Source organism: Candidatus Thermodiscus eudorianus, assembly GCA_015521085.1.
Taxonomy (GTDB): Archaea; Thermoproteota; Thermoprotei_A; order Sulfolobales; family Acidilobaceae; genus Thermodiscus; species Thermodiscus eudorianus.
Window position 1 is genome coordinate 1 of sequence record WAOW01000008.1, and the last position, 55,339, is coordinate 55,339.

At 56.7% G+C, this 55,339-nt stretch carries 69 protein-coding genes, 6 tRNA genes and 1 CRISPR repeat array (1 of these 76 cut by a window edge); of the genes, 40 read left to right on the forward strand and 35 right to left on the reverse strand.

Features of this window, described 5'->3' with window-relative positions; all coding sequences use genetic code 11:
* Window positions 1-6 precede the first annotated feature (6 nt).
* Window positions 7-1,625: a CRISPR direct-repeat array (repeat unit 24 nt; unit sequence GTTCAAAATAAGCAAGACTAAGAG).
* Window positions 1,626-1,911: 286 nt separating this feature from the next.
* Window positions 1,912-2,826, forward strand: coding sequence for a CRISPR system precrRNA processing endoribonuclease RAMP protein Cas6 (gene cas6 / locus F7C38_07000; GenBank protein ID MCE4601291.1), 915 nt, complete (start codon window positions 1,912-1,914; stop codon window positions 2,824-2,826).
* 101 nt (window positions 2,827-2,927) lie between these two features.
* Complete coding sequence (locus tag F7C38_07005; protein ID MCE4601292.1) at window positions 2,928-3,692, forward strand: hypothetical protein; 765 nt, start codon at window positions 2,928-2,930, stop codon at window positions 3,690-3,692.
* A 17-nt stretch (window positions 3,693-3,709) separates the two neighbouring features.
* Here F7C38_07005 and F7C38_07010 read toward each other — a convergent pair.
* The 8 genes from F7C38_07010 to F7C38_07045 form a co-directional block, all read right to left on the reverse strand.
* A tRNA-Asn gene (locus F7C38_07010) sits at window positions 3,710-3,786 on the reverse strand.
* A 30-nt stretch (window positions 3,787-3,816) separates the two neighbouring features.
* Window positions 3,817-4,200, reverse strand: coding sequence for a hypothetical protein (locus tag F7C38_07015; GenBank protein MCE4601293.1), 384 nt, complete (start codon window positions 4,198-4,200; stop codon window positions 3,817-3,819).
* Between the two features lie 143 nt (window positions 4,201-4,343).
* Window positions 4,344-4,420: transfer RNA gene (locus F7C38_07020), tRNA-Trp, on the reverse strand.
* 190 nt (window positions 4,421-4,610) lie between these two features.
* Window positions 4,611-5,627: an ATP-binding cassette domain-containing protein gene (locus F7C38_07025; protein MCE4601294.1), complete on the reverse strand. Its 1,017-nt coding sequence runs from the start codon at window positions 5,625-5,627 to the stop codon at window positions 4,611-4,613.
* Complete coding sequence (locus F7C38_07030) at window positions 5,624-6,580, reverse strand: ABC transporter ATP-binding protein (protein MCE4601295.1); 957 nt, start codon at window positions 6,578-6,580, stop codon at window positions 5,624-5,626. Before F7C38_07030 ends, F7C38_07025 begins: the two co-directional genes overlap by 4 nt.
* 5 nt (window positions 6,581-6,585) lie before the next feature.
* Window positions 6,586-7,464, reverse strand: a complete 879-nt coding sequence (locus F7C38_07035) for an ABC transporter permease (GenBank protein MCE4601296.1) — start codon at window positions 7,462-7,464, stop codon at window positions 6,586-6,588.
* A 12-nt stretch (window positions 7,465-7,476) separates the two neighbouring features.
* Window positions 7,477-8,490 carry an ABC transporter permease gene (locus tag F7C38_07040; GenBank protein MCE4601297.1) on the reverse strand — a complete coding sequence of 338 codons (1,014 nt, stop codon included), beginning with the start codon at window positions 8,488-8,490 and terminating at the stop codon, window positions 7,477-7,479.
* Window positions 8,491-8,605: 115 nt separating this feature from the next.
* Window positions 8,606-10,174, reverse strand: coding sequence for an ABC transporter substrate-binding protein (locus tag F7C38_07045; GenBank protein ID MCE4601298.1), 1,569 nt, complete (start codon window positions 10,172-10,174; stop codon window positions 8,606-8,608).
* A 111-nt stretch (window positions 10,175-10,285) separates the two neighbouring features.
* On the opposite strand from F7C38_07045, the gene F7C38_07050 reads away from it, so the two are divergent.
* Complete coding sequence (locus F7C38_07050; GenBank protein ID MCE4601299.1) at window positions 10,286-10,774, forward strand: CoA pyrophosphatase; 489 nt, start codon at window positions 10,286-10,288, stop codon at window positions 10,772-10,774.
* Here the strand turns inward: F7C38_07050 and F7C38_07055 are convergent.
* On the reverse strand, window positions 10,741-11,163 hold the full coding sequence (locus F7C38_07055) for an HAD family hydrolase (protein ID MCE4601300.1): 423 nt from the start codon (window positions 11,161-11,163) through the stop codon (window positions 10,741-10,743). The two genes, F7C38_07050 and F7C38_07055, sit on opposite strands and share 34 nt — an antisense overlap.
* An 85-nt stretch (window positions 11,164-11,248) precedes the next feature.
* Here F7C38_07055 and F7C38_07060 point away from each other — a divergent pair, with 85 nt between their 5' ends.
* Window positions 11,249-12,265 carry a TIGR00269 family protein gene (locus F7C38_07060; GenBank protein MCE4601301.1) on the forward strand — a complete coding sequence of 339 codons (1,017 nt, stop codon included), beginning with the start codon at window positions 11,249-11,251 and terminating at the stop codon, window positions 12,263-12,265.
* Between the two features lie 14 nt (window positions 12,266-12,279).
* The gene (locus F7C38_07065; protein MCE4601302.1) at window positions 12,280-12,522 is read left to right on the forward strand and encodes a 50S ribosomal protein L13e; all 243 of its coding nucleotides are present in this window, start codon (window positions 12,280-12,282) and stop codon (window positions 12,520-12,522) included.
* Here F7C38_07065 and F7C38_07070 read toward each other — a convergent pair.
* Both F7C38_07070 and F7C38_07075 read right to left on the reverse strand, forming a co-directional pair.
* Window positions 12,519-12,902: a cupin domain-containing protein gene (locus F7C38_07070; GenBank protein ID MCE4601303.1), complete on the reverse strand. Its 384-nt coding sequence runs from the start codon at window positions 12,900-12,902 to the stop codon at window positions 12,519-12,521. The two genes, F7C38_07065 and F7C38_07070, sit on opposite strands and share 4 nt — an antisense overlap.
* A gap of 62 nt (window positions 12,903-12,964) precedes the next feature.
* Entirely contained in the window at window positions 12,965-14,131 is a 1,167-nt protein-coding gene (locus tag F7C38_07075; protein ID MCE4601304.1) for a hypothetical protein, read from the reverse strand.
* Between the two features lie 45 nt (window positions 14,132-14,176).
* Here F7C38_07075 and F7C38_07080 point away from each other — a divergent pair.
* Window positions 14,177-14,441 (forward strand) — tRNA-Asp (locus F7C38_07080).
* Between the two features lie 12 nt (window positions 14,442-14,453).
* Here the strand turns inward: F7C38_07080 and F7C38_07085 are convergent.
* The 3 genes from F7C38_07085 to F7C38_07095 all read right to left on the reverse strand — a co-directional run bounded on the left by F7C38_07085 (window position 14,454) and on the right by F7C38_07095 (window position 17,306).
* Window positions 14,454-15,599, reverse strand: coding sequence for an MFS transporter (locus F7C38_07085; protein MCE4601305.1), 1,146 nt, complete (start codon window positions 15,597-15,599; stop codon window positions 14,454-14,456).
* Window positions 15,599-16,969 (reverse strand): aspartate aminotransferase family protein, encoded by a 1,371-nt coding sequence (locus F7C38_07090; protein ID MCE4601306.1) that lies wholly within the window; start codon window positions 16,967-16,969, stop codon window positions 15,599-15,601. The genes F7C38_07085 and F7C38_07090 overlap by 1 nt, the downstream gene beginning before the upstream one ends.
* Before the next feature lie 76 nt (window positions 16,970-17,045).
* Window positions 17,046-17,306, reverse strand: a complete 261-nt coding sequence (locus tag F7C38_07095; GenBank protein MCE4601307.1) for a hypothetical protein — start codon at window positions 17,304-17,306, stop codon at window positions 17,046-17,048.
* A 79-nt stretch (window positions 17,307-17,385) separates the two neighbouring features.
* Here F7C38_07095 and F7C38_07100 point away from each other — a divergent pair, with 79 nt between their 5' ends.
* The 3 genes from F7C38_07100 (at window position 17,386) to F7C38_07110 (ending at window position 19,810) form a co-directional block, all read left to right on the forward strand.
* Window positions 17,386-18,051, forward strand: a complete 666-nt coding sequence (locus F7C38_07100) for a polymer-forming cytoskeletal protein (protein MCE4601308.1) — start codon at window positions 17,386-17,388, stop codon at window positions 18,049-18,051.
* A gap of 53 nt (window positions 18,052-18,104) precedes the next feature.
* Complete coding sequence (locus F7C38_07105; protein MCE4601309.1) at window positions 18,105-19,217, forward strand: hypothetical protein; 1,113 nt, start codon at window positions 18,105-18,107, stop codon at window positions 19,215-19,217.
* 86 nt (window positions 19,218-19,303) lie between these two features.
* A complete protein-coding gene (locus tag F7C38_07110; GenBank protein ID MCE4601310.1) occupies window positions 19,304-19,810 on the forward strand; it encodes a dual specificity protein phosphatase family protein in 507 nt (168 codons plus the stop codon).
* Here F7C38_07110 and upp read toward each other — a convergent pair.
* Window positions 19,797-20,438, reverse strand: coding sequence for a uracil phosphoribosyltransferase (upp, locus tag F7C38_07115; protein ID MCE4601311.1), 642 nt, complete (start codon window positions 20,436-20,438; stop codon window positions 19,797-19,799). The genes F7C38_07110 and upp overlap by 14 nt on opposite strands.
* A gap of 81 nt (window positions 20,439-20,519) precedes the next feature.
* Between upp and F7C38_07120 the strand changes: the two genes are divergently transcribed.
* The 24 genes from F7C38_07120 to F7C38_07235 all read left to right on the forward strand — a co-directional run bounded on the left by F7C38_07120 (window position 20,520) and on the right by F7C38_07235 (window position 35,325).
* On the forward strand, window positions 20,520-21,821 hold the full coding sequence (locus tag F7C38_07120) for a tRNA pseudouridine(54/55) synthase Pus10 (GenBank protein ID MCE4601312.1): 1,302 nt from the start codon (window positions 20,520-20,522) through the stop codon (window positions 21,819-21,821).
* A 55-nt stretch (window positions 21,822-21,876) separates the two neighbouring features.
* Window positions 21,877-22,176, forward strand: coding sequence for a 50S ribosomal protein L21e (locus F7C38_07125; protein MCE4601313.1), 300 nt, complete (start codon window positions 21,877-21,879; stop codon window positions 22,174-22,176).
* Between the two features lie 35 nt (window positions 22,177-22,211).
* The gene (locus F7C38_07130; protein MCE4601314.1) at window positions 22,212-22,571 is read left to right on the forward strand and encodes an RNA polymerase Rpb4 family protein; all 360 of its coding nucleotides are present in this window, start codon (window positions 22,212-22,214) and stop codon (window positions 22,569-22,571) included.
* A gap of 64 nt (window positions 22,572-22,635) precedes the next feature.
* A complete protein-coding gene (locus tag F7C38_07135) occupies window positions 22,636-23,526 on the forward strand; it encodes a DUF655 domain-containing protein (protein MCE4601315.1) in 891 nt (296 codons plus the stop codon).
* Entirely contained in the window at window positions 23,523-24,353 is an 831-nt protein-coding gene (locus F7C38_07140; GenBank protein MCE4601316.1) for an rRNA adenine N(6)-methyltransferase family protein, read from the forward strand. Before F7C38_07135 ends, F7C38_07140 begins: the two co-directional genes overlap by 4 nt.
* Window positions 24,311-24,961, forward strand: a complete 651-nt coding sequence (locus F7C38_07145) for a class I SAM-dependent methyltransferase (GenBank protein MCE4601317.1) — start codon at window positions 24,311-24,313, stop codon at window positions 24,959-24,961. Before F7C38_07140 ends, F7C38_07145 begins: the two co-directional genes overlap by 43 nt.
* Complete coding sequence (locus tag F7C38_07150) at window positions 24,927-25,643, forward strand: rRNA methyltransferase (protein ID MCE4601318.1); 717 nt, start codon at window positions 24,927-24,929, stop codon at window positions 25,641-25,643. Before F7C38_07145 ends, F7C38_07150 begins: the two co-directional genes overlap by 35 nt.
* A complete protein-coding gene (locus F7C38_07155) occupies window positions 25,621-26,670 on the forward strand; it encodes a THUMP domain-containing protein (protein MCE4601319.1) in 1,050 nt (349 codons plus the stop codon). The genes F7C38_07150 and F7C38_07155 overlap by 23 nt, the downstream gene beginning before the upstream one ends.
* Window positions 26,671-26,734: 64 nt before the next feature.
* Window positions 26,735-27,256 carry a 50S ribosomal protein L16 gene (locus F7C38_07160; protein ID MCE4601320.1) on the forward strand — a complete coding sequence of 174 codons (522 nt, stop codon included), beginning with the start codon at window positions 26,735-26,737 and terminating at the stop codon, window positions 27,254-27,256.
* Window positions 27,257-27,262: 6 nt separating this feature from the next.
* Complete coding sequence (gene dph2 / locus F7C38_07165) at window positions 27,263-28,309, forward strand: diphthamide biosynthesis enzyme Dph2 (GenBank protein MCE4601321.1); 1,047 nt, start codon at window positions 27,263-27,265, stop codon at window positions 28,307-28,309.
* Between the two features lie 7 nt (window positions 28,310-28,316).
* Window positions 28,317-28,946 (forward strand): METTL5 family protein, encoded by a 630-nt coding sequence (locus tag F7C38_07170; GenBank protein MCE4601322.1) that lies wholly within the window; start codon window positions 28,317-28,319, stop codon window positions 28,944-28,946.
* On the forward strand, window positions 28,921-29,565 hold the full coding sequence (locus tag F7C38_07175) for an exosome complex RNA-binding protein Csl4 (protein ID MCE4601323.1): 645 nt from the start codon (window positions 28,921-28,923) through the stop codon (window positions 29,563-29,565). Before F7C38_07170 ends, F7C38_07175 begins: the two co-directional genes overlap by 26 nt.
* Before the next feature lie 9 nt (window positions 29,566-29,574).
* Window positions 29,575-30,204 carry a DUF2067 domain-containing protein gene (locus F7C38_07180; protein MCE4601324.1) on the forward strand — a complete coding sequence of 210 codons (630 nt, stop codon included), beginning with the start codon at window positions 29,575-29,577 and terminating at the stop codon, window positions 30,202-30,204.
* Window positions 30,197-30,511 (forward strand): hypothetical protein, encoded by a 315-nt coding sequence (locus tag F7C38_07185; protein ID MCE4601325.1) that lies wholly within the window; start codon window positions 30,197-30,199, stop codon window positions 30,509-30,511. The genes F7C38_07180 and F7C38_07185 overlap by 8 nt, the downstream gene beginning before the upstream one ends.
* Window positions 30,501-30,806, forward strand: a complete 306-nt coding sequence (locus F7C38_07190) for a hypothetical protein (protein MCE4601326.1) — start codon at window positions 30,501-30,503, stop codon at window positions 30,804-30,806. Before F7C38_07185 ends, F7C38_07190 begins: the two co-directional genes overlap by 11 nt.
* Window positions 30,807-30,844: 38 nt before the next feature.
* Complete coding sequence (locus F7C38_07195; GenBank protein ID MCE4601327.1) at window positions 30,845-31,228, forward strand: transcription factor S; 384 nt, start codon at window positions 30,845-30,847, stop codon at window positions 31,226-31,228.
* Window positions 31,210-31,413 (forward strand): hypothetical protein, encoded by a 204-nt coding sequence (locus F7C38_07200; GenBank protein MCE4601328.1) that lies wholly within the window; start codon window positions 31,210-31,212, stop codon window positions 31,411-31,413. Before F7C38_07195 ends, F7C38_07200 begins: the two co-directional genes overlap by 19 nt.
* Window positions 31,414-31,466: 53 nt before the next feature.
* Window positions 31,467-32,210, forward strand: a complete 744-nt coding sequence (locus F7C38_07205) for a DNA polymerase sliding clamp (GenBank protein ID MCE4601329.1) — start codon at window positions 31,467-31,469, stop codon at window positions 32,208-32,210.
* Complete coding sequence (locus F7C38_07210; protein ID MCE4601330.1) at window positions 32,191-33,276, forward strand: hypothetical protein; 1,086 nt, start codon at window positions 32,191-32,193, stop codon at window positions 33,274-33,276. Before F7C38_07205 ends, F7C38_07210 begins: the two co-directional genes overlap by 20 nt.
* Window positions 33,242-33,700 carry a hypothetical protein gene (locus F7C38_07215; protein ID MCE4601331.1) on the forward strand — a complete coding sequence of 153 codons (459 nt, stop codon included), beginning with the start codon at window positions 33,242-33,244 and terminating at the stop codon, window positions 33,698-33,700. Before F7C38_07210 ends, F7C38_07215 begins: the two co-directional genes overlap by 35 nt.
* A 34-nt stretch (window positions 33,701-33,734) precedes the next feature.
* Window positions 33,735-34,022, forward strand: a complete 288-nt coding sequence (locus tag F7C38_07220; GenBank protein MCE4601332.1) for a 50S ribosomal protein L44e — start codon at window positions 33,735-33,737, stop codon at window positions 34,020-34,022.
* 5 nt (window positions 34,023-34,027) lie between these two features.
* Complete coding sequence (locus F7C38_07225) at window positions 34,028-34,255, forward strand: 30S ribosomal protein S27e (GenBank protein MCE4601333.1); 228 nt, start codon at window positions 34,028-34,030, stop codon at window positions 34,253-34,255.
* A 55-nt stretch (window positions 34,256-34,310) separates the two neighbouring features.
* On the forward strand, window positions 34,311-35,123 hold the full coding sequence (locus F7C38_07230) for a translation initiation factor IF-2 subunit alpha (GenBank protein MCE4601334.1): 813 nt from the start codon (window positions 34,311-34,313) through the stop codon (window positions 35,121-35,123).
* 25 nt (window positions 35,124-35,148) lie between these two features.
* On the forward strand, window positions 35,149-35,325 hold the full coding sequence (locus F7C38_07235) for an RNA-protein complex protein Nop10 (protein ID MCE4601335.1): 177 nt from the start codon (window positions 35,149-35,151) through the stop codon (window positions 35,323-35,325).
* 17 nt (window positions 35,326-35,342) lie between these two features.
* Here the strand turns inward: F7C38_07235 and F7C38_07240 are convergent, their stop codons facing one another.
* Genes F7C38_07240 through F7C38_07250 form a run of 3 tightly spaced genes read right to left on the reverse strand, consistent with a single transcriptional unit; the run spans window position 35,343 to window position 37,074 of the window.
* Window positions 35,343-36,002 (reverse strand): CDP-2,3-bis-(O-geranylgeranyl)-sn-glycerol synthase, encoded by a 660-nt coding sequence (locus F7C38_07240; protein ID MCE4601336.1) that lies wholly within the window; start codon window positions 36,000-36,002, stop codon window positions 35,343-35,345.
* Window positions 35,993-36,538, reverse strand: coding sequence for an ATP-binding protein (locus tag F7C38_07245; GenBank protein MCE4601337.1), 546 nt, complete (start codon window positions 36,536-36,538; stop codon window positions 35,993-35,995). Before F7C38_07245 ends, F7C38_07240 begins: the two co-directional genes overlap by 10 nt.
* A 20-nt stretch (window positions 36,539-36,558) precedes the next feature.
* Window positions 36,559-37,074 carry a hypothetical protein gene (locus F7C38_07250; protein MCE4601338.1) on the reverse strand — a complete coding sequence of 172 codons (516 nt, stop codon included), beginning with the start codon at window positions 37,072-37,074 and terminating at the stop codon, window positions 36,559-36,561.
* A gap of 97 nt (window positions 37,075-37,171) precedes the next feature.
* Between F7C38_07250 and F7C38_07255 the strand changes: the two genes are divergently transcribed.
* Window positions 37,172-39,046 carry a hypothetical protein gene (locus F7C38_07255; protein MCE4601339.1) on the forward strand — a complete coding sequence of 625 codons (1,875 nt, stop codon included), beginning with the start codon at window positions 37,172-37,174 and terminating at the stop codon, window positions 39,044-39,046.
* A gap of 5 nt (window positions 39,047-39,051) precedes the next feature.
* On the opposite strand, the gene F7C38_07260 is transcribed toward F7C38_07255, so the two are convergent.
* From F7C38_07260 to F7C38_07270, 3 genes are read right to left on the reverse strand one after another with little or no spacing between them, the layout of a single operon-like run.
* Window positions 39,052-39,678 (reverse strand): uracil-DNA glycosylase, encoded by a 627-nt coding sequence (locus tag F7C38_07260; GenBank protein ID MCE4601340.1) that lies wholly within the window; start codon window positions 39,676-39,678, stop codon window positions 39,052-39,054.
* A complete protein-coding gene (locus tag F7C38_07265; protein ID MCE4601341.1) occupies window positions 39,650-40,759 on the reverse strand; it encodes a glycosyltransferase family 2 protein in 1,110 nt (369 codons plus the stop codon). Before F7C38_07265 ends, F7C38_07260 begins: the two co-directional genes overlap by 29 nt.
* 20 nt (window positions 40,760-40,779) lie before the next feature.
* On the reverse strand, window positions 40,780-40,986 hold the full coding sequence (locus F7C38_07270) for a DUF5622 domain-containing protein (protein MCE4601342.1): 207 nt from the start codon (window positions 40,984-40,986) through the stop codon (window positions 40,780-40,782).
* Between the two features lie 124 nt (window positions 40,987-41,110).
* Between F7C38_07270 and F7C38_07275 the strand changes: the two genes are divergently transcribed.
* Window positions 41,111-41,188, forward strand: a tRNA-Glu gene (locus F7C38_07275).
* A 185-nt stretch (window positions 41,189-41,373) separates the two neighbouring features.
* Here F7C38_07275 and F7C38_07280 read toward each other — a convergent pair.
* A complete protein-coding gene (locus tag F7C38_07280) occupies window positions 41,374-41,526 on the reverse strand; it encodes a 50S ribosomal protein L40e (GenBank protein ID MCE4601343.1) in 153 nt (50 codons plus the stop codon).
* 118 nt (window positions 41,527-41,644) lie between these two features.
* On the opposite strand from F7C38_07280, the gene F7C38_07285 reads away from it, so the two are divergent.
* On the forward strand, window positions 41,645-42,238 hold the full coding sequence (locus F7C38_07285) for a hypothetical protein (protein ID MCE4601344.1): 594 nt from the start codon (window positions 41,645-41,647) through the stop codon (window positions 42,236-42,238).
* Here F7C38_07285 and fen read toward each other — a convergent pair.
* From fen to F7C38_07320, 7 genes are all read right to left on the reverse strand, one after another.
* On the reverse strand, window positions 42,235-43,284 hold the full coding sequence (gene fen / locus F7C38_07290; GenBank protein ID MCE4601345.1) for a flap endonuclease-1: 1,050 nt from the start codon (window positions 43,282-43,284) through the stop codon (window positions 42,235-42,237). The two genes, F7C38_07285 and fen, sit on opposite strands and share 4 nt — an antisense overlap.
* Before the next feature lie 7 nt (window positions 43,285-43,291).
* A complete protein-coding gene (locus F7C38_07295) occupies window positions 43,292-43,531 on the reverse strand; it encodes a hypothetical protein (GenBank protein MCE4601346.1) in 240 nt (79 codons plus the stop codon).
* Between the two features lie 56 nt (window positions 43,532-43,587).
* Window positions 43,588-45,798 carry a CDC48 family AAA ATPase gene (locus tag F7C38_07300; GenBank protein ID MCE4601347.1) on the reverse strand — a complete coding sequence of 737 codons (2,211 nt, stop codon included), beginning with the start codon at window positions 45,796-45,798 and terminating at the stop codon, window positions 43,588-43,590.
* Window positions 45,799-45,907: 109 nt separating this feature from the next.
* Entirely contained in the window at window positions 45,908-46,180 is a 273-nt protein-coding gene (locus F7C38_07305; GenBank protein ID MCE4601348.1) for an elongation factor 1-beta, read from the reverse strand.
* 13 nt (window positions 46,181-46,193) lie between these two features.
* Window positions 46,194-46,403, reverse strand: a complete 210-nt coding sequence (locus tag F7C38_07310) for a zinc finger domain-containing protein (GenBank protein MCE4601349.1) — start codon at window positions 46,401-46,403, stop codon at window positions 46,194-46,196.
* Window positions 46,404-46,445: 42 nt separating this feature from the next.
* Window positions 46,446-47,603, reverse strand: coding sequence for a DUF1464 family protein (locus F7C38_07315; protein MCE4601350.1), 1,158 nt, complete (start codon window positions 47,601-47,603; stop codon window positions 46,446-46,448).
* Window positions 47,596-48,558 (reverse strand): GHMP kinase, encoded by a 963-nt coding sequence (locus F7C38_07320; protein ID MCE4601351.1) that lies wholly within the window; start codon window positions 48,556-48,558, stop codon window positions 47,596-47,598. The genes F7C38_07315 and F7C38_07320 overlap by 8 nt, the downstream gene beginning before the upstream one ends.
* A gap of 94 nt (window positions 48,559-48,652) precedes the next feature.
* Between F7C38_07320 and F7C38_07325 the strand changes: the two genes are divergently transcribed.
* Window positions 48,653-49,288: a haloacid dehalogenase gene (locus F7C38_07325; protein ID MCE4601352.1), complete on the forward strand. Its 636-nt coding sequence runs from the start codon at window positions 48,653-48,655 to the stop codon at window positions 49,286-49,288.
* A 64-nt stretch (window positions 49,289-49,352) separates the two neighbouring features.
* A complete protein-coding gene (locus tag F7C38_07330) occupies window positions 49,353-49,916 on the forward strand; it encodes a hypothetical protein (protein MCE4601353.1) in 564 nt (187 codons plus the stop codon).
* Between the two features lie 87 nt (window positions 49,917-50,003).
* Here F7C38_07330 and F7C38_07335 read toward each other — a convergent pair.
* From F7C38_07335 to F7C38_07360, 6 genes are all read right to left on the reverse strand, one after another.
* Window positions 50,004-50,129, reverse strand: a tRNA-Tyr gene (locus F7C38_07335).
* Window positions 50,130-50,177: 48 nt separating this feature from the next.
* Window positions 50,178-50,282, reverse strand: a tRNA-Cys gene (locus tag F7C38_07340).
* 77 nt (window positions 50,283-50,359) lie between these two features.
* Window positions 50,360-51,277, reverse strand: a complete 918-nt coding sequence (locus F7C38_07345) for a polyprenyl synthetase family protein (GenBank protein MCE4601354.1) — start codon at window positions 51,275-51,277, stop codon at window positions 50,360-50,362.
* 108 nt (window positions 51,278-51,385) lie between these two features.
* Window positions 51,386-51,802 carry a DUF61 family protein gene (locus F7C38_07350; GenBank protein ID MCE4601355.1) on the reverse strand — a complete coding sequence of 139 codons (417 nt, stop codon included), beginning with the start codon at window positions 51,800-51,802 and terminating at the stop codon, window positions 51,386-51,388.
* 5 nt (window positions 51,803-51,807) lie between these two features.
* Window positions 51,808-52,512, reverse strand: coding sequence for a fibrillarin-like rRNA/tRNA 2'-O-methyltransferase (locus tag F7C38_07355; protein MCE4601356.1), 705 nt, complete (start codon window positions 52,510-52,512; stop codon window positions 51,808-51,810).
* 2 nt (window positions 52,513-52,514) lie between these two features.
* A complete protein-coding gene (locus F7C38_07360; protein ID MCE4601357.1) occupies window positions 52,515-53,810 on the reverse strand; it encodes a C/D box methylation guide ribonucleoprotein complex aNOP56 subunit in 1,296 nt (431 codons plus the stop codon).
* Between the two features lie 109 nt (window positions 53,811-53,919).
* Here F7C38_07360 and F7C38_07365 point away from each other — a divergent pair, with 109 nt between their 5' ends.
* Window positions 53,920-54,084, forward strand: a complete 165-nt coding sequence (locus F7C38_07365; protein MCE4601358.1) for a 30S ribosomal protein S30e — start codon at window positions 53,920-53,922, stop codon at window positions 54,082-54,084.
* 116 nt (window positions 54,085-54,200) lie between these two features.
* A protein-coding gene (gene gatD, locus F7C38_07370) for a Glu-tRNA(Gln) amidotransferase subunit GatD (GenBank protein MCE4601359.1) crosses the window boundary here: on the forward strand, window positions 54,201-55,339 show its 5' portion. Its footprint extends 190 nt past the window's final position; the window shows 1,139 of its 1,329 coding nt (coding positions 1-1,139); the start codon lies at window positions 54,201-54,203; its stop codon lies off the right edge, out of view.

Sequence of the window (55,339 nt, forward strand, 5' to 3'; positions counted from 1 at the left end):
CAGAGAGTTCAAAATAAGCAAGACTAAGAGCCTTCGTCAACAGCTATTCTATGTGGATAGCTGTGTTCAAAATAAGCAAGACTAAGAGACCCTGCCTGCAACACTAGACCGGGGTGTCTAGCGTGTTCAAAATAAGCAAGACTAAGAGATGAGAAGAGTGTGGACTGGGACCCCACCCGACCCAGTTCAAAATAAGCAAGACTAAGAGCCAACGACAAGCCGCTCAAAAAGCTGATAATAAAATTCCAGTTCAAAATAAGCAAGACTAAGAGTCGTGTTACAGTGTTAGAGTGGAAGTGATCGAGTTCAAAATAAGCAAGACTAAGAGCTATCTTCAAGTCCCTGTCTTCGTAGTCGAGGTGGTTCAAAATAAGCAAGACTAAGAGCGATCCACGCATTCGTCCGGAACCACCCAGAGTACAGGTTCAAAATAAGCAAGACTAAGAGATTATATCACTTTTATTTTGGCGTAAGAGGTAAGCCAGTTCAAAATAAGCAAGACTAAGAGGGATGTAATATTGTTAGGCTACTCGCCTCGCTGACGGGTTCAAAATAAGCAAGACTAAGAGTATCGCGTCCGCGTCTGAAGCGAAATAGAGTACTCCGTTCAAAATAAGCAAGACTAAGAGGTGTATTGGCTGATGGTACTGTGATTTGTGATAAGGGTTCAAAATAAGCAAGACTAAGAGAGCACGTAATACCAGTCAAAGAGGTGTGGTGCTAGTTCAAAATAAGCAAGACTAAGAGTCCATCTACTAGCGTTTCCGTGCTAACATCCCAGTTCAAAATAAGCAAGACTAAGAGCGTACTTCGAGCGTAGCTCCATGTTCTCCTGTTCAAAATAAGCAAGACTAAGAGGCCTCGTCATGTCGCTGGCGGTGTACTAGCTAGTTCAAAATAAGCAAGACTAAGAGCGCAGAGATTCAACATCAAGGCCGCCCTCGTCTCCGTCAGGTTCAAAATAAGCAAGACTAAGAGTGGTATGGGATCCTGGAGGTGGTGGAAGCGTGATTGTGTTCAAAATAAGCAAGACTAAGAGTAAGGCCTAGTCCACGAAGAGACTCCAGCATCTCTAGGTTCAAAATAAGCAAGACTAAGAGGGCAGCGGGATTACTCGGCCTTCATCACTAACGTCTAGTTCAAAATAAGCAAGACTAAGAGCTGGGCCCTGACGCTTCTCTATATAATAATTACAAGTTCAAAATAAGCAAGACTAAGAGGCTACGCAAGCGGTGTCTTCAATCAAACCGTGTCCTCCCGTTCAAAATAAGCAAGACTAAGAGAGATATACTAATACTAAATCTTTTTTCCTCATCGTTCAAAATAAGCAAGACTAAGAGTAATATGGTGTTTTATTATGCGTTCGTATGCTGTTCAAAATAAGCAAGACTAAGAGCAAATCCACTACCTCGAATCCCTCATCGCTGTGTTCAAAATAAGCAAGACTAAGAGCTAGATAGTTCTTCATCGGCAGCTCGTTTATCAACGTTCAAAATAAGCAAGACTAAGAGGCCACGTAATCGACACAAAGCCATTCTTCATGCTGTTCAAAATAAGCAAGACTAAGAGACGAGGCGCGGGCCCAGGTACGTGATACTATCGTTCAAAATAAGCAAGGCAAGAGTGGGGAACGAGCATGTTTACGGGTTCTAGCCCTTAGTACCTGATAAAGGTAAATAAGCTCCGGAGAGAGTGAAGAGGTAAGGGGGCGAGCGGGTCAGCGTGCCAACCGCACATCACGGATCAGCTCGTTCGGGGTTCGTTATCCCCGCCCCCGGTATCTAGTGTTAGATAAAAATTGAGTAAGAGCAATGAGTGATTGGAGTTACCATTTGACTTTTCTTGGGAAAGTATGGATATTGGGAGGTTGTAGAGACGATTATAATTGAAGTTAGAGGTAGTGATGAGACATTGGGGCCTCTCTATAGGTCGGTGTTTGAGGACGTTGGCGGGTTCCTGGTTTCGCTGAAGCTCAAGCTGTATTTCAAGGGCAACGTTATACTGCCCCCCTATACTTCTAGGGTGACGAAGTACATCATTTATTCTAGCGATTGCTTCGGCAAGCTGAGGGAGCTATACGAGTCTCGCTCGAAGTTTAGGCCAGTCACCTTGTCAACGCTCCACACGCTCTCCGGCAAGCCCCTGTACAAGCGCGGTAGCGAGGAGCAACTGATCTCTGTCCGCGAGGGTATGACGTTGACGGCGTCTATAACGTACTTCACCCGGGAGGGGAGCCCGCTGGACTACTCGCTCTACGACTGCAGTGGCACGGTGCGGGAGCCCTTCAATAACATCGAGTTCTCGATCTGGGAGATCGAGGTGCTGCGCCTAGAAAGCCTATCGCTCGGGCTCGACAAGGGGGATATTATACGGCTCGACTTTAAGACGCCGCTCGTGATGAGCACGAAGGTAATGACCCCTCCATCCCTGAAGAGCCTACCGTTGATAAAGAACACGCCCAACGAGTACAGGCTCCTCCCCACACCCGGCTACGTAGCGGCCTCAGCGATGAGGGTCTGGCTCGGGGTAGTCAACGGCGTGGATCCCGACGAGTACCATGCGCCTTACGGGATAGGCCGTCTAGCAGACATCTTCACGCCCGAGATAGACTATAGGATAAGGCCGGTTACAATAGTCTACGGCAAGGATAAGTCCGGCAGGCTGAGGAAGGTCAGGGGAGTGGTCGGCCACGTATCCTACCTACTACGGTCGAGGAAGATAGCCGTGACCCTGGACAGGCTCTTCGCCCTCGCCGCTAGAATGGGCCTAGGGAAGAATAGGAGCATAGGCTTTGGAGAGTTATCCATAACAACCTACAGGCCCTAACCCCTCCCCCGGCGCCTCGTGGCAACGCCTTCGGGTCAACGACCCGAGGGTTATAACTAAAAATTAATGCCCTTAAATACGTCGTATATCGCTCCACGGCCTTGGAGCGTGACCCCGTCTTGACTACGACCAGCGGGCCAGGGACCGCCTCACTACCCCCGCCCACATATGGCGGAGGGACCCTGGAGAGACTGGAGGATCAGCCTAAGAGGATCATGAAGATAATACTCGCCGGGACGATAGCGACAGCCGCCGCCTCACTCTACGGCTATATAGCCACCAGAGACAGGAACCTGCTCCTGGCATTGCTCGTAGTACTCGCGACGCTTCCAGTGGATGTAGCCTTGATATACGGGCTCGCAGTATCCTACTACAGGCGGCTGAAGAAATTCATATACGAGGTACTCGGGCTCCTGGAGCCAGAGGCCTACGGGGTCCTGTATAAGGGAGGATACATCCTGGTCTCCACCAGGCTCAGAAGCGGGGAAACCCTCCTACTAGCCATACCAAAGGCCAGCTACATGTACCTGGAGATAATACGCACGCTATCGCCCCGCCACTCCAAGCCAGCGGACTCCGTATCGGAGATCGTGAGACTCGGAATACACTTCTCGCGCACCATAGGGTTCACGAAGGCCTGGCTCGGCCTGAGGAGAGGCAGGGGTAGATGCGATCGCGTCGAGAAGGAGCTGAAAGGAGAGGTAAGGGTCCTCGACCCCTACAGGCCCGTCATAAACTACGGCGTCGGAGAGGGAATACTAGTATACATCTTCTGCCCTAGGGGCGTCGACTCGTCTATCGACGAGGTGAAGCGTATACTGGAGGAGTACCTCCCGGGGAGGGAGGATAGTAGTGGACTCCCATGAAGTCTTTAGCAGGGGGTTGGCGCCGGGGAGGGGACTCGAACCCCCGACCACCGGGTTAACAGCCCGGCGCTCTACCTAGCTGAGCTACCCCGGCGCCCATCCATGATAGAGCTTTATGGGGGTTTTAGGGGTTTTGGGTCTCCTCCAGGGACAGCAGGTCCATTACGAACTCGTATAGCCCGTCCTTCCTCAGGCCCCTCTCCATTCTATAGAGTTGCTCCGGGGCCACTCCATAGATCCTGGCGGTCTTGTAGGGTGGTATCCCGTGGGCCCTTGAGTATAGTAGTAGGATTAGGCTCCTGAGGGCCCTGGGGTTGCTCAGCCTCGCCCTGTACTTGTAGTGGGTTACTAGTTCTTCGAGCACCCTTCTAGCGGCTATGCTCTTTTTGAGCCACTCGATGACTTCCTCGGGCAGCTCTACGGTCTTGGGCTTGCCTATACCATAGACTACGACTCTACCCGGCTCCCGGAACTCCAGCGTGGCTTCTGCGTTGGCTCTCCCTGGCACTAGGAGGGCACCGGGTTCTTGTAGGCGTGTTCCAGAGGGCTTTAAAGTTTAAGAGTATTATGAACTATTTAGGAGATCCCAGAATAGATTCCAGGCTCGACTATACTGATGGAGTTAGGGCCCGTGTTCTTACTCGGCGTGTGTGGTGGGCCCGGGGGGACTCGAACCCCCGACCTACGGGTCTGGAGCCCGCCGCTCTGCCTGGCTGAGCTACGGGCCCTCTACAGCCAGGCACCGTACTCTGGTAATTACGGGTTGGATGTAATAAGGGTTCCCGGCCGACCTACAGGAGTGCGGGGTAGCTGCTGGCGGATGACAGAGGCTCAGAACCCGGGTCTAGAGGTCATGGAAGCATTGGCGGTGTAGTGGCTGGTGAAGACAAGGCCCGCATGAGACGCCGCGGCTACCCCCTACTGCCCTTTGAGCCACCCCTCCAAGTAGCCCTTGGCTAGTGGATAGTGGCACGCGACCCGTCTCCCTGACTCCACCTCCCTCAACGGTGGCTCCTCAACCCTGCACTTCTCCTCGGCGAAAGGGCATCTCGTGTGGAACCTACAGCCGGGGGGCACATTCCTCGGGTCGGCGATCTCGCCCTTTATCTCAAGCCTCTTCTTCCTCCTCAGCCTTATGCTAGGCGCTGCCGTGGCGAGGGCCATTGTGTATGGGTGCCGGGGGTCCCTCAGCACCTCGTCGGCCTCGCCGTACTCGACTATCTTGCCCAGGTACATGACTGCGATCTTGTCCGAGATGATCCTGGCCACGGATAGGTCGTGTGTTATGAAGATCATGGCGAGCCCATACTCCTCCTGGAAGCTCTTTAGCAGTTCCAGGATAGAGGCCCTCATAGACACGTCTATCATCGAGACCGGTTCATCGGCAACCACGAACTCGGGCTTAAGGATCATGGCCCTAGCGATGACAGCCCTCTGCCTCTGCCCTCCGCTCAGCTGGCTGGGGATTCTCTCGTAGAAGTCCTCCGCTGGGGTAAGCCCCACCCTCTCCAACATGGCCATGGCCCTGTCGCGGGCCTCCTCTCTAGTGGCGAGCCCATGGACCAGTAGGGGCTCTGCAATCGCCTCTCCCACGGGTTTACGCGGGTTCAGGCTCGCATAGGGGTCCTGGTATATCATTTGCATCCTAGTCCTGTAGGGCCTGAGCTCCCTCCTCGACATGTGGGTTATGTCGACGCCGTCAAACACTATCCTACCCTCATCGGGCTCCAATAGCCTCAAAACGAGCCTCCCAGTAGTAGTCTTTCCACAGCCTGACTCTCCGACGAGGGAAAGGGTCTCACCCCTATCCACCGTAAAGCTAACGCCGTCGACGGCCTTCACAACGTGTCTCTCTCCGGCTAGGAAGCCGCCGCCCTGGACGAAGTACTTCTTCAGGCCCTCGACTACAAGCAGGGGCTCACCCAACCCGCTCACCTCCTATACAGGTGGCATGCAACCAGCCTCCCATCGACCTCGACCAGCTTAGGCTCTACCCTGTCACAGGGCTCGAATCTACTCGGACACCTCGGGTGGAACGGGCATCCCGGGGGCGGCCTCCTCAAGTCCGGCGGGTTGCCCGGTATCCCGGCGATCCTCTTGGGCCCCCATAGGTCTGGGGCGCTGTCGAGCAATCCCTTAGTGTAGGGGTGGAGCGGATCCTCCACTATAGCGTCGACGGGGCCATACTCCACGAGCCTGCCCGCATACATTACAGCTATCCTGCTACTCCTCTCAGCCGCTAGTGCTATATCGTGTGTGATTAGTAGCACAGTCATCTTGAGCTCCCTCATCAAGTCCTCCAGCAAGTCCATTATCTTGGCCTGCACGATAACGTCCAACGCAGTCGTTGGCTCGTCAGCTATGAGTAGTGAGGGCTTCAACGCCACAGCCGCTGCTATGAGGACCCTCTGCCTCTGCCCCCCGCTCAGTTGGTGTGGGTAGTAGGAGACCCTGTCGCCAGGGATACCCACCATTTCGAGCGCCTCCTTCGCAAGCCTGATTGCCTCCTCCTTGTCCCGGGTCACCCCATGAGTTAGGTAGACGTCTGCTATCTGGTCCCCGACCTTCCTAACAGGGTCTAGGCTCGTCATGGGGTCCTGGAAGACCATTGAGATCTTAGTACCCCTTATCTCCCTCATCTTCGAGTCCGGTAGCCTGGTTAGGTCTGTTCCCTCGAAGATGATCCTCCCAGAGGCGATTACCCCGGGGGGAGGGACGAGGCGGAGTAGGGCTAGTGCGAGAGTGCTTTTACCACTCCCAGATTCTCCCACGAAGCTCACGAACTCCCCCTTGGGTATCTCAAGGCTAACCCCATCTACAGCCTTGACGACCCCAGTCAGGGTATAGTAGTGTACGCTGAGGCCCTCGATCCTAACCAGTGCCTCCACGGTTCTCACCTCTCAGTCCTTATAGCGTACCTCTCTCCAAGGCCCTCTCCCACGAGCGCGAAGCCCAGGGCTAGTAGGGTTATTGCGAGCCCCGGGAAGAGGGTCGTCCACCACATCCCCTGGTCTATATACCTCAACCCCACCCTCAGGTCGAGCCCCCAGTCGGGGCTCGGATAGGATACGGTGAGGCCGAAGAAGGCTAGGCCCGCCTCGGTCAATATGGCGTCCGTAGCCGCCAAGCCGAATACCACGAGCACAGTGGGAGCCACGTTTGGCAGGACGTGTCTAAGCATAATGTGCCTGTCCGGGTAGCCGAGGGCCTCAGCCGCCTCTATGTAGAGGCTCTCCCTCACTTCAAGGACCTGGCCCCTGACCATCCTGAAGAACGTGGGCACGTAGACCACGCTCAGGGATATAGCGGCGTTCGAGGGGCTGGGGCCGAGGACGCTGGCAACGGCAAGGGCCAGGACGATCCCAGGGAACGCGTAGATGCTATCCATCACCATGCTCAAAGCCCTATCAAGGACTCCCCCGTAGTAGCCCGAGACCAGGCCCAGGGGGACGCCCATGGCCATTGAGAGTATCGCTGATAGCGCTACGACGTAGAGTACGATCCTAGACCCCCACACGATACGTGAGAAGACGTCGTATCCAAGCTCTGTCGTACCGAATATATGGCTCCTGTCGGGGGGCTGGGGCGTACCCGCTAGCTCCCCGGGGACACTCCTCTCCGTAGGGCCATAGGGGGCTATCCACGGCGCGAACACGGCGAGAAGTATGAATACCATTATCAGGGAGAGCCCTGTTACGAGTAGTCCCCGGCCGGGCTTCCTGCCGAAAACCTCACCGGTGATGCCCGAGAGCATGCTTCCAGGCTTGACCACGGCCTCCACCCCTCAATACCTTATCCTCGGATCCACTAGGGCGTAGATTATGTCGACGATGAGGCTCACGACGCCTACTATGAACGCGAAGACTACTATAGTGCCTTGTATGGCGCTGTAGTCGCGGTATTGGATCTTCTCGAAGAGGTAACTGCCCAGTCCGGGCCACGAGTATGTAGTCTCGGTCAAGACCGCTCCGCCCAGCAGTATGGCTAGCTGTAGCCCCATGTAGGTCACTATCGGTATCATAGCGTTCCTCAGGGCGTAGAGTAGTACCTTGTTCTCGGGCAGCCCCCTGGACCTGTAAGCCCTGATGAAGTCGGCCTGCAGTATATCGGAGAGGTTAGATCTAACCAGCCTCGTATAGGCTCCGCTCAAGACGATGCCTAGGGTGATGCTGGGTAGCACGAGGTGTTTCAGGGCGTTCACAAAGGCGTATATGTTGCCCGTTATCAGGGAGTCGAGGGTGTAGATCCCGGTTATCCTGTCGAGGTCGATGGAGGGGTCGAGTCTGCCCCCGCTCGGGAGCCAGCCCAGGTAGACCGAGAACAATAGTATGAGGAGGCTTCCAAGCCACGGTATGAAGAGGGTGTAGGCCACTATGCCGTAAACCCTCATGGCGTAGTCGATCCTGCTACCCCTCTTGACCGCCGCGATAGTCCCCGTTAGTATCCCCAGCAAGACGCTGACCGTGAAGCCCCACACGGTCAACTCGATGGTTGCAGGGATCCTATAGGCTAGATCGTGAGTTATGGACCTGCCCTCTATAACCATGCTCTCGCCGAAATCACCGTGGAGCACTCTCCAGAGATAGTCAAAATACTGTACATAGAGGGGCTTATCCAGCCCCAGCCTGTGCATCTTCTCCTTCAGTATCTCGGGTGGAACGTAGTGGGTGCCCAGAGCCGAGAGTATGGGGTTGCCGGGTATGACGCGGAGTATTATGAATATCAGCGTGTAGAGTATTAGTATGGTTGGTATTATGAGTAATGCCCTCACAACCACATACCTGAGTAGGCGTCCCACGCCGTCAGCACCATCCAACTGGCAGGCAGGACCCAGAAGGACTATTTACATTGCACGGTTCATGGCCAGAAAAATGGGAAAAGAGGAATTACTAGTAGAACTATCCTGTCCACGCCTAGCCCTTAACCTGTATGGTATCGTAGAGCAGGAACATCAGCGGGCTTATCTTGAGGCTCTCGACGTTCTCCGAGGTCACTACGTAGAGCTTGCCCTGTATCAATGGTATGTAGGGCACGTCATCGGCTAGGATCTCCTGCACCTGCTTGTAGATCTGGGCCCTCTCGTTCTGGTCGGTCAGGGTCTGAGCCTGCTTGAGGAGCTGGTCGACCTTCGGGTTCGAGTACCCTGTACCGGTCCAGCCGTTGGCAGAGGAGGCCAGGAAGGGCGTCAGGTAGTCGTCCGGGTCCAGGTAGTCTGGATACCAGCCGAGTAGGCTAACCATCATCTGCCCGCTCCTCAGCTGGTCCACGTACTGGCTCCACTCGCTGCTCTTCACGTCCACGGTTATCATACCAGTCCTCTCCCACTGCTCCTTCAGTATAGCAGCGAGCTGGGCCTCGGTGTCTCCATAGTGGGTTGGCGTGTACCAGAGCTCGATGTGCAGCTTGTTGTCCTCGCTATAGCCCGCCTGCTGTAGTAGCTGCTTGGCTAGGTCTATGTTGCCGTCTCCATACTTCTTGAAGGCGTCGATGTGGCTCCATAGGCCCTTGGGCACCATGCTATAGAGGGGCTCGACTGTGCCCTTGAACACGGTCTGGGCGATCTCATTCCTGTCGACCGCGGCCGCCAGCGCCCTCCTCACGAGTACGTTATCGGTTGGTGGGGCGTCTGTCTTTATGACGACGTATCTAATGTAGAGGCCGGGTACCTCTATTACCTTGAAGTTGGGCTTGCTCTTCAGGTCCTTTATGTCCTCTGGGTTGAGCGTCCTCCACGCCACGTCGACCTGGCCCGACTCCAGGGCGTTCTTCAGGGCGTTGGCCGAGGAGTAGAATGTTATCACGACCTTGTCGTTCTTAGGCTTCTCGCCATAGTAGTGCGGGTTAGGCACGAGGACGAGCTTCTCGTCCCTTACCCACTCCTTTATCATGTAGGGCCCGCAGCCTCCCCATGTGGCGTCGCTCGCGATCTTATCGTCGGGGTAGTTGGGGTGCACCGGGTAGTACGGTGGCGTCGCCACTAGCGCGAGGAAGTAGCTGGCCGGCGTCTTCAGTATGAACTTCACCGTGTAGTCGTCGACTGCCTGGACGTCGTCCACGAAGTCGGTGACGAGCCAGCTGGGGTCGCCCTGTATCTTCATAACCCTCTTGACGCTCCTGACAACGTCCTGGGCCTTACAGGGGGTGCCGTCGGCGAACTTGGCGTCCTTCCTGAGGTGGAATATCCATACCTTGCCGCCCTCCTGGACTTCCCAGTTCGTGGCCAGGTCTCCAACTATCTTACCGGTATCGGGGTCGTACTTGACCAGGCCCGCCATTACATTACTCAGTACCTCCCATGTGAAGAAGTCGTAGGCGTTGGCCGGGTCGAGGTCTGTTATCTTATCAGTCACTCCTATTACGACGACCTTCTCCGCCTTCTTCTGGCCCTGCATCATGTAGACTGCTCCAACCACTATGATCAGTATGATGACGATGGCCGCTACAAGGGCTCCTTTACCCACTCCTCTTCTCTTAGAAGCCATTCCTATGTCCACCCTTGTGGGGTTCATAGTCATGGAGACCAAGTAATGTGCGAGCGCCAATATATAGTTTGCCTCACAAACACATACTAGTAGCAGGAGCCGGTGTGGGTTTTGAGGGAGGCGGCTGTACTAGTACTCCTCTGGGGAAACCCTCCAAGGGTACTCCTAGTCCGCAAGAACTGCAGGGCCGAGAGCTACTGGTCATGCGACATAGCGCTCCCAGGAGGCCATATAGAAGACGGGGAGAGCGTTGAGGAGACAGCCCTAAGGGAGGCGTGGGAGGAAGCCTGGATACACCCCAGGTACGTCGGTGTGGTGGGCCGGCTAGAGCCGGAGAAGACCCTAAGGGGGGACGTGCTGATACACCCAGTCCTGGCCGTGCCAAGGGGGCCCCTATGCCCGATGCCGGCCTCCGATGAGATAGACGCCGTATTCCTACAGCCCCTCTCAATCCTAGCCCGTGGCGAGGAGGAGATAAGGCATCCCAAGCGTGGGGTAGTCGTTACAGGCTACAGGGTCGCTGGGGGAGTGCTCTGGGGGGCCACTCTGAGGATACTCAAGAGGCTCTACGCCTCCCTACAAGACCTCAAGATACTATAGCCGTAGATCGCCTCGCAATACTCGTCATAGTGTAGTATGAGGCCGTGCTCGACCAGCCTCCGAGCAGGCCAGAGGGCCTCGGGATTATCATCGTGGATCTCGCCTATACACCCTTCAAGGTCACGTATGCGGATGTAGGTCTCCAGCTTGAAAGACTCCTCGCTACCGGACTCGCGCAGGTAAAGGCCCCCGAGCCTCGCAACGCTGAACCCCGCCTCCCGGAGGATGCCGCCTATATACCCCCTGTTACTGGGCCTCCTCCCCGAAACAATGTAGACGCGTCCACCCATCTCTAGCGCCTCGCCAAGTGCCTCGACCCCGCGCGTACGCAAACCTCCTTCCGAGACGATGACGCCGTCGAAGTCGAACACGAAGACGGGGCACGGCATGCCCGGGCAACCACGGAGGCTATGGGAGTAGATCGAGCCTATAACCCCTAGCCACGTATAGTAGGCAGGAGGGTACAAGGAAGGGATGACGGTCTGCGACAGGTGCGGCGTGAGGAAGGCGGTAGTCTACCAGAAGCACACGGGGCTGAAGCTGTGCAGGGAATGCTTCCTCAAGGATATACGCGGTAGGATAGAACGTGAGGTCAAGAGATGGGGCATGATAGACCCCGGAGACACTCTACTACTAGGGCTCTCCGGGGGGAAGGACAGCTGGGTCCTCCTAGATACCCTAGCCAGGATCCACGACCCTGGCAGGATCATAGCGGTGACCATAATCGAGGGAATACCGGGCTACAACCGGCGGGAGTACGCTGAGAGGGTGAGGAGGAAGGCTCTAGAGTACGGCGTAGACCACGTCATGACTAGTATAAGGGAATACACGGGGTACACCCTCTCCGAGATAGTCGACAGGGCCATGGAGAGGAGGCTGAGGATAAGCCCCTGCACGTTCTGCGGCATATCCAGGAGGAGGATACTAAACTTCTACGCCCGCATGTATGGAGCCGACAAGACAGTGACAGCCCACAACCTAGACGATGAGAGCCAGGCCGCCTTCATAAACCTCTTGAGAGGCGACTGGGAGGGACTCTTACGCCAACACCCCCTCTCCAGCCCGGCGAGCCCGCTAATAGTCCCAAGGGTGAAGCCCGTCAGGAAGATATACGAGTGGGAGACAGCGACCTACGCATACCTAGGAGGCTTCCCCCTACAGGAGACCGAGTGCGCCTACATAAACATGAGGCCCACCCTCAGGGCCAGGGTGAGGCGGGCGCTCTACGTGCTGGAGGAGCAGAGGCCGGGGACGCTCATAAGGTTCATGGAAACCCTAGACGCACTGCTCGCAGAGGATGCTGCGGGCCTAAAGCCACAGCAACTGCCGAGGTGTGAGAGGTGCGGCGAGCCTACCAGCAGGGACAGGAGGATCTGCAAGCTATGCGAGCTGCTTGAGAAGGCTGGGATAAGCGAGCCTGTCTACGCCAAGTGGCGCGGCCTACTGGCCTCGCGTCAACTCTTAAAACTCTACAGGCCCAAGCTTACCTGACGGGTGCAACGGGGATGAGCAAGCAGGTGGAGCCACCGGTCCCGATAGTGAAGAAGCCGAGGCTCTTCAAGCACGGAGGCATAGACCAGGGGACCCGCAAGGGCAGGGGCTTCAGCCTAGGGGAGCTAAAAGAGGCTGGGCTAACCCCCACCGAGGCCAGGAAACTAGGGATACGCGTCGACAAGAGGAGGAAGACCGTGCATCCCTGGAACGTCGAAGCACTCAAGGAGTACCTCAAGAGGATAAGGGAGGCCTAGCACTCCACTGGTTCCTCCCTCTCTTCGGCCGTGGGTCTAGCCGGGATCACGCAGATAAACCTGAGGCCCTCCTCCCCGCTCCAGTACTCGTGCTCGACGTTCGGCGGGATATAGATGGCGAAGCCCTCTCCAACGCTATATGTCCTGGAGCCTATCCTAACCCTACCACTCCCCGACACTATGTATATCTCGTGCTCCCACGGGTGGAAGTGCGGTCTTATATGGGCCCTGGGCTTCATGGAGAATAGCCTCATGTAGAAGTTGCGCGCCCCGTCGCTGCCCGAGATAAGCCACCTAATAGTAGTCCCCTCAGCCATATCCGCGGGCACAGTCTTCTCCTCGATTCTAGTGAAATGGACGACCTTCTCCCCGCAAGCCAAAGGACCGCCACCCCTCCACTATAGCACGGTGAACTGGGTGATAACGGTTGACATATGCATCCTCACCACCTCGCCCTACCACTGAAGGAGTCTGGATCCAGCCTCGCGGCACCAGCCTCGATGTACTCGGGATCGCCCTCGAAGCCCGTCAAAACGTAGATGGTCCTGGCCCTATAGTTAACCCTGGTCACGAGGCCTGGGAAACCGAGGTCCCCGCGCCAGAGGCTGACCAGTAGCCCCCTCTCCCACCCGCTCCTCACAAAGACGACGCCAGGCTGGGGCCTGGCCCTGCCCCTCACGACAAGCCGGACCCCGCCGCCAGCCTTCTCAGCGTAATACACGGTGGAGCCTAGCATCTCGGAGAAGGGCCTGGGGTCAAGGGGCTCGCCCGCGAATAGGGGAGCCCCGTAGAGGGGCACACGGTCCAGGCTGTAACTCCTCTCCCTAGCCCCTGCTAGCGCCTTGGCGATCAGCCTCTCCCTATGAATCCTCCTCTCCTCCCTGCTCTTGGAGCCCCGGTAGGGCGGGGGTATCGAGGAGACCTCGACGCTGGCGAGCCTCCTGCGTAGAAACTCGACATACCTCTCCTCCAGTCCAACAGCTACAACCCGGTCCACACCGGCCGCCTCCGCGACTGCCACCTTTGACTCCAACCCCTCCCAGGGAGACACCCACCCGTCGGTATCGAATACTACTGGCGAGGTCCAGCCCTTCAAGATGTTACTAGAGCACCCGATGTACCTGTGTACGGCGTCCCTCGGGGTGAACGATCCCACGAAACATACCCTATAGAGCCTCCCGCCGGATCCAGGTATGAAGGGTCCCTCCACTACACTACTACTAGTGAAGCCCGGGCAGTAGTTCTCGTTCTGCCCTATATCGACGGTGGCATAAAGCACCCTGCCGCCAGCGCTGGCGAGCTTGTTGGCTATCCAAGACGCGAGGGTGCTCTTACCACTATCACTAGGCCCGACCAGCAAGATCCTGCCCGGCACTGCCAGGCTAGAGGCAAGCCTATCCCAATCATCATAAACCCCCGGGTCGACGGCCTCCCACCTACCAGTATAGCTGGCCCTAGACCCCTCCCGGAAGCGGGCTAGCACGCCGCGTCCAACGGGGACAACGATGGAATCACCCGCCGACACGGGGTAGCCCAGTACCTCCCCCTCTCCCTCCTCAACCCTAAGCATCCCGGGCCCGCGTAGTAGGTAGACCCCGCGTCCAAGCAATCCTTATTACCCTCCAGCCCCTAACACCCGGAATACCGGCCGGGCGCCGCGGTAGTATAGCCTGGCCTAGTATGCGGGCCTGTCAAGGGGCCCGCCTCCGCCCCACCCCCGGGATCCTCGCAGGATAAAATGAGGGACCCTCGCCTATCCTCTAGGGCGCGTCTCCGAGGGGGCTCTTAGCCGGGTGGATGTGGGCGAGATACGCGTAAAACCTTATAAGGAGCGGTGGAGGTCTTGCTTGTAGACCGGGGGCGGAGGCGGGAGCTACAGAAAGCCCGTGACCCGGGTTCAAATCCCGGCCGCGGCGCCATCCTCCGGCAAACTACTTGTCTCCCGGCAGCAATAGCGCCACTATGAAGGCCACTATGGCGAGTGTCCCGAGGAAGCTGAAGTAGCTCCTAGGCGATTCAATGAAGAATACAGCAACGCTGGCCAGGATCACCGTGAATATACGCGAGACGAACCCTATGAAGCCCGAAGCGCTCCCGTGAACCTTCCTAGGGTAGAATGTGCTTATCCACTCCATGATTATCGGGTAGGCTGGTAGCATTAACAGGCCGAGCAGGGGAATCAGTGTCAGGACCGTGTACCTGGCCGTGTAGAGCGCCAGGCCATAGTATACGAGTATACCGGCTAGGGTGACCCCCCTTATGTAGAGGGTCCTCTTACCCCTCCTAGCCACCGGCGTCGGTATAAAGGCCACTCCAACAAGCCCTAGGAGGAGGCTCAACGCAACCGACAAGCCGGCTATATCGCCTAGATCCACCGTGGCCAGGGCCGACTCTAGCCAGATCGACATATTGTCGAACAAGGCGACCCCCAAGCCCAGCACAATCCCCAGGAGCCACAACTCCCTGTAGCCAGCTACCCTCTTCAACTCGCCCCTAACACTCTCGCCCGCCGTAACACCCGGGAACCTGTACCCCCAGGCCCCGTATGCGAAGAGTACGCCGCCCAGCAGCGACACTAGCGCGAGGGGGGCGAGGAGCATGTACAAGCCGTACCTCGTGTAGAGCCAGTAGCCGGAGCCAAGCCCGTATATTATGCCCAGGTACATGGAGAAGCTGAGCAGCGATACAGCCATCTCCCTCTTCTCGGGGTAGACCCTGCTCGCGAAGGGGGCGAATGAGTTGAGCAGGAAGGGCTGGCCGAGGGCGCCGAGCAACTGGCAGAAGAGGAGCCAGTAGTAGTTGCCTGGGGACGCCAGCCTAAGCACGCCGCCCAGCACGGTCAAGTACACTCCTAGGGAGAGCCACCTCTTGAAGCTCCTATCTAGGAGTAGGCCGGAGGGGATGGTCAGTAGGAGGAAGAAGACCGGGTAGGTTATAGCCAGGAGGCCGATCCTCTCCTTGGAGACGCCGAGCTCCCTAGCCACTAGACTGCCCACGGGCGAGAAGGTTATCCATATCGCCTGCGAGGCGAATACCGTGATTGCGAGGCCTGCGAGGAGCACTGCCCTCCTCGACATTACTTGAAGACCTCCACTGTCAGCCGCCTGGCCATCTCCTCGGCGAGATCCCCTGGCAGCGATTCGAGCACCTTAGCAATGATTATCGAGTCTAGGGGAGTCTCGCCGATCATGCCGGCCGCCGCCAGGGGGTCCTCCTCCAATAGCTTGTAGATCCTTGTCAACTCCCCTGGAGGGGGTCCCTCTAGGACGTCTTTAGCGTCTGAAAGGAATTCGCCCGCCACCCTATCGTGGACCGGCGATATCGTTAGATGGATGTTGTAGGGGGCCACTCCCTCCACCCTGGGCTGTAGACCGATGACCCAGCCCCTCAGGGACATGCCTGCGTGGAACTTGAAGAGATCCGACTCACTGGGCAGGGAGAGGGATAGGAGGGGCGACTCTATGGGCGCCACTGAGCTAAAGCCGAGTCTCCGCAACCCCTCGTAGAGTTTGGCCCTAGCCGATAAAACCTTCCTAGCCATCTCAAGGTAGCCCCCGCGGCCTAGGTAGTTGAAAACACTCCACGCCGCCGCTAGGGGGGCTGCCGAGCGCGATGAGAGCACGGTCGTGTTTATGAAGGGATATCCAGGCCACCTTAGATCCGCGTATACCGTGCCCTCCTTATACTCCTCACGGCGGAATAGTACTACTGATACGCCCTTAGGCGTGTACCCGTACTTGTGCGCGTCCATGGAGAGAGACGTGACTCCATCGACCCTGAAGTCGAAGGGCTCGATCCTCTCCCCGAGCTCTTCGAGGAACGGTAGGATGAAGCCCCCTACACAGGCGTCGACGTGCACGGGCACCCTCTTGTCATGGGCGTACTCCGCCACGTCCCGCACAGGGTCGACGACGCCGTAGGGGAAGTTGGGGGCCGAGACTACCACCAGCGAGGTCTTATCGTTGACCGCCTCCTTGACCGCCTCCACATCCACCTTCTTCGAACCCGGGTCTACCGGGGCCTCTGCGATTCTCATCGACAGGTAGTGGGCGGCCTTCCTGATGGAGGGATGACCCGTGACGGGTAAGACCACCTCGGGAACGGCGTCGGCGCCCCTCCTCTTCCTGTAGACCCATCGAGCCGCCTTGACGGCCAGCATTATGCTCTCGGTGCCCCCGTAGGTCACCGTGCCCACAGTCCCCTCGGGCGCCCTTACTAGCGACTTAGAGAAGGCCACGATCTCCTTCTCAAAGTACAGGGCGCTCTTGAACACCGTAGGGTCTAGCGCGTTGGTGTCGAGGAAGAGTTCGAAGGCCTTCCTAGCGAGCCTCCTCAGCTCCTCATCCCCGGTCTCGTAGATGTAAGTGAACAGCCTACCGGTACTGGGGTCGATGTCGGCGCTCTTGACTTCTAGGAGTCTTGATAGGATGGATTCAGCGCTGCCCAAGGCGAGGACACCATGGATACCCATAGGTCGTCCCGGTATTTATGACCAGGGGTCTAGGCAGGGTACTAACGCTCGCCTACACCCTGGAGGCATCGTAGACCTCCCTCAGCTTCTCGTACAGCGCTAGCCACTCGTAAGCCAGGTCGGTTAGACTATACTCTCTAGTCACGTAGTCGTATATGAGGAGGCCATGCTCCACCAGGTCTTCAAGGAGAGCTCTTGCCCTATCCAGGGGTAGGTTAGCGGCCCGGGCGATATGGGATATCCTGGAGGCACCGTCTCGAACGCCCTCCAGTATGCTTGCCACGATGTCGTGCCTGCACCGGTACCTCTTCATAGGACAGCTCCATGTCACAATTTGTGAGCACCGGATATAAGCCTAGCACCGGTATAGGCTAAACGGAGGGTGCACTCGGTTGAGCGAGATAAAAGCCGCAGGCTCCATAAGGCTGAAGGGCCCCATAGAATTCAACAACCTAGACATCGGGGGGTCCCTTAAGGTCGAGGGAGACCTAACTGTAAACGGCGAGTTCCGCTCCGGGGGCTCGGTTGTAGTCGACGGCAACCTGAGGGTCAACAAGATGAAATCCGGGGGCTCTGTAAAGATCTCGGGAACCCTCATAGCGAACGAGCTCGCGGCAGGCGGTAGCATAAGCATGGCCACGGGCGTGGTTAGGGAGCTAGACGTTGGAGGGTCCCTCACGGCCGACACGACATACGCCGACAGGGCCAGGATAAGCGGAACCTTCAAGGGGGTCCTGATAGCCAGGAGCGTGGTCGTGGAGAAGAAGTCGAAGATCAAGGGCAGGGTGATCGCGGGTAGGCTCCTCCTAAAGAAGAAGACCGAGGTCGACGAGGCCTATGCTGTAGAGCTAGAAGCAGAGAGGGAGGCTGAAGTAGGCAAGCTAGCCTGTGTCAAATGCCTCCTGGGCAGGGGGGTCTGGGTGGGCCTGCTGCTCTACAAGGAGTCCTACGAGGCTGACAAGGCCGAGATAGACCGGGTGGAGAAGGTCGGAGAGATACCGGAGCTCGAAAGGCTAAGGGAGCTGGAGGAGGAGCTCTCCAAGATAGGATTCAAATAATGCATCATAGACCGCTCCAGCGGCCCAGAGGGTCCCTCAAGGTGGAGGTATAGGTGAGGACCGACGCCAAGCTAGCGATAGTACAGCTGATACACGTAGCTGCATGGTCCTCCTACTATACCCTCACCAGGGAGGTCTACTCGGGGGACCCCGGGTACCTGCTCCTACTAGCGGCGGCCGAGACCATGCCAACTCTAGCTGGGCTAGTAGGCGGGGTACTGGCCGAGAGGTATGGCTATAGACTGGTATTCCTACTGGGCCTGGCGGAGGGCATAGGCCTTGCCAGCGCCGGGCTATTCCTCTACAATGAGAAACTACTCCTGGCCTCGGTGGCGGTCGCAAGCCTGTCCTGGTCGATCAGCGGCCCCCAGATATACGCGTACACGTTAACGTACTCGGGCCAGAGCGGGGAGAGCCTCGGCGTGGTAACCGCAGGCTCAACCCTCGGCTGGACGCTTGGAAGCCTAGCCCCCATAGTGGCGCTCGAAACAGGGCCAAGGACTATACTAGTCGCCGCGGGGGCGTCCACCGCTATAGCGTACCTGTCGATATTATCACTTGAGGGACCCTCTAAGCCGGTCGCCAGGCGCAGGCACTATAGCGGTAGAGGAGCCGTCCTGCCCATCCTGGTGTTGGCGGCGCTCTCCTACACCGGAGTAGAGATCATTGGGAGCATCTATATGGGAAAGCTGAGCAGAGAGGCCGGGGTCCACCTCTACTCCCTCGCAAACATGGCCTCCGGCCTCATATCAGCTCTAGTAAGGCCCCTCGCCGGCAGGATAGTCGATGCCAGGGGTCCCTCCAGCATCCTAGCGGTTGCCCTGGCGGCCTACACTCTATACCTGACGTGTCTAGACGTGGCTAGGGGCCCCCTCATGGCCTTAGCCTGGGTAATTCCACTCTACCCCTTCTTCGAGCTATCGCTCTACAAGCTCTCCTCCGCAATCCTAGGCGAGGCTCTCGGGGTTGCAGCGGTATCGGCCAGCTATGGCATCACAGGCTCCATACTAGCCTTCTCAGGGCTAGCGGGGCTGGGCGAGAAGAGCCTATTCTACATTGCCCTGGCCTCATTCCTGTCGGCGAGTATAATGGCCCTAGCTGTAGGTGGCTGGCGCGAAGGGGGTACCGGGGGAACGGGATGGCGTGAGACGTCCAATGAGGCCTAGACGCTCCTAGGCCCCGGGTATGAGTCTAGGATCCCGGCTATACCGCTATAAACGGGCTCTGCCGCGGCCGATGGAGGGTCCGTGCCTTGTGCTATGGAGGCCATGCGTACTCGCTGATAGAGGAGGGCCTCTATGCTGGCGAGGGGTGTATCGAGCCGCCCCAGGTCGACGCGGTGATCTGTCTGGCAAGCGATTGCCGGGTCAAGGTTAATGGCGTTGCCGAGTTCTGTTTCGAGGTAGAGGATTTCGGTGTCGAACCGATCAACAACTTCGCCAACGCGCTCCGCAAACTCTTAGAACTCCGGGCGCGGGGGTTAAGGGTCTATGTGCACTGCTACGCCGGATGCGGTAGGAGCGGGACCCTCGTGGCAGCGTACCTCATCCTGGCCCGAGGGCTCTCGGCGGAGGAGGCTATAGCATACTATAGGCTGAGGAGGGGTTGCGGGCCGCAGAGCTGGGAGCAGCGAGAGCTGCTCTATGCCCTAGACATGTTGTCCAGGAAGGTGGGGAGGGAGAGGGCCATCGAATACTTGTTGGAGTCTAGGGACTTCGGTGACTTCCTAGCTAGGGCCAGGAAGGCTATGGTGGGGTGACGCCCAGGCTCCTGTCACCCGCGTCGCCGAGTCCAGGTACGATGAAGAACCTTGAGTCTAGTAGCGGGTCTAGGGCCAGAGTGTAGACGGCGGTGACCCCTCCCAGGGACTCTAGGTAGGTTATGCCGGGCTTAGATGCTATGACCGCTGCAACTATTAGGGGGCCCATGCCCCTCTCCCGGAGCAGGTCTACGATGGCTCCAACCGTGTAGCCTGTCGCGAGCATCGGGTCTATTATGACTACGGGTCCCTCGTGGCGGCTCGGCAACCTCTCATAGTAGACCCTGATATCCACGCTCCCGCCCTCCTCGACCCGCCTAGCGGCCACTAGTCCTATCGGCGCGCCGGGGTAGAGGGTTTCGAAGCCTTCTAGGAGGGGTAGCGAGGCGCCCAGAACACCCACTAGGAGCGGGGGGTTCCTAGGTTCGAGCTCGACCGCCTCTGCCTCCAGCGGCGTCGTGACGCGTTTCTCGACCCACTCCAGCTCGCTGCTTATATGGGCTGCTAGGAGTGCGCCGGCCCTCCTCATCCACTCTCTGAACTCCCTGGTCCCGGTCTCCTTGGATCTAAGGTGTAGGAGTATCCAGCGGGCTAGAGGGACCCTCTCACTCACTACGACTAGCTTCATGCGTGCCCGAGCTTGTCTGGGCTATGGCATGGGTATTTATGGATCTCGACCCGTCCCTGTGGATCCGCGGGAACAGGTGTATTGGAGGGCGAGGATCGAGAGCAGGGAAGCGTGCCAGGCAAGGCGTTGAGGGTGCTGGAGAGGTATCCGCTCTGCGACCGGTGCCTGGGGAGGCTGTTCGCGGGCCTGGGCTATGGGTGGAGTAACAGGGACAGGGGTGAGGCCCTCAAGAAGACCATTGTCATGATGCTCCATGAGAGGATAAGACTGGGCCTCCCCGGCTCCATGGAGAGGTTCAAGGAGATAGCCCCGAACATAGGAGGGCATGCAGGGCCGCTCTACGAGAAGCTCTACGGGGAGCGTCTTGAGCCGAGGAAGTGCTACATTTGCGGGGGCTTGCTCGATAGGGTAATCGAGGAATCCTCTGCCAAGGGCAAGTCGCTCCTCAAAGCCTATGACGTCACTCGCTACGTCGTCGGCGTCAAGGTCGATCGCCCCATAGAGGAGAGGGAGAGGAGGCTGAGGGAGGAGTTCCAGCTCCCCTTCGGCGAGAGCATAAGGGCCGAGATACGCAGGGAGGTCGGGAAGCGTATAATGGATGAGGAGATGAAGCCGGACTTCGCCGAGCCCGAGGCAACGCTCCTAGTCCACTACCCCTCCGGGAGCCTGGACTTGCAAGTGAACAGCCTACTCTTAAGGGTCAGGTATTGGAAGAAGGCCCGCTTCATAAGCCAGGCCTACTGGCCCAGCCCCGAGGGACCCCGCTATTTCAGCGTGGAGCAGGCCGCCTGGGGCTTGCTCAGGCTGACTGGCGCCGAGAGGCTGGTCCTCCACGCTAGTGGGAGGGAGGACGTTGACGCCCGCATGCTGGGTTCCGGGAGGCCCGCGGTCATAGAGTTGAAGGTCCCTAGGCGTAGGAGGTTCACCCTCGCAGACCTGGAGGAGTGGGCTAACAGGGAGGCCCGGGGGCTGGTGGAGTTCAGGGTTTATGGATACGCCGATCGTAGAATGATACGGTACTACAAGGAGGAGCACTCTAGGACCAGGAAGATATACAAGGCGCTTATAGCGGTTGAGAAGGAGGTCAGCGGCGAAGAACTCAGGGGGTTGGAAGAATTCTTCCGCAATAGGGTGGTCCTACAGAGGACTCCGCGCCGCGTGCTCCACAGGAGGCCAGACGTCCTCCGCAAGAGGACAGTCTACAGCGTCAAATGCACCAGTATAGCCAGGGGCGTGATCGAGTGCCTTGTTTCGAGCGAGGGGGGACTCTATGTGAAGGAGCTGGTTTCGGGCGACGAGGGGAGAACAAGGCCTAGCTTCTCCGAATACCTAGGGGCTAGGTCCGAGTGCGTTGAACTCGACGTGCTATACGTGGAGCACTAGACCCTCTACTTTAAAACCCTGTAGGGCGTGCTTGTATCTGACCGGGTAGACGGGTATGGTTAAGCCGCCGAGGGGCTATAGGCAGCGGACTAGGAAGCTGTTGCGCAAGAAGGTTAGGGAGAAGGGTGCGGTACCCAAGCTGAGCGTGTTGCTTCACCCCTACAAGGTGGGCGACAAGGTGGCCATAAAGATCGATCCCTCCTTCCACTACGCGATGCCCCACAGGAGGTTCCACGGGCTGACTGGGACCATTGTCGGCAGGAGGGGTAGGGCCTACGAGGTCGAGGTGTACCTGGGCAGGAAGAAGAAGCTCCTCATAGTCACACCCGAGCACATAAGGCCTCTAAAGGCCTAGCACACCCCTATATAGTGCTTGTATGGGTGGCCGGCTTGGAGCGTAGGATAGTGAAGGAGAAGTATGTAACCTACTCTGAGGCCCGTAGGCTCCTTGAGGATAGGGTGCGCGAGAAGGAGTTCGGAGTTATAATAACCGTTGACAAGACGCTCGGCTACCTCCGGGTCTTCGGAGACAAGGATCCCGATAAGGCGCGTGGTGCTGTGGAGAAGCTCGTTGGGCTTGGCCTCGACGAGGATGTCGCGGTCAACATTGTAAACATATGTCCTTCAGACCCTGGGGAGGTTAGGAGTATCCTCTCCATGAAGAAGGAGTTCGTCTACGATGAGAGCCTAATAGAGGGCATCCTAGAGGCTATCAGGGAGTACTGCGAGTCCTCTTACCCCGAGGAATAGCTTTACACACTAATATTCTATACCCCCCGGCGCTATAGTGTAGGGTGGGCCGAGGGTGGTTCCGATGACGAGGCAGTTCCGAGATCCGCGGAGGCAGGCTAGGCCGGAACCCCATCCGGCTGAGCTGGAGAAGACAGCGATAGTCCTAGACTACATGCCCTCCGGCTACTATGCAGACCCGCACAGGGAACACAGGGAGGTTCCCATAGCCCAGGCAGTGGGGATCCGGAGGTTCACGCTTGTAGACGGGATCCCGCTTGAGGAAGTCGACCTGATGGAAACGGTCACCCTCGCCCGAGAGGTTCCCAGGACGGTAGTGATACCCCCGGGCCCACGATCCTCAAGGCCTAGGCGCGTCACAGCCCTTCTAGCGTGCCTGCCGGGAGCAGACAAGCGCATCTACTGCCTCCCACTACAGTATAAGGACAGGGAGCTAGTCGATATACTGCGGATGGACCTGGAGGCCGCCGACCCCAGGATAATAGTCCTGGACAGACTCGAAGCCCTCAAGAGCGTTGCTTCGGAGAGGGGGCTTCCCGAGAAGATACTGGTGGTCCCCAGGAAGCCCCTGAGGTTCGAGGACCTATCAGACCTGGCCAAGCGCAACCTGGAGGAAGCTATAGCCAGGATCATCGAACTGCGCGAGAAGGACTTCGTGGAGTTCTTCAACATAGCACAACCGATCAATATAAGGCTACACAGCCTAGCTCTACTCAAGGGAGTAGGTAAGAGGACCCTCCTAAACTTCCTCAAGATAAGGGGGCAGAAGAGGTTCAAGAGCTTCAGCGAAGTCAAGAAGGCCTTGAAAACCGATCCTATCGAGGCCCTCAGGGACAAGATACTGGAGGAGATACGCGGCGAGGCCAAATACTACCTCTTCATCAAGCCGGAGAAGCCGGACGCCCCATTCCTAGACTACCTAGACAGGATCGAGAAGACAAGGTCTAGGAGATGAGGGTCCCTCCACTCCCACGAGAACCGCGGAACCTGCTATCCTGGCTGAGGAGCGTGCTCCGCCTCCATGGCAAGAGGCCCCTCCAAAGGCTGGGCCAGGTCTTCCTCGTGCACCCCGATGGCGTGAAGCTCTTCGCCTCGGCGGCTGGAGAACACCTGGAGCCCCCGATACTAGAGGTGGGTGTCGGCACGGGCCACCTAGCCTACTATGTCGCCGGCAGGGTGGGCTGGGTTGTCGGCGTCGAAATAGACCACGCTTTGCTCAAGATCGCAGGGGAGGTGTTGCATGGTTCAAACGTCTACCTGGTCCACGGCGACGGCGTGGAGTGCGCTGAGGGCTTCCGCGTCAGCGGTGTCTACTCCAACACGCCCTACAATATATCCTCGCGCCTAATCGCCAGTGGCGCCAGGAACAACTCGGTCAAAGCCCTTGTCCTGGGTTTACAGCTTGAGGTTGCCCAGAGGGTCCTAGCGGAGCCGGGCTCCAGGGAGTATGGCCGATTGACCCTGCTCGCGAAAAGATACTTCAGTGTAAAGGAGCTCGGCAGGCTCCCGCGCTCATGGTACTACCCGCGGCCGGAGGTCCACGGGTCCCTCGTACTCTTCCAGAGGATCAGGCCCTGGACGGTTGGCGACGAGTGTTATGAGAGGTTGACGGCCTGTCTTTTCACCGGGAGAAACAAGCTGGCGGACAAGATGGCCTCCAAGTGCCTCGGCGTCGAGAGAAGCGTCTTAACCAGGATAGCTGGCAAGCGTGTACGTGACTTGACTGTGGAGGACGTAGAATGGCTGCTGGAGAAGGCTGGAGGCTGTACGAAACACCACTAGGCGAGTTAAGAGTCTACGCTCATCCCTGCGTTTACGAGCCCTCCGACGACACGCTCCTCGCCATAGAAGCCCTGGCACGCCTACCCGGAGTCAAGACCGATGTCACGACGGCTGTAGACATGGGCACGGGTACAGGGGTACTCGCACTAGCCATAACCAGGATATACCCGGAAGCCTTCGTCGTAGCGACAGATATAAACCCACACGCCCTCCAAGCCGCTAACAAGACCCTCCAGGCCTCCAAGGCCACTGTAGTCGCTTGTAGATGGGCCTCATGCCTCAGACCCCGGTTCGACCTGGCAGTCGTTAACCCCCCCTACCTCCCGGTGGAGGACCAGCTGGACCAGTGTCCAGAGCTGTCCAAGTCGTGGAGCGGCTCGCCGGGCACCTTGGAGGAGGCATGTAGAGAGGCTACTAGAGTAGCGGGAGCCCTGGTTCTCGTGTATTCGAGCCTCTCCCAGTGGACTCCCCACGAATGCCTTAGGGAGGCTGGCTTCGAGGTAGTGTACGAGGTCGGGGAGTCTTTCTTTATGGAAAAACTCTACGCGGTGATAGCGGTTAGAGGGAGTGGGCTTGGACAGGCTTCGACTAGTACTCGTCGGCGTTGAGGGCGCCATCAACCTAGGGCTAATAGCTAGGCTCTGCGAGAACTTCGACGTCGATGAACTAGTCCTGGTCTCTCCTAAGGCGAGCCTAGAGGAGGCCCGGGAATACGCTGTGAGGGCCAGCCACAGGCTGGACTCGGCCCTCATAGTCGACAGCCTGGAAGAGGCCCTCGAAGGCGTTGCACTATCGATATGCACGTCGGCCAGGTCCTCCTCGACCGACGCTCTTAGGACTCCCGTGAACCCGGAGGAGGCGGTTGGAATCGCGGGGGGAGTAGAGGGGACTGTAGCCCTGGTCATGGGCCGGGAGAGCGTGGGGCTCACCCGGGCAGAACTCTCCATGTGCGATCTACTAGCGACTATACCGTCGAGCTCCAGATACCCTGCCCTCAACCTAGCCAACGCCACGGCGATACTCCTCTACGAATTCTATAAGGCCCGGGGTAGGCGTGTCGAGTGGAGGGGGGATACCCGTTATATCAGGCTTGTCGAGGCCTATGCAAGGGCGCTTGCAGACCTACTGGTGAGCGACGAGAAGAGGAGGGAGGAGATCGTAGTGGCTCTCAGGAGGATGGCCGCGAGGAACCTCATGCATGGGAAGGACGTCCGCCTACTCCTCTACCTATTATCGAGGGCGTGCGCGTTTATCGAGGGGTGCAAGGTTGAGGTATCTAATCAAATGTAATCCCGGCCTGGAGGACGTTAGTAGGCTAGAGGTGCTCGAAGAGCTCCCGGGCGCCTCCATAGTGGAGGAGAGGAGCGGGCGAGGCAGGCTGATAATAGAGTATGGGGGACCCCTGCACCCCTTCTATAGCATGAGGAGTATCCACTCCGCCTCGATCCTGCTCTACGAGGGGAGGGTCGATTATTCCAGGGAGAGCCTCAGCCTGATAGAAGCGTATACGGTGCAGTCAGGGGTCCACAGGTACATACCCTACGGCGGTAGCTTTGCTGTGAGGGCTGAGAGGATTGGCGAGGGCCACGAGTACACTAGCATGGACGTCGCAAGGGTCGTCGGGAGGGCAGTCCAGGAAAGCTACAGGGGGGAGTATGGTGTGACACCCGAGGTGAGGTTGGAGGCGCCAGCGGTCTCGGTGATGGCCGAGGTCGACGACACGGTGTTCAGGATAGGCGTATACCTGGTCGGCGAGAGGAGTGGGCACAGGAGGGGATATCGTGTGTACGACCACCCGGCGGCGCTGAAGCCTACGCTAGCATACGCCCTCCTACGCCTATCTGGGGCGCGGGACTCGTCGGTGATAGTTGATCCGATGTGCGGCGGTGGCACCGTCGCTATAGAGGCCGCCCTGCTCTACGAGGACGCGCGCATACTATGCATTGATAGGAATAGGCGGCATATAGAGGGTGCTATGAGAAACGCCCTGGCGGCGAGAGTCTATGATAGGATCGAGTTCATGGTTGGGGATGCAAGACGGTTGCCCGAGCTGGTCGGCTACGACTCGATCGACTATGCGGCCTCCAATCCGCCATATGGGATTCGCCTGGGCGATCCCTACTCGGTTAGGAGGCTCTACTCTGATTTCATACCAGCGCTCTACGACTCCATGAAGAGTGGGGGGAGGGCTTCCCTTGTAACCACAGAGTCCAGTCATGTCCTGAGCGTTGGGCGCAGGGCCGGGTTCAGGCTGGCTCACATACGTAAGGTCCGTCACGGGGATCTCTGGGTTTCCCTGATAGTCCTGGAGAAGTAAGCGCCAAGAAATATAACCTGGGGCCGGCGACCCGCTATCTCCGGCGCAGGGGGAGGATTAGGCTATGCCGCTGAGACCAGCTAGGTGCTACACGCACTTCAGTGGACCACCCTATACCAGGAGAGAGTATATACACGGGGTCCCGCAGCCTAAGATAACCAAGTTCGAGATGGGCAATAGGGAGATGATGGATAACGCCGAGGTCAAGGGAGAGCTTGTCGCGGTAGAGGCGGGCCAGATCAGGCATAACGCCCTCGAAGCCGCTAGGATCGCCGTAAACAAGTACCTGGCCTCCTCGGTGGGCGATGTCAACTTCTACTTCAGGATAAGGGTCTATCCCCACCACGTGCTGAGGGAGAACAAGATGATGGCCTTCGCCGGCGCCGATAGACTCCAAGACGGTATGAGGCAGGCATTCGGGAAACCGATAGGAACTGCGGCCCGCGTGTATCCAGGCCACGTGATACTGGAGGTCTGGGGCAGGGAGAAGGACGTGGAGCATATAAAGGAGGCCCTGAGGAGGGGCGGGGACAAGTTCCCCATACCCACTAGGATTAGGATAAGGAAGCTCGCGCAGGCCAGGTAGTCGGGTTTGTCCAGCTCCTGCCCCATACCATACCATATAGATTTCTCGCCGCTGGAGGAGCTCAATGAGCTTAAGGGGTCTAAGGTAGTCCTACAACTCCCCGACGGGCTGAAGCAATACGCCGACTGCATATCACGTTCCATATCAGAGTCCACCGGGGCCGAAGTATACATAGACGCTGACAGCTCCTTCGGTTCATGCGACCTCCACTGGCCCCGGCTCGCCCACATACTAGGGGCCGACGTGGTAATCCACATAGGACATACACCGTACCCGGGCGAGCTAGCGAGCAGCAATGTGGAGCCCCCCAGGGGCAGGCCTAGGATAGTCTACCTGGCAGCCAAGAGCAAGTTAGAGATCACCCGGGGCATGATCGAGGAAAGCATACAGCTCCTCAAAGGACGCGGAGCCAAGCGCCTAGTCCTAACCGCCACCAGCCAACACACCCATCTACTCGAAAGCCTGGCGTCATCGCTGGAGGAGCATGGTTTCGAGGCAGCCATCCCACCGCCTATACCACCGTACTTCGAGCCGGGCCAAGTGATCGGGTGCGATTACAGGCTAGCGAGGAGCTACGCAGGCGACGCATACATCATTGTCTCGGGGGGCGTCTTCCACGCCCTAGGCCTCTACCTCTCAACTCTCAAGCCGGTCATACAACTGGACCCCTACCGTGGCGAGGCCCTCGACAGAACCCCCGAGTTCGAGCGGGTCTACGCGGTGAGGCTCTATAAAGTGTCTAAGGCTATGGACGCGGAGACCTGGGGTATCATAGTCGGCTCCAAGACCGGCCAATACAGGCCCTGGCTGGTGGAGAGCCTGATACGCCTCATAAAGGAGTCTGGGAGGAGCTATCTCCTATACGTGTCGGAGATGCTGAACGACTACGTGTTGAGGAATATAGATACGCCCAGCATCGAGGCATGGGTAGTTACGAGCTGCCCCAGGCTCCCTATAGACGACTTCCACAGCTATGAGAAACCAGTTCTAACCCCCGGAGAGGCTAGGATGGCGCTCCAGGGCCGGCTAGAGCCATACATATTCCCGTGGTAGACCCGACATGCCGCGGGTATCCGAGGTCGCCCGCCTGGTCGAGAGGGCCGCGCCCAGGATACCTGATCCGTCGCCTCGACTAGAACAATACACTACGCCCGGCGATATAGCGGCTAGGCTTGCCAACTGGATCGCTCTACACGAGGACCTGGACTCCAGTAGGATAGCGGATTTGGGAGCCGGTACCTGCAGGTTATCCGTAGCCCTGGCATTGTATGGCGCCTGGTATATTATCGGTGTCGATGCCGACCCACGCCTCGCAGGCTACTGCCGAGAGGCGTTCTCTGCCATAGGCTCGGCCTCCCTGCATGGCTATATAGTCTCTGTAATCGAGAGGGGCAACGGCCCCCTACGCCGGCGCGCAGTAGATCTAGTCGTGATGAATCCCCCATTCGGGGTACAACGCAAGGGGATGGACACGGTTTTCCTAGAGTACGCGATGTCCCTCGGAGTTGAACGGATCTACGCTATACTAAAAACCGGTAATGAACAATACCATTCCCGGCTGGCCGCGAAGCACGGATACAGCCATAGAGTGCTCTATAGGGAGCGGTTCCCCATACCAGCTACCATGGAGCACCACAGGTCCAGGATGAGAAGGGTGATAGTGAATGTCGCAGTCTTTGAGAAGATTTAGCGAGAGGGAGGTGCTCCCGGGCGAGGAGCTAGCGTCGATCGAGGAATTCATACCGGGCAGTGGCACTTATGTCGATGAAGAGGCAGGTGTTGTGAGGGCCGCGGTTAGGGGTACTGCACGCTATAATATGGCTGTGAGGGTAGTTGAGGTCATCCCTCTCAAGAGGCTTAGGATCCCTCGGGCAGGCTCTTCTGCCGTTGGCATGGTCATGCAGGTTCGGCATGACGTCGTGCTCGTCGAGTTGTATGGAGAGGTGAGGCTGCAGCCGGGGCCGGCATGGCTCTACGAGTATAGCGGCAGGTTCCTCGGCGCCATACCTATATCTAACATTAGCGAGGAGTATGTGAAGAACATCGAGGACTACTACAGGAGAGGCGATATAGTCCTCGTCAAAGTCCTAAACAACACTAACCCCTACCATTTAACCACCGTCGAGCCACCCTATGGAGTACTCTACGCGGAGTGCTCCAGGTGTGGAGCCCTGCTGGAGCCTGTGAACCCGCGTAGCATGAAATGCCCCAAGTGCGGTCACGTCGAGAAGAGGAAAGTATCGATACTGGCCTCCTCCAAGATACTGCGCCTGGAGCTCAGGAGGACGCTCGTCTCCCCAATAAGGTGACGCGGGGATATGGCTAGGAAGCGGGTCTTCATAGTGAAGCTTCCACCGCTCGCGCTCCAGGACATCGACAAGTTCATGGAGAGGCTCTCCAAGCACCTCATAGGCGATCCAGTGCTCATCAAGTACAAAAATGGAGCGCTCCGAGTCGAGGTTTACGGGGGCGACGTGCTTGCAAGGAAGACCCGCATCGGCATAAAGAAGGTCCTGGAGGAGTTCACGCAAAGGGAGGTCCGTGGGAGGAGCCTACGCGTCATACCGGCTAGATCGATTTACAGAGAGGCTGGAGTGGCCATACCCCTCGACGTCCTAGAGCTTGTGCTGAGGATCAACGGCTATGAGGCCAGGGTCACCGAGGAGGGCCTAGAGTCTAGTGCCCCGGTCGACGAGGTGTTCGTGTATGCTGGCGAGATAGGGAGGCTTCTAGAGTCCCTATCAACGCTTGAAGCCTCCAGGACCGCCAAGAAGTTATTCCTGGCGGTGGCATCCCTCACCGGAGCCAGTCCTTTGGAGATAATAGACGCGGGCTTCAACCTTGATGTGCTAGAGGAGGACGATGAGGGCAAGCTATTCGTGAGAGGCGATTGGAGGGAAGCAGTAAAAAAGGTGGTTTCTGAACTGGGGAAGGGAGGGTTTGGGTAGATTGGAGAAGGTAGAGCTGAAGAAGATCTCGGACCGGGAATACGAGTTCGTGATAACCGGTGAAGACCACACGCTCGGAAGCCTGCTCCAGCACTACCTACTGGAGGATGAGAGGGTTATCAACGCCTACTATTCGCCTATACACCCGCTAGAGGAGTCTATAAGGGTCTACATGAAGCTGGCCGTCGACGAAGACCCTGTTAAAGTGCTGGAGGACGCCTTGAAGAGGATAATAGAGGACGCGCGCGACGTCCGCGAGAAGATCACTGAGGCCCTCAGGAAGGCCGGGATAGAGGTTGAAGAGTAAAAAGGAAGCCAGGATACTGGTCTCAAAATGCTTCTCAAGTAAATGCCTCGGCATAGTACTACGTGGCTCCGAAGTAGATGGAGCGGTCTCGGGAAGAGACTGTGCAACCCTGTGCAGGGATGCCGAGGAAAAGGGGTTCTCCGGCGAACTCCGCTTCGCCGCCGGCGATTGCAGGTGCGGCTACCCACTCCCCCCTACCGTTACTAGAAGCCTAGAGAGCGTCCTATACACTCTATCCTCTTCTCTACCCTTATGGATTCAACGTGTGGAGACCATACTCTCACGGAAAATATAACACCCCCGAAGACTCTATAGCTGGCCTAGGTGTATGTGATGCCCGCCACCAAGCCAGCGGCTAGGAAGTCTAGGATAAGGTTCTGTCCCCGCTGCGGCTCTATAATGTACCCTAGGGTTAAGGACGGTAAGAAGCAGTTGTTCTGTCCCCGCTGCGGCTACACCATAGATATCGAGGATGAGGCGCTCGAAGCCTACAAGGTCAAGAGGAAGGTGGAGCACAGCCCAAGGGACAAGATCATAGTGGTCGAGGCCGACCAGGTGCCCTCGACAGCAGTCCTATTAAAGGGACAAGTGAGATGCCCCAAGTGCGGTCACGACGAGGTCTACTTCTGGATGATGCAGACGAGGGCCGCCGACGAGCCCCCCACGAGATTCTATAGGTGCAAGAGGTGCGGGTATACGTGGAGAGAATACGCGTGAACGACTGCGCTAGACTATACACGCTGAGGCGCGGCCTAGACAAGCTAGCCCGCGACCTGGTCGAGGCCGTAGAGAGGACTCCTCCGACAGTATCGTCGAGGCATCTCCTTGAGGAGTCGCAGAGACTAGCCTATTCCATGGTGGTCCTGGCTCGGCAGTTGGAGAAGAGCCTGGATTGCGCCTAGCCCCCCGGGCATAATTTTAACTGGGGTCCCAGCTATTCTAAACGGGGGTCTGGATGGTTTCAAGGATAAGGTTCCAGGATGCAAGGACCTGGAGATACATTATAGCGTCTATGGAGAAGGTCTTGGATGAGGGTGTTTTCATCGCCAACAGCGAGGGGTTATCCTTCCGTTCCCTCGACCCCGCTAGGGTGGTCATGGTCGACTTATTCTTCCCCGCTGAGGCTATGAGTGACTACGAGTTGGAGGAGGATGAGGTGGAGTTTGGCGTATCATTCGATACTCTAGTGAAGGTTCTAAGGAGAGCTCGTAAAAACGACGAGCTGGAGATACGCGTGTCCGATACGTTCATCGACGTGCTCTTCCTCGGAAGGGGCTCTCGCAGGTTTAGGATACCCCAGATAACCCTGTCTATAGAGAGGCCCCCTGAGCCGAAGATAGGCTTCACGGTTACGGCCAAGATGCTCGCGACCACCTTCAGGGAATCCATGAGGACTCTGGAGCCCATAGCAGACACTCTCAGCCTGCTAGCCTCGGAGGAGTCGTTCATAATGAGGGGCACGGGCGACATTGAGAGCGCCGAGCTTGAATTCTCGGTGGAGAGGCAGAGCCTGCTCGACATGCAGGTCGAGTCACCGGACTCGTCAAGCTATACCCTCGAATACTTCTCACAGATGCTCCAAGCCGCCCAAGCCGCCGAGACCGCCACGGTAATGTACGCTGGGGACGCGCCCGCGAGGGTCGATTTCGAGTACGTGGGTGGGGGTAGGCTGACATTCTATGTCTCGCCGACGATCTAGGGGCAGGGAGATACCCTACAGGGTCCCCAGGGATGGTGTCGACCTAGAACTCCTATACAAGCTATACTACTCCCTACGCCCCCGGATAGAAGAGCCCAGCGACATAGCCCACAGGGAGTTCGCATTCCAGTACTTCGATTCGGAGACCTACCACCGCCACCTATCATTCAACAGTATAGACGAGGTCTTAGACCACATGACGAGGAGGCCCCCGAGGCAAGCCTACTACTCCGTGGCGACATACGAGTTGCCCGAGGCAAAGTCCATGGAGGAGAAAGTATGGCTGGGCAGTGACCTCTTCTTTGACATCGACGTAGACCACCTGCCAGGCTGCCAGGGGCCTCTGCCCACGACTGAATGTATAATGGAGGGGCTTAGAATGGCGTATAGGATAAGAGCGGTTGCCAAGAGGGATCTAGGGGCGGAGGCCACTCGCATCTACTTCACGGGCCACAGGGGCTTCCACGTAGTAGTCTATTGTAGCGAGTGCAGGACTCTGGGGAGGAGTGAGAGGCGTGAGATAGCCCAGTACATAGCCGCCCGGGGGCTAGAGCCCGAGGCGTTATTCCCTCTACGCCCGCCCAGGGGCTATGAGCCGGCCCTGCCAGGCGAAGGCGAGCCGGGTTGGAGGGGATGGATCGCGGAGGGCCTAGGTGGTAGGAGGGGTGGGGCCCGGAGGGTTCTAGGACGTAACTGGCTCGACGAGATCCTTGAGATCGTCAGGGATTTGGCGGTAGACTTGGACTTGCAGGTTACCCAGGATCCCACCCGGCTGCTTAGGCTGGAGGGAACCCTCAATGGGAAGGCTAGTCTCCTTGCGGCGCGCGTAGGCGAATCGTGGAGGCCCAGCTACGGGGACTTAACACCGTTCCAGGGCGAGGTAGGTGCCAGGTGTCTAGTTGAAATACCCGAGGGGGAATACTATGGGTTCAAAGGGGGGTTTAGAGAGGGGGAGGAGGCCTCCCTCCCTGCCGGCATCGCTATAGTGTTCGAGACCAAGGGGATATGTAGGATAATAGAGGGTGAAATCGTTGTCAGAGCGGGTACCGGCTGGGGGCGTGTTTAGGGCAGCCTCCATGATGCATGAATCGCTTAACTTGGAACACCTCAACGAGGCGAAGAGCCTCCTCTACACTTACTGCCCGGGGCCCTTCTGCAGGGAGTTCCTCGATAGACTCGCCGAGGCTTCTAGGCTCGTCGCCAAGGCTAGGCTCAGCGACTTGTCGTTCGACGAGAACTATATGGGTATAGACGGGGGCCTCTTCAAGGCTATCAGGAGAATCCTAGAGGTCTACTCGGACTATATTAGTGGTATGGCCGTCACCTTCGGCGAGGACATGGCGGTCAGGGTCGCCTCGCCGTTTGCGCTAGGCAACACGGTGGTGGAGCCAGGCGAAATCGTGCCTGTCCCCCTGGATAGGGGTATAGGCCTCATACTAGCTGGGCTAGCCGAGCCGGTTAGGGAAACAGCTATAAAATTACCCGGCTAACGGCTAGTGGGCTTGGGGATGTGAGGGGGTAATAGTGAAGTTTCCAAAGAAGATAAGGACGTACTGCCCACGGTGTAAGACGCACACAGTCCACACGGTGGCAGTTTACAAACACGGTAAGAGGAGGTCCATCGCCGAGGGCCAGAGGAGGTATGAGAGGAAACAAGAGGGATACGGCTCTAAGAGGAGGCCGGAGCAGAAGAGGTATGCAAAGGTCACCAAGAAGGTAGTCCTCAAGATAACATGCACCGAGTGCGGCTATAAGAGACACATACTAGGCATCAGGCTGAAGAGGATAGAACTGGTCGAGAAGGCTGTGTGATCGGGGTGAAGCCGGTGTCGGCCGTCGAGTTCGGTGGAAGGAGAAGGAAGATACTTGTGCCGCAGCCCAGGAGCAGGTTCCTCCTAGTCACCTGCCCCCAGTGCGGGCAGAGACAAGTGGTATTCAGCCACGCGACTTTCCCGGCTAGATGCCTTTCCTGTGGAGCACTACTAGTCCGGCCGACTGGCGGTAAGGCCAAGATACTCGGGAAGATCGAGAGGGTCCTCGGCTAGCCACACCCTTAATTCCTCCAAGCCATACTGATCCTCTACCGGGGTGGAGTATAGGATGGTTACGACTCTAAAGCCAAGGCGTCCACTGCCTGGGGTCGGGGAGCTTGTGGTAGGCACGGTCGAAGAGGTATACGATTTCGGAGCCTATCTATCCCTGGACGAGTATGGAGGTATGAGAGCGTTCCTTCCGTGGAGCGAGGTCGCGACTAGGGCCGTGAGAAAGATAGACAGGGTAGTCCAGCCCGGGAGAAAGGTTGTAGTTAAAGTTATACGCGTCTATAAGGCCAGAGGCCAGGTCGACGTCAGCCTAAAGAGGGTGATGGAGGGCGAGCGCAGAAGGAAGATGATAGAATACAAGAGGAAGCTGAAAGCAGTATCGATAATAGAACTCGTAGCCAAGGATCTCGGCAAGAGCCTCGATGACGCCTATAGAGAAGTAATCTGGAAGCTGGAAGACGCCTACGGCGACGTCATGACCGGACTCGAAAGAGCCGTGATATACGGCGAGGAGGTGCTGGCAGAGGCAGGGATACCAGAGGAGTGGATCGCCCCCCTCCTAGAGGCCGCCAGGACCCACATAAGGATCAAGCAGGTCAAGATATCCGGGGTATTCACCCTGAGATCGCTAGCTCCAGACGGAGTTGAGAGGATAAAGAAGGTGCTCCTCAAAGCCAGGGATTCTGCTAGGGTCGAGGGGGAAGAGGTTAAAGTCAGGATCTACACTATCGGAGCCCCCCGCTACAGGATGGACCTACAAAGCCATGACTATAAGGTGCTAGAGAAGGCGCTCCAGGCCAGTCTAAAGAAGGCCGAGAAGGAAGCTTCAAAGCTCAACGTCGAATTCGCCTTTGAAAGGCTAAAAGAATAGCCCAGGGGACCCCGGTGGACCCGAGTTGAAGTGGCTGCTCAGACGTTGCACCCTCTGCGGCAGATACACCTTGAGGAGAGACAAGTGCCCGGTGTGCGGTGGACCCGTTAGAGTCCCCCACCCGCCCAGGTTCTCGCCCGACGACAGGTTCATCAAGTACAGGTATCTTATGAAGAAGCAGGCGGGGATGATTCCGGAGTAGCCAGAGCCTCTAAGCTCCTAGGGACACTCTCGCTTTAACCCCATTCTATAGGCTATGCAGTTTGTAAGGACATGCATGCCGTACACGATGAAGAAGAACCATACCAGCGGCTCCAAAGACAACTCCACCCCCACGAGATACACGGCTATAGATGCGAAGACGTAGAAGTCGGCCTGGTCCATTAGAGGGGCCGGCGCTCCGCGTTCGAGGCCCAGCCTCCTCTTCACAAAGCTACCAACTATATCCCCTACGAGGGCAGCTATACTCGAATAAACGCCAGAACTAAACAAGACCATGGCAATGCTAGCGGAGTATTCTAGGTAGCAGAGGACTGATAGGATAGCCGCTACGATGATCCCGGCTAGGGCGCCGACAAGCAGGCCCTCCCACGTCTTCCCATCACCCAACAAGCGCTTGCCCCGCCACACAAGTCCGCCATCAATGGGGTGTAGCCCCGCTTTACTGTCCGAGACGAACGCCTTTACCCTGGGAGCCAACACAGCGGATCCATTAGCAGTCATCGCCGGGAGAAACACCATCAGATAGAAGATGAAAGAGCGGGGGCCATAGCTAGACACGAAGTAGTACATGGCTGTGGCTATGAGGAGGACCGAGGTGACCTCTAGGTAGACCAAGAGGGTCGGCGCAAGCTCCTCCAGCCTCTTCCTCACAGCCATTCCAGGCTAGTCCCCCTTATCCGGAACCCCAACAACCGCTTCACCGGCTTCAGTAACTCCACCAGGAATATACCGTCTCCCCTCCTAGTTACACCCACTGTACCAGCCCAGGGCATAATGTAGGGGGCTCCACTGGGCCCTCCCTCCCCTCCTGAAACTTGAGCTGTAGCGAACCCGCCAGCCTCGCGTAGGAGCGCTGAGATGTATGCCAGTATCCTCCCTCCACTAGGTCCTGGAGCCTCCCTATAATGCCAGTTTACACTATCCACCACGATGTAGCGCTTCATGGATGCATGGTAGGTGATTTGACGTGCCAGCTCATCCAGGCTAAGGACTCGTATAAACTCTCCGCCGACGGCCGACAAGAAGGTGGCCGTACCAGGTTCGGTGGCTATAAACACCGGGTTTAGACCCTGGCTAGCCGCGTAATTGTAGATCTCGTAGGCCATATGGGTCTTGCCAGTAGCGGACTCGCCATACACTAGGAAGAGCTTCTTCCTCCCTACGCTACGGGATATTAGTGGAGGAGGATTCAACTCTCCCCTCTCGGGTTAGGCTAGAAGAACCTCCTCCGCCTAGCCCCGAGCCCCCTCATCCTCTTCCTGATCTCAAGATCCAGCTCGCTGTCGAGTATCGATGCCTTGTTCCTCAGCTTCTCGAAGTTTGACTGTATCGCTTCCACGAGGCCCGCGGGCGGCTGTACCTTCTCAAGGGCGTCTTTGCCTGAGCTCGTCGTCCTAAGCTTTCTGTATAGTCCCGGCTCGGTCTCGATGAACCCCACGTAAAGGAGTGCTACAAGGTCTGATTTGAGCTGGGGGCTATAGGGAGTGTCGCCTACCTTCCTGAAGTCATAGCCCAGTCCTATGTCGAGTTCCTCCTGGATGAGGTATACTATGTGTTGTAGGGTCTTCTCGTGCGTCGGCCCGAGCTTGTCTATGATGTATAGTAGGCCCATCTGCCTCGGGTTCTTCATAACAGCCTCCGGCGTCACCACCTGGACGCTGATTATCTTGAGCTCCTTCTGTCCCTTACTCTCCTGCTGTCCCCCAGTCTTCTCCTTCTTCTTGGCCACAGCTCCTCCCCGAGTCACCCGTTAGACTGGAACTCTATAAGACTATTAAGCATAGGCTCGACTTATGACTTCACGGCAGGCTACATGGGGATATACTGTGGCAAAAAAGCTTACAGTGATAACACTGCTCATAGTCCTCCTCCTGCCAGCCCTGAGCGCGTTGGCCTCAAACACTGGAAACCTAGGGGGTCCTGCCGGCAGGACGGTTCTCAAGGCTAAGTTCGACCTAGTAGCGGTCATCGAGAATAAGAAGAAGAGCGTCCTGATACCAGCAGAACTATCCATAAGCTACCCCGGTAATGGAACGATCTACGTTGGGGCAGGGGGAGGGATCGGGAGAGTTACCCTGGAAAGCACCTATCAGGCCGTCAAGCTAGCTGCTCTACTGGCTGGCGTCGACTGGCGTTTCTATGACTTCAACATTACGTTCCAGACTAACAGCGGGATAGACGGGCCTAGTGGAAGCATGATGATTTCACTAGTAACCTATACCCTGCTCTCAGGGGCCCCGTCCCTAGCAGGTTACAAGGGCGTCGTGGTAACGGGGGCTATATCGCCGGACGGCCTAGCCTCCAGCGTGGGAGCCATCGAGTACAAGTGCAGCGCGGCCTCTGAGAGTGGCATGCAATTCTACTATCCCCTCATAAACTATACGGAGACCCTGGAGCAGGAGTGCACAGGCGAGACGTATACTAGCCTGGTAAACCTTGTCTCCCTGATATATAACGTCACTGAGCCGCCCATAGCTAACACACCGTTCATGCTCCCGGGAAGCTTCAATCGGACCATGAGGCACGCGGCCAATGCAATGATAAACAAGTCGCTGGAGTTGGCTATGAACGCCAGCAGGCTTGGAGTAACCTATAATACCCTGAAAAGGGTCTACGACTACATCAACAAGAGCATGAACGTCCTGGAGTCACACCCCTACGCCGCGGCAAGCCTCGCCTTCACAGCGCTAAACAAGGCCTACAACATATACTACATGGCTATTACTCAGAACAACACCTACGAGGAAGCCAAGAAGAAGCTAGACGCTGTCGCCGAAAGCGTGGACAAAGAGCTATCGATGCTTGAGGCCCGCCTCGACTCCATGCCGAGGAACGGATCCCTATACTACGCGGAGTTCATCTCAACAGCATACACCAGGCTAGCCGCTGCGAAGAGCAGTATACTGGCATACCACAACTACTCGGACACGCCCGACTTGTTCTTTACAAACGCCATCCCAGAGCTAGCCCATGCCTCAGCCAGGATAACAAGCATCGAAGAATGGATTCGAAGTGCTAACGCAACGCGCTCCGTGACGCCATGGATCAGCGAAGAGGACCTGGAGAGGCTGGCCTGGATACTGCGCGATTACGCGACAACCAGCGGGAGATACGCTTCTGCCCTGGCGGAGTATGCTGTCAAGTATTATGGCAGGAGTAGGAGTATACTAGTATACATAGACATATTGTCCAGGCTAGAGGAGACCGGGGCCAGGTACCTGGACGAGGGTAATTACATGGCTGCCATAGGCTTCTTCAGAGAGCTGCTATCCCAGAGCCTAAACGTAATGTTCCAGTCCTCCATACAGGCCTACAGGGGACCCTCATGGGTACTAGAGGAATACTACAGGGAGTTGACTAGGATCTACTCGATAGTGACTGGAAGACTCTTAATGAGGGGCTTGACCCCAGGCTTGGCCCCCGCGTATCTAGACTACTCGCGGGTGATGCTATCCTACAACTATACTGACCCAGCCATACAGCTGCTCGACGAGGCGGTCGTGAGCGCCCTCTCCTGGGATATGCTCTCGCTAGCCATGGCATCCTCGAATAGAACCTCTAGCGCAGTTGGAGTTGGAGGGACGTCGTCCTTGTCAGTCATCGAGTCGATAATCATCATAACAGTGGTGGGCCTCGGAGCCTACATGCTGGGCTACTTGTCGAGCATAAGGAGCGTTGCGAGAATACTACAGGAGGCTTGAGGCTGCTAGAAGAAGTCTTCGAGCGTCCGCCTAGAACGACCAGGCTCGCCGGCTTCTCGGAGCAGGGATGCTTTCCTTAGATCCTCCCTGATATAATCCCTGAGCCTCGGATTATAGAGTGCAGCGGCGGGATGATAGGTTGCCAGGATCTTCACTTTAACCCCGGCTATAACCGCGTCCTTGACTCTCCCGTGTTCCTTGGATATACCCTTCCATTGCAGGCGGGCCAGATCGTGGAGGGTTTTAGCCGAGATCCTACCCAGTGCGACTATTATCCTTGGCTTGATTAACTGTATTTGCCTAATCAAGTATGGCAGGCATGCCCGGATTTCCTCGGGCCTGGGGTCCCTGTTGCCAGGTGGACGGCATTTTATGACGTTGGTTATGTACACGGACCTCCTAGGCATTCCAACCTCGTTGAGAAGCTCGTCTAGCAGCTTACCCGCCATGCCCACGAAGGGGCGGCCCAGCTCGTCCTCCTTTCTCCCCGGCGCCTCCCCTATGAGCATGACCTCGGCTTCTAGGGGTCCCTCGCCTGGCACGGGGTTTCTCCTTGTGGTGTGTAGCGGGCATTTTGTGCACTCGCTTATTCTTTTCACGAGTTCATTGTACATTTCTTTTACATCCTCCATGTATACCACACTCCCATACGGTCTCGACGGAGAGCATATAGTTTACGGCGAACCCCAGAAGTATACCTAGAAACTGTCCCAGTAGCGGGTTGGCGTTTAAGAGGGTGACGAGTAGCCTCATCACAAGATACGTAGTCACTACAGAGGCCAGCGAGGCTCTATGATAGAGGATTAACCTCTTAACCATGCCTCTGCCCCGGCAATCCCTCCGGAAATAGTGCCGGAATGTGATCAGCTCGTGGAGCACGAAGTTGGATATAATGCTAGCCTCGATCCCCCCTATACTAGCAATATCCACATGGCCCGTGAGGGCGAGTATGACCCACATAACAGCTAGGTTAACGAGGATGCCGCTGGCTCCTACTATGAGGAACTTGGGCATGGGAGAGATCTCCCAGGACTGCGATATAAAATCGGTGACTACAAAGAAGCCAAGCTTGCTCTCGCCGCCATGCCTCCTCTGAAACACGTAGGGTACATCGACGACCTTCAAGCACGGATGCCTAGCCAGTATCTCCAGGAGGATCTTAAACCCCTTAGGCTTCAAGTCTCCTAGCCGCAGAGCGTCTCTCCTAACCGCGAAGAAGCCCGAGAGGGGGTCCGTGGTCCTCTTAGCCTCTCGGACGAGAATCTTCACGCCGATAGTCGCGATCCTGCTCATGAGGAGGCGCAGCCTGCTCCAGCCGGCCACGCCGCCTCCCCTACCATATCTTGAGGCCACTGCTACATCTGCTCCCCTCATAACGGCTTCCACAAGCCTCGGCACGGTCTCGGGGGGGTGCTGTAAATCGGCGTCCATCACTACTAGGATCTCTCCACTGGCGTTCTTGAAGCCTTCGACAACGGCGGAGGAGAGCCCCTTCTCGTTGACTCTAAGTATGCATTTTATCCTAGGGTCTTCCCTAGACTTCCTCCTAACTATGTCGCACGTGCCGTCTGAGGAATTGTCGTCGACGGCTATTATCTCGTAGTCCTCGAAGCCCTCGGCCCGGAGGACGCTGGTGAGACGGTCGAGTAGTAATTCGATGTTGTCGGCCTCGTTGTAAGTTGGTATTATTACGGAGACCCTGGGCTTGTTCAACTCCACCACTCGCTAACCGGTTATACCCCGTACAGCCTCTCCCTAACCTCCTCTGGTAGTTCCTCCTCTTCTACCACCGCATAGGTGAAGGGGGCATCGCGCACCTTAGGCCCCACTACGAGGTACCTCTCTGGGTCGTCCTCTGCCCTATTCTTGAAAACCCTAACCTTGACAAACCACCCATCGCTTCTCTTCACGTAGACGTACTTGCCGTGCTTTCCGCCCATACCTATCCCCAGAGACCCCCGGTAAAGAGACTAGTCTTAAAAGACTAGTGCCGGGGAAACACCCCGGACAGTCCAGGTAATCTTATAACCCCTTCACGAGTCAACTACATCCATGAAACGGGAAGCCGCCGTAGTATAGCCCGGCCCAGTATGCGGGCCTTTCGAGCCCGTGACCCGGGTTCAAATCCCGGCGGCGGCACCAACGCCGCGCGGGACTCCCGTCGCATCCGCAACCACACTCCTAGCCAGTCAAGCCAGGTAGCCGGGGGAACTCAGGGCTATCCGGGAGAACGATTCTCCTGCATGTGGGGCATGTTTGGATCCTGTACCAGAGAAGGGGAATAAGGCGGACAAGTGGGCTGGCCACGCCCAGGGAGTTATGGCTGGCTACTTCTTTTTCTTCGGCCTCAAGTTCTTACTCTTGCAGCGTCTGCACTTCGTCGCTCCAGGCGGGTTTAGCGCCCCGCATTTCCTGCAGACCATTTTGTTGAGTATTCGCTTCTCCACTATCGCTACCAGCTCCGGATCGGTTATCGGCATTGATCCTATCCCCCGTGGGATCGGCTTGTTCCGGTCTGGCCTATTTAATCATATCCGTGCTCCACATGCTTACTTAAGCGCTAAAAAGCTACAGGCTTCGTAAAACGGGTGTGTCGTGGTGCCGGTTGAGATTCCTCTGGATAGGATTTGTGTGAAGAGCGGGATACTATGCCCTAGATGTCAGTCCCTTGTTGATAAGGGCGTGTATAATGACCTCGACGTCAAGGTTATGAGGGCGCTACTAGGCATTGAACGCAAGTTCCGATCCCACAGGATCAAGTACGTGAAGTCGTATCAGATAGACGATATACTATATGTCCTAGTAGAATCGAGTCCAGGGATACCCTCCAGCCTAGGCGCTGACCTTAGAAAGGCTCTTGGATCCGACGAGATCAAGCGGGTAATAGTAATAGAGTACAATGCCGATAAGAGAAAGCTCATAGAGACGCTGATAAGCCCCTATAGAGTGCTTGGAGTACAGGAAGCGTACCTACCCGATGGAAGCAATATGGTCGTGATAGAACTCCCGATCGAGGCCAAGAAGCTTATAGAGTCCATGAAGGGCAAGTATATCGTTAAGCTGGCGGAGAGACTCCTCGGGAAGCAAATCTATATAGAATACGGGGAAAACGCCGGGTCGACTTCTCTCAAGCCAGAGTGGCTGGGCCTGAAGAAGCCCAATGTAAGGGACCTTCTCGACAAGCTGGGCTAGCCGAACCAGGCGTCGAGGCCCACGTGCCGCGTCCTCAGGTTCTCTCTGTACGCTTTCCTAAGCCTTTCATAGGCTTTCTCAACCCTCTCCGGGTTGAAGTCGTGCTCCATGACTAGAATCCTGTATATCGAGTCCTTGTCGGGCTCCCTGAACTCTATCTTATACTCGCTTGTCACGGTCGGGTTCAGGAAGTACTCGTATATCCTCTTTACGTCGTAACCCGGTAGCCTAGCCTGTATAGCCTCCAAGGCCTTATCCACGCTCTTGTATGTTCTAACGTATTGTAGCGCCGTCTTGGGCCCCATCCCAGGCACTCCACCGGGATTATAGTCGGTGCCTAGGATTATCCCTATGAGTATGAGCTGCTCCCTAGTTATCCCTAGTTTATCGAGGAGCACGCCGAGGTCTATAACCTCGGGCTTGACAACCACGTACACGTCCTTACCCGGTAGCTTCCTCCTCCCGGTAATTGTAAGGTTCCTAACCAGCCTGGGCGCTCCGAAGAGGAGCGAATCATAGTCCTGGCTACCAGCTCCCCAGGCATCGCCCCTGGAAGCCATGTATGCGGCTTGTGCTTCGCCTTCCTCCGGCGCCTGTACCCAGGGTATCCCCATCGCGGTTAGGAGCTTCTTCGCATCCTCCACCATATCCCGGGTCAGCCTTGCCGCTTGCATAGCGTACTTCCTGGCTTCCTCCACCATGCCAGCCCTCCTGGCCTCTATGTACTTTTTCTCGGCTTCCGCCTTCCTAGCGAACCTTTTCTCTACCTCTGCTTTCTTCAGCTCAGGTGGTTTCCCGTCGAAAACGTACACGGGCTTGATGCCGGCCTCGGCTAGGTTGATAGTCCTGTAGAAGAGGCCTGAGAGGTGGCTTGTAACTCTGCCCTTTCTATCCATAAGCGGGGTCCCGTCGGGCTGCCTTATAGCGGCTAGGAACTGGTAGAGGGCGTTGTATGCGTCTAGAGCCACTACCTTGCCCTTTAGACCCCGTAGGTCTATCTCCTGGCGCGCCTCCTGGGGTATAAGGTCTTTCAGGTTTACGCCCATAAGGGGCTCACCTCTTGGCGTTTACCTTCACTATCAGCTCCTTCTTGCTGAGCTGGGTTGAGATGTAACCGAGAATTTCTAGCGTCATAAGGATTTTCGCCAGGTCTCTACGCGAGATGTCTTCTCCCCGCCTCTTCAACTCCGCTATAACGTCCGCCTCTGATACCGGGATTTCGCCGTTCTTCGAGAGTGCCAGTAGCGTTTCGTAGACGGTGTTGATTAGTGGTTGAGGACTCCATATGCTCAATACACTTCACCATGTTAAGGGGTTCCCGGGTGGGGCCTAAATAGTATCCCGTGCGCCTAGTATGTTAGCGTTGGAGCCGTGACAGTCTTCTGTGAGACCTTCATCTGCCTCGCCGATTCAAGCCATCTCCTGTAGTATTCTATCATCTGCTCGGTGACGCTGGGTTTGACTTTGAGTAGAGCCTCCTCCAAGTGCCTCATCGCAACGTATTCCGCCGAGAGATTCTCTCTCAGGGCTAGCATTGCTGCTTCTCTTACTAGTGCTGCTAGGTCTGCCCCCGTATAGCCCTCGGTTCTCCTAGCTATCTCCATGAGGTCAACGTCCACTGCCAGGGGCACGTTCCTCGTATGTATCCTGAGTATCTCAAGCCTCCCCTCTACATCCGGCGGTGGCACGTAGATCAGTTTCTCAAGCCTCCCAGGCCTTAGTAGGGCTGGGTCTATGATGTCGGGCCTGTTGGTCGCCGCGATAACCACCACGTCTGAGAGCTCGGAGATACCGTCTATCTCCGTCAACAGCTGGCTGACTATCCGCTCGCCGACCCGTGAGCCTATCTCAACACCCCTAACCGAGGCTATCGCGTCTATTTCGTCGAAGAACACGACTGCAGGAGCGTATTGTCTCGCCTTCCTGAAGATCTCCCGTATCATCTTCTCGCTTTCTCCTACCCATTTGCTTAGTACTTCTGGGCCCCGCACCGCTATGAAGTTAGCCCCACTCTCAGTCGCAACAGCCTTAGCGAGAAGAGTCTTACCAGTACCAGGAGGACCAAACAAAAGAATACCACGAGGAGGCTTAATGCCGAGCCTGGCGAACGAATGGGGATATTTCAAGGGCCATTCAACGGTCTCCCTCAACTCTATCTTGGCCTCTTTCAATCCGCCTATATCGTCCCAGTGGACTTCCGGTATCTCGACCTGTATCTCTCGTAGCCCGCTGGGCGTTATCTCCTTGAATGCAGCCATGAAGTCCTCCATCTTCACGACCATCTTCTCCAGTATCTCGACCGGTATCCTCTCCTCTTCGATGTCGATCTCGGGCAGGTACCTCCTGAGGGCATGCATTGCTGCTTCTCTTACTAGTGCTGCTAGGTCTGCCCCCGTATAGCCCTTAGTTATCTCGGCCAGCATCTCTAGGTCCACGTTATCGGCTAGCGGCATGTGCCTCGTATGGATCTGTAGGATCTCCAGCCGGCCCTGTTTATCCGGCAGGGGGACCTCGATTTCTCTGTCGAACCGGCCGGGCCTCCTCAGAGCCGGGTCTATCGCGTTGGGCCTGTTGGTCGCCGCGATAACTATGACTTGGCCCCTCGTCGATAGTCCGTCCATTAACGCTAGGAGCTGTGCTACGACCCTCCTTTCAACCTCTCCAGCGACCTCGTCTCTCTTCGGTGCTATTGCGTCTATCTCGTCTATGAATATTATGCTTGGCGCGTTCTCCTCGGCCTCCTTGAAGATCTCCCTAAGCCTCTGCTCACTCTCACCATAAAACTTACTCATAATCTCAGGACCATTAATGGCTATGAAGTAGGCGTCGCTCTCAGTCGCAACAGCCTTGGCGAGAAGAGTCTTACCAGTACCAGGAGGACCATACAAGAGGACACCCTTAGGGGGCTCAATACCGAGCCTCGCGAAGAGTTCCGGGTGTCTTAATGGTAGCTCTATGAGCTCTCTAACCCTCTCGATTACGCCGGATAAGCCGCCTATGTCTTCGTAGAATACGCGTGGTACTTGGCCTGGGCTTAGGGGTTTGTTAAGTACCTCTATTGTAGTCTTCTCGGTTATTATGACGGGTCCCCGCGGTTTAGTCACTACCACGGTGTAGGGTATTCCTTGGCTCAGGACGGGGATCTGGATTATGTCCCTCTCTACTACTGGTATTCCGAGGAGCCTCCTCTTTATGTATCTCTTGAAGCCCTCGTCTATGACGGAGGACTGGCTGACCGGTGCTAGCTTTACCTTGACCGCAGGCTGCACGTTTGCCTTCCTGACTATTACCTTGTCTCCAACGTTTACTCCAGCGCTCTTCCTCAAGATACCGTCCATCCTGATGATGTTCCTCCCAGTGTCCTCGGGCAGGCCAGGCCATACGATTGCCACGGTCTTCCTCTTGCCTTCGATCTCGACGATATCGCCGGGCCGGAGGCCGAGCTCTTTCATTGTCTGTATGTCTATCCTGACTCTCTTCCTCCCGGTATCCCTGTTCCTAGATTCCTCGACTCTTAGGAGGAGTTCTTTCTTCCTCTCTTCCCTTGACGCTTCTGCCAATCCAGCAGGCACCTCGTAGCTGTTGTACTCCCTAGTAGAATCTAGTGTTCCAACAGACGGCTATAAAGGGAGATTCAAAATCGCTGGAACATGTTTTGAGGGTCTACGCCTAGCTTAGCCTGTGTACTGTCTCTACCTCTACTTCTTCGACTATGTCTATATTCTTGATGAGTTCCTCTAGCTTTTCTGTGCCTCCCTCGGTCTCCTCGGGGATTGATATGATGACTTTAAGCGCTTTCAAGCCGAAGGCTATCGGTTCTTCCCCACTGCCCATGATCTGGTAGTCGCTCGGCAGCGCCTCTTTGATCTTCTCAAGCAACTGCTGTGGAGTGATCTCGACCGAGCTAGGCAATACCTTCATGACCACTGCCACTCTAGCCATGTACTCCACCCTCCTAGGGCCCCGTGAACCCGCAGTTAGGGCATGTATAGGGTGCTCCCTGGGCTCTACACCTGGAGCATCTCCTAATAACTGCTATGCCGCAGTTGGGGCATACGAAGACTGTAGCCCTCTCATTCGGATGTATTATGCGGCCACAGCTAGTACACACAGGCGGAGTCACTGGGTCATACACGTCCAGCTTCCTTACGGGCGTTGCAGACACTATCCTATCCACCCCTCGATGGCTTGGGACACGTAAAGGGTATTATAATATATCTCGTCCGACGCTCCTAAAATAATCCCTAGCCTCGTCGGAGATGCCGCCTAGAAGTATATAGTCGAATACTGAGCCGCCAGCGTTAAAGAGTTCAAGCGAGTCAACCACCCATTTATAGCGACCACCGACATAGCCGCTCGCGAGGATCGCAGCACCGGTAGCCCCCTCCTTGGTACGGGAGCCAAGCCTTGGCACCGGGACAACCTCAGCGCCTATCCCATACCTATCCAGTGCCTCCTCTATCCTAGACTTGAGGACGCCGCCTACAGACGAGCGGAACAACCTGCCACTAACGTAAACCCGCCTGGGCCTAGCCCTAAACACTGGCAGAAGCTGGAACAAGTCCTTCACTATCGCCTCCGCCAGCGCCCCGACCGCGTCCTCTACACACTTTACCCCTCTCTTGAAGGCTTCCTCGAACTCGGCTAGATCCGGGATTCCGCATAGGTATGAAACTCCCCCCTCAAACAGCCTCTTCCTAGAGAAGCCGGGTTCCAGAGAAGACAGGACATAAGCGGTCTCTGCATCCATACCCCCTAGGCCCAGGAAACCGGGGCCGCCAAGGGTCCCTCCAACGCCATCAACTATCTTACCACTGTCAACTGCTAGGACAGCGTTATAGGCTAGCCCAGACTCCACCACAAGAAACGATGCATCACTCAAGCTGGAGCCGCGGTGTTCGACCTCAGCCCATAACGCGGCTGCCACCGTGAAGACTTTATCCGCAGTACCCATGTCTATCTTGTTCATCTTCCTATAAGAGGGAACGGTTCCGAGCATGACTACCCCCGGCGTGAAGAATACTGGGACGTCGAGCCTTGCCAGTTCAAGCATGACCTTTCTAAGCCCATGGATCTGGTGGGTTGATTCCATGTCACGCCTGTTGACGAAGGTGGCTTCAAGGATATAGTCTACTAGGGACTCGCGGGGGGGCCTAGGGGGTAGACCGTAGCCGGAGGGAGCCGCGACGGCATCTAGACCGAGCTCCCGGGCTAAACCCTTAACGCGGTCGACTAAGATTCCGGGGTTCGCGGTGATCTCCGCACGGGGGATGGACTCCTCATATAAGACCCCCATAGTAGAGTCGTCTAACGCCAGCAGGTCCATCGACCCGGTGCCGGGGTCTATGCCTAGGACTCTAGCCACGCCTCACCACCACGCGGGCTCCATCATTGTCTACGCTGGTAACGCCGTGTATTCCTCCCCCCAGCTTCTCCAACAGCTTAGTTAGACCGTGGTAGAGAGGGTCCCTCCTCTTACTCGGGACCAGTGCATAGGCTGTGGGCCCCCAACTGCTCTGGCACGCGCAGAACGCGCCGCCTCTAATGAAGTAGTCTATTATCTCATCCACCTCGCTACAACAGTAGATACCGCCCTGCCTAGAGGCCCAATACTCGCCTAGACCCTTATTGAGCCTGTAGAGATACTCGCCTAGCCCCCTCCAGTCGCCCTCAGCGGCTGCCGGCAATATCCCCATCGCTAACAACCTGGCGTTCCTCATTGCCATCTCTTCGTCCATAGAGGGCATTTCCCGGAGTATCGCGTCCTCTCTCGCCTTAAGCTCCAGTATCCTGGGGACGGGCCTAGCCGGTACAGCATATACTATGGAGAGGGATCTGGGTAGGGGAGTGCGGAAGATCAGTGGAGGGACCCTTGTGGACCCGGGCTTGAACCCGCCATCTACAATGAACCCGCCGGTCTTGAACGTGTAAAAGCCCAATCCACTTATCGTGGATCTACCGGCAAGGCCAGCTATCTCCTCTAAAACGGGTTCGTCGCCCGATAGCAGTGCTGTGGCATAGCCTATGGATAAGGCTATAGGGGTCGTGGAACCTAGGCCCACGTGGGCCGGTATCTCTTCAAGGACCTCGACTTTGAGATCGAGCTTGTAGCGTTTGGCGAATAGCTTGAGGTACCTCTTGAACTCTGCCCGTTCACTCCCAGAGACCCTGACGCCCTTGCGCGATGAGCATATTCGGGTTCTTAGCCTGGGCTCCTCCAGTGCAAATCCGATGGTTCCATAGAGCCTGCCGAGGCCTCCATGTATATCTATGTTGCCGACGTGGACGTGGCTTGGCGCGGATACCTCGACGCATTCCACCGCATTCCACCGTCCTGGTCGTCTATGGGCGCCAGGTCATATACCCTTTAACGGGACGTCGATGGCTCCTGGAGGTGTAAGCTGTTTGGCTGACGTGGATTATAGGAGGCGTATTGCAGAGGAGGTTGAGAGGGCTAGGGAGTTCCTCTCGGTCCGAGACGAGGTTAGGGAGAAGGCTATCAAGGCGTCCAGGGACGTGATCAAGTATTCCGGCTGGGCTATAACAGAGATTCAGAAGGGTGATCTAGCCAGGGCCGAGGAATACATTGGGTTGCTGGAGGAGGCCACCGCCGAGTTCCTCGCGTTGGTCAAGCCTTTCCCGGAGCTCTACTATTCCGGGATGGCTTATAACGCGTTGAGCGAGTATGTTGAAGCCATCGTGCTGTACAGGATAGTCACTGGACGAGACATACCCGGCTACGGGGACCTCGGAATCCCGCCCACGCCATACCTCCAGGGCCTAGGCGACGTTGTAGGCGAGCTGAGGAGGCTCGTACTAGAGGACATCAGGAATGGCGTCTATGACCGTGCATGGAGGTACTACGAGATAATGGAGGCGATATACCTAGCTCTAAGGAGCCTGGACCTACCCGAGGCGCTAGCCCCTGGAGTTAGGCATAAAGCCGACGTCGCCCGTAGGTTGACCGATGACACCAAGGCCTTCCTAATAGACTTATCAACGAGGGAGAAGTTGACCCGTTTGCTAGAGAAGTCTCTCGGCGAAGCCTAGATCCACCCAAATATAAGCCCTAAACACCCAAGTCCCTGTAGACAAGCAGGGGAGCTGTCGGGCCATGTCCAACCCGGTAAACGAGGCGTTCCGAAAAGTCATCCAAGAACTATACTGGACCGAGACCCTAGAGGAAGCAGAGAGCCTACTAGAAGAATACCTTGGGATGATCGACAACGACCTAAGGGAGTACCTTTTAGAGAAGAGAAAACGCATATGTGAGGATCCAACGACAGTAATAGAGCTAGTCAGGCTGAACACCGCTGCAGAGATAGCTGACTCGACTCAGACAGCAAAGGTGCTCTTGACTAAGAGCCTCATAGAGTCCGGCTTCCTCTTCCAATGCACCCCCAAATGGTCGAGCCTCGACACAAAGACGAAGGCATGGATACTAGCTCCACTCTATAAGGCCAGCTATGGCCTCGAACTAGCGCTAAGGAACTGGCCCAGCGAGATCGACGAGGTGCACCTCGATAACGCCATAAAGATGGCGTCGATAGCCCTTGAGAGAGCCGAGGAAATAGGCATACTAGACGAGTTCCGGGAATACGTCGATAAGATAGTAGAGACTCTAGATGCAAGCGACGAGACCGATGGAAGCGAAGAACGCCCAGAATACCTAGGATAACCATACACTGAGACCATCCCGAACCCTAAAGCTAGTCTCCCCCCAGAAAAGCCTCCGCGGGAAACGCAGAGGCGTTGGGAAATAGGGTGGTCCGGCCGCGGGGAATCGAACCCCGGACCACCCGGTTTCTGCAAGAGCCCCCTCGCGCGGGGGCTCCCGCACGCCGCCCGTGTCTCACTACAGCCGGGCGCTCTACCGCTGAGCTACGGCCGGTCCGAGTCCATCAATTGTCCCGGGGAGGGTATAAGGCTTTTCCCTCGTTGGAGCCGGGGCCGGGATTCGAACCCGGGAACGAACGGGTATCTACGATGGGCTGCGGCCGGCTCCACTGCAGCCCGCCGCCTTAGACCGCTCGGCCACCCCGGCCTCCAGTCTTGTTTTGGATGTGGATTAGAGGGTTTAAGGTATTTCCCCCGTAGCGGGTTACTGGACCCTAAGTTAGACTATAACTTGAGCCCGGCTTCTGCAAGCATTTTCTCGACCATAAACCTGGGTATGAAGTATAGGAGCACCGACTTGTCGTTTTTGAACTCTACGGTGTCAAGTACCCTTTCCGCCTCGGCCAGCCGGTCTTGGAGGTAGCTTAGGCCTACCTCCACGGGGTCGTCTCCCCTTGTGAGCGCCCACTTCTCAAAATGTCTTATGCCTGGCTCCAGGTTCCTCAGTCCTAGCTTGTAGTTGTAGTAGTCTGCGACATCGTCGGCCACCTGGTAGAGTATCCCTAGGAGTTCACCGTATTCTCCCATGGCCTTCTCGACCGCCGAGGAGACCCTGGCGCTTATCGCCCCGAGGATAGTCGATAGCTTGAACAAGCTCCCAGTCTTGAGCCTGCACAACTCTATGTACCGGGAGGCCGGGACCAGTTCTGGGAGCAGCGAGTCCAGAATCTCCCCCCTCACGGTTGCCTCCCAGGCACGTATGACATGGAAGATCGCCCTGAAACCGAGCTTCTCAACAATCCTCTGGGATACGGGAATAAAGAGCAGGCTGGAGAGAATAGTCTTCGGGAGACCGTGAACTATCCAAGCCGCTGCACGGCCCCTCCTAAGCTGGTCCTTGTCGATTATATCGTCCAGAGCCAGGCTAGCCGCCTGGACGAGTTCAATGGCTACGGCCGCGTCTAGAGCGTCGTCGAGCTTCCCTCCCAAAGCCTCGGCTGTTAGGAGGGTCAGAAAACCCCTAAACCTCTTGCCGCCCGTCGAGATGTACTTGGCGACGTCGATAAGTTCCGCCTCGTTCATCTGGGTATTTACTACCCTGTTAATCTCCTCTTCTATCAGGGCTTTCTTCTCGGCCCACTCCCTGTAGAGGATCGCCTCTATCTCCTCTACCCTTTCAGCCCCTTTCAGATAGTTAGCCAAGGGCGCTAGCCTCCGCGGTTGGTAGACCCTACCCCAACCCACTATACCATTGGAGGCGCTTAAATTTGAGGTAGATTCCTGCACCCCGCCACAGGCGTGTTCTCGGATTTATAATGTGACCGAGACGAACACGAGGCTCTTGTACATCCTCAGGAGACGTATGAACTCCTCAACGCTCAATTCCTCCAGGCCCCTGTAGGAGTAGTTTCCTGTGAGGAGTATCTCGACTAGCCTCCTCTGCCATCTATCACCTAGAACCCTATACCTGGCCACGCCGCCTACCTTCTCGTATCTCAGGGTTATCGGTATCCTAACTAGGTCGTGGAAATAGAATGGTACAGCTTCTAGGAGCCTCTCAACCTCATCCTCGGCTAGGGCGTGTGTCTCACCAGTCTGGAGCTTCACAAGCCTCTTTCCATCTCTCAGCTCTCTCAGCGTCAGATACTCTGCAGGCCAATAGCTCGACAGCCTCCTGAGCTCCTCCCTGTACTTCCTCTCAACGTACTTCCGTAGCTCGCCGGCCACTCCAGCTAGCCTCTCCTATACCTCGCGTATATCATCGCGTGGTCACGGTCGAACGGGTCTAGGTGCACAACGTCCTTTATCTCGAAGCCAGCCTTCATCAGGGTCTCGATCTGTTGCCTGTACACCTCGCTCGGCTCGGTGGTTACATCGATGCTCCTGGCCTTGATCGCGAGGAGTAGGTACCCGCCGTCTTGCAGGAAGAATAGAGCGTTCCTAGCCACTATCGAAGCCTGGTCGGGTTGCGCCACGTCGGCGTATAGCCCGTTAACGCCCTCCACTAGGTGCCTATACCTCTCTGGGAACCTTGCATCGCCTAGTATCGGGTATATGTTCCTCCTCTCCCTCACGACTAGTATGAGGTCCCTCATAACCCTGGGGGCGAACTCGACTCCATAGATCCTCCCGCCGGGACCGACTATATCGCTTATGTGGCTCGCAGTGGTTCCACTTGCTATGCCCAGATATAGTATCCTGTCGTTCTCCTCTACAGGCAGCTCTTCTAGACCCTTCAGTAGCGCCCCAGCCAGCTTGCTCCTATACGCGTTCCACTCCCTATACTCGACCCCGCCATAGTGGAATAGCCTCTCTCCATACACCCTCTGTCCCGGCACTAGGTTCTTAGTCGCTATCCGTAGACTGCCGTCCTCAAGCTCCACTACATAGACTCCCTTCCACCTGGGATGCTCCTCTACTCTAACTACCTCCATCACACTCACCTCCTAGCCCTGCCTCTACCACGTCTCCCCTTCTTGGGCGGCCTCCTACCCCTTCCCTTCTTGGGCGGCTTACCCGCCCCTACAGCGGGCTTTGAGGGTTCGGGCTTCCTCTTAGGCGGCTTGGCGTAGACCTTCTTGATCTCCTCTATCCTCTTCCTAAGCTCCTCCCGTAGCTTGTCCCCGATGAACCTGCCGCTGAAGGCGTCCACCTTAGCCGCTATAGCGAGCTTCGCAGCTAGGGCCCTAGCTATCTTGCCTCTCTGCCATCTTGGACTCCTGTGTATGTCGGGGTACTGGAATATGATTCCATGCTTGGGGGGTCTTCCCCCGGTTCTTAGGGCCCTGAAGAGGGCTTTCTCTGCTCCCAGTACTTGTATTGTGCTTGCCGGTAGCCTGGCTAGCTTCTCTAGGCCTCCTGCTAGGCTTATGAGTCTAGCGCCTAGCAGTGGTCCTACGAGGGCTGTGATGTTTGGAGCTACTTCCTTCATTACCTGTTCTATGTACTCGGTTAGCTGCCTCCTCAGGGTGTACAGTTCTGAGACTATCCGTGCTAGGGTCTGGACCGCTTCAACGTCGAACTCTGAGAGGTCCGCCCCTATACTTGCTTTGGCGGCTTCCGCTATCTTCTCGGCCTTCTCCTCGCTGAAGCCTAGATCCATCAGCGATTTTTTCGTCATATTGGACCGGTGCCCTAGAGCAGCGACTATCTTTACATAATCCTCGTGTTCCTTTACGAGGTCGTTGAGCTCTGGGAAGTGGATGCTATACCATTCCCTTAGCCTCGCAACATATAGGTTCACGGTCTTATCAATGTCGTCTATAGCCCTGATAGCCTGGGCTGCCAGCAGGTCTCGTTTCTGAGCCGCCGACCTGAGCTTCCTCCTGGTATACTCTAGCTCTGCCTCGAAGAGCCACTGGGCGAACTCCTCCTCGGACGAGGAGAACCCCGTTTCTAGGGCTAGCTTGAATAGGTTCTCCCTGGCCTTCAAGGCTATGTTATTGCCGGGCTCCACCTTGGCCTCGAAGTCCATCTTCGATATACTACGGGCCAAGTAGTCGTCCTCTACTACTATAGTGGGCTTCTTGTCCTTAAGCCTCTCCAGGAGCCTGGCAAGTGACCCGTAGACTTCGCCGGACTCGATCTTCATAGCCTGGTCGACCGCGTTATCCATATCCCTCGGGGCTAGCTCGTAGTCGATCCTATTGCCTTTCTCGTCGAATGCGAATGCGCCTATGATCAAATCAGCCAAGTATACTTTCAAGTCCGAATACACCCCGTATGTTCTCGTCATCCCAGTTCTCCGGCCGGCTCCAGCTATTATAAAGGCTATCAATTAAATCCATCCAACGCGATACCTTTAATACCTCCCGGGCCACAGCCCCACAGACGGTGCAATAAGCATGCCGACACACGGGTCGATGACGAAGGCAGGTAAGGTGAGGAAGCAGACGCCCAAGATACCCGCAAAGGAGAGGAAGAACCCACCGCCCAGGCTAAGGAACAGGTTCAAGTATCTAAAGAAGTTAGAGCAGCCAGCCCAGGCAGCTCCCTCTAGGAGGAGGTAAGAGTAGCGGCAGAGCCGTCAAAGCTCCCCTCGACCCCGACTCTTCTAAGGGAATGGCATGTCTAAAATTACCCTCCCCCTCCTCCAAGTTATGTATCCGGTGTGAGGCGGCTGGTATTGGGGAGTTTCCAGGTAGAGCCAGGAGAGAGGGTCCGGATCACTAGAGACGACGGCCTCGTTATCGAAGGGGTTGTCATGCCTCGCTACGAGTTGGCATCACCAGATCACCTGGTAGTTAAGTTAGACAACGGATACAATATCGGTGTAAGGATAGACAGAATACGTAAGCTGGAGAAACTCGGGGTACATAGGAAGCTCTACAAGCCCGGCGAGCCAGCTCCACTGGCCGAGGAGTTGAAGATCAACCGGGAGAAGCGTGTAATGGTTCTAGGCACGGGCGGGACAATAGCCAGCAGGATCGACTACGAGACTGGAGCGGTTAGGCCGCAACTCGACCCCGAGGAGCTGGCCCAGGCTGTCCCCGAGGCCTTCAGCTACGCCTCCCTAGACGTGGAGGAGCTGTTCCATATATTCAGCGAGAACTTGAAGCCGCGTCACTGGGAGACGATAGCAGAGAAGGTATACGAGAAGCTGAAGAAGGGGTATGATGGCGTCGTAATACCGCATGGAACCGATACCATGGGTTACACGGCCGCTGCCCTAGCCTTCGCCTTCCACAAGGGACTCTCGGCCCCCATAGTACTGGTCGGCTCCCAGAGGAGTAGCGACAGGCCGAGTAGCGATGCCGCCTTTAACTTCGTCTCGGCGGTACTCACCGCCTCGCAGGCACCCTTCGCCGAGGTAGTGGTTGTTATGCATGGGGAGACGGGGGACTCCTACGCGCTTGCCCATAGGGGGACCCGGGTCCGCAAGATGCATTCGAGCAGGAGGGACGCCTTCCAGTCGATAAACACGGGACCGCTCGCCAAGATATACCCGTGGAGTGGAGAGATTAGGATACTCGATTCCAGGTACAGGGCTAGGGGGAGGGAGGAGACGATCCTGGAGAACGGATTCGATGACAGGGTCGCCCTGGTGAAGTTCTTCCCGGGTCGTGTGGCGGAGATGCTAGAGCTGATTCTATCCAGCGGGTACCATGGGATAGTCATCGAGGGGACGGGCTTCGGCCACGTCGACGATGAGACTATAGAGGTTATAAGGAAGGCCGTCAAGGACGGGATACCGGTTGCAGTGGCTACACAGACAGTCTTCGGCCCGGTCAACCTAAAGGTATACGCTACTGGTAGGAAGATGCT

Coding starts and splice junctions, on each gene's coding strand:
- F7C38_07260 (MCE4601340.1), bottom strand. CDS start 39,678: ATGGAGGATGTAAAAGAAATGTACAATGAACTCGTGAAAAGAATAAGC.
- F7C38_07125 (MCE4601313.1), top strand. CDS start 21,877: ATGGTTAAGCCGCCGAGGGGCTATAGGCAGCGGACTAGGAAGCTGTTG.
- F7C38_07330 (MCE4601353.1), top strand. CDS start 49,353: ATGTCCAACCCGGTAAACGAGGCGTTCCGAAAAGTCATCCAAGAACTA.
- F7C38_07145 (MCE4601317.1), top strand. CDS start 24,311: ATGGCTGCTGGAGAAGGCTGGAGGCTGTACGAAACACCACTAGGCGAG.
- F7C38_07205 (MCE4601329.1), top strand. CDS start 31,467: ATGGTTTCAAGGATAAGGTTCCAGGATGCAAGGACCTGGAGATACATT.
- F7C38_07135 (MCE4601315.1), top strand. CDS start 22,636: ATGACGAGGCAGTTCCGAGATCCGCGGAGGCAGGCTAGGCCGGAACCC.
- F7C38_07360 (MCE4601357.1), bottom strand. CDS start 53,810: ATGACGAGAACATACGGGGTGTATTCGGACTTGAAAGTATACTTGGCT.
- F7C38_07270 (MCE4601342.1), bottom strand. CDS start 40,986: ATGGGCGGAAAGCACGGCAAGTACGTCTACGTGAAGAGAAGCGATGGG.
- F7C38_07140 (MCE4601316.1), top strand. CDS start 23,523: ATGAGGGTCCCTCCACTCCCACGAGAACCGCGGAACCTGCTATCCTGG.
- F7C38_07085 (MCE4601305.1), bottom strand. CDS start 15,599: ATGTCGAGGAGGGCAGTGCTCCTCGCAGGCCTCGCAATCACGGTATTC.
- F7C38_07065 (MCE4601302.1), top strand. CDS start 12,280: ATGAGCAAGCAGGTGGAGCCACCGGTCCCGATAGTGAAGAAGCCGAGG.
- F7C38_07175 (MCE4601323.1), top strand. CDS start 28,921: ATGTCGCAGTCTTTGAGAAGATTTAGCGAGAGGGAGGTGCTCCCGGGC.
- F7C38_07160 (MCE4601320.1), top strand. CDS start 26,735: ATGCCGCTGAGACCAGCTAGGTGCTACACGCACTTCAGTGGACCACCC.
- F7C38_07180 (MCE4601324.1), top strand. CDS start 29,575: ATGGCTAGGAAGCGGGTCTTCATAGTGAAGCTTCCACCGCTCGCGCTC.
- F7C38_07365 (MCE4601358.1), top strand. CDS start 53,920: ATGCCGACACACGGGTCGATGACGAAGGCAGGTAAGGTGAGGAAGCAG.
- F7C38_07095 (MCE4601307.1), bottom strand. CDS start 17,306: ATGAAGAGGTACCGGTGCAGGCACGACATCGTGGCAAGCATACTGGAG.
- F7C38_07280 (MCE4601343.1), bottom strand. CDS start 41,526: ATGCCGATAACCGATCCGGAGCTGGTAGCGATAGTGGAGAAGCGAATA.
- F7C38_07055 (MCE4601300.1), bottom strand. CDS start 11,163: ATGCCGTGCCCCGTCTTCGTGTTCGACTTCGACGGCGTCATCGTCTCG.
- F7C38_07170 (MCE4601322.1), top strand. CDS start 28,317: ATGCCGCGGGTATCCGAGGTCGCCCGCCTGGTCGAGAGGGCCGCGCCC.
- F7C38_07045 (MCE4601298.1), bottom strand. CDS start 10,174: ATGGCTTCTAAGAGAAGAGGAGTGGGTAAAGGAGCCCTTGTAGCGGCC.
- fen (MCE4601345.1), bottom strand. CDS start 43,284: ATGGGCGTAAACCTGAAAGACCTTATACCCCAGGAGGCGCGCCAGGAG.
- F7C38_07240 (MCE4601336.1), bottom strand. CDS start 36,002: ATGGCTGTGAGGAAGAGGCTGGAGGAGCTTGCGCCGACCCTCTTGGTC.
- F7C38_07230 (MCE4601334.1), top strand. CDS start 34,311: ATGGTTACGACTCTAAAGCCAAGGCGTCCACTGCCTGGGGTCGGGGAG.
- F7C38_07195 (MCE4601327.1), top strand. CDS start 30,845: ATGCCCGCCACCAAGCCAGCGGCTAGGAAGTCTAGGATAAGGTTCTGT.
- upp (MCE4601311.1), bottom strand. CDS start 20,438: ATGAAGCTAGTCGTAGTGAGTGAGAGGGTCCCTCTAGCCCGCTGGATA.
- F7C38_07060 (MCE4601301.1), top strand. CDS start 11,249: ATGACGGTCTGCGACAGGTGCGGCGTGAGGAAGGCGGTAGTCTACCAG.
- F7C38_07210 (MCE4601330.1), top strand. CDS start 32,191: ATGTCTCGCCGACGATCTAGGGGCAGGGAGATACCCTACAGGGTCCCC.
- F7C38_07305 (MCE4601348.1), bottom strand. CDS start 46,180: ATGGCTAGAGTGGCAGTGGTCATGAAGGTATTGCCTAGCTCGGTCGAG.